General features: G+C 55.3%; 52 protein-coding genes, 1 tRNA gene and 1 pseudogene (1 of these 54 running past the window's edge). 25 read left to right on the top strand and 29 right to left on the bottom strand.

Going from position 1 to position 57,671, the window contains the following annotated elements:
* The 5 genes from ACTH3S_RS02895 to ACTH3S_RS02875 form a co-directional block, all read right to left on the bottom strand.
* Positions 1–340 carry the start of a TRAP transporter large permease gene (locus tag ACTH3S_RS02895; RefSeq protein WP_441807516.1) on the bottom strand. 1,031 nt of this gene lie to the left of the window's left edge, so only the first 340 of its 1,371 coding nucleotides appear in the window; its start codon is at positions 338–340; its stop codon lies off the left edge, out of view.
* A 17-nt stretch (positions 341–357) separates the two neighbouring features.
* A complete protein-coding gene (locus ACTH3S_RS02890; RefSeq protein ID WP_441807515.1) occupies positions 358–975 on the bottom strand; it encodes a TRAP transporter small permease subunit in 618 nt (205 codons plus the stop codon).
* A 79-nt stretch (positions 976–1,054) separates the two neighbouring features.
* Positions 1,055–2,140, bottom strand: coding sequence for a TRAP transporter substrate-binding protein (locus ACTH3S_RS02885; RefSeq protein WP_441807514.1), 1,086 nt, complete (start codon positions 2,138–2,140; stop codon positions 1,055–1,057).
* A 326-nt stretch (positions 2,141–2,466) separates the two neighbouring features.
* Positions 2,467–3,879, bottom strand: coding sequence for a sigma-54 interaction domain-containing protein (locus ACTH3S_RS02880; RefSeq protein ID WP_441807530.1), 1,413 nt, complete (start codon positions 3,877–3,879; stop codon positions 2,467–2,469).
* A gap of 136 nt (positions 3,880–4,015) precedes the next feature.
* On the bottom strand, positions 4,016–6,133 hold the full coding sequence (locus ACTH3S_RS02875; RefSeq protein WP_441807513.1) for a 3-hydroxybutyrate oligomer hydrolase family protein: 2,118 nt from the start codon (positions 6,131–6,133) through the stop codon (positions 4,016–4,018).
* Between the two features lie 342 nt (positions 6,134–6,475).
* On the opposite strand from ACTH3S_RS02875, the gene ACTH3S_RS02870 reads away from it, so the two are divergent.
* Complete coding sequence (locus ACTH3S_RS02870) at positions 6,476–7,387, top strand: alpha/beta hydrolase fold domain-containing protein (protein WP_441807512.1); 912 nt, start codon at positions 6,476–6,478, stop codon at positions 7,385–7,387.
* 2 nt (positions 7,388–7,389) lie between these two features.
* Here ACTH3S_RS02870 and ACTH3S_RS02865 read toward each other — a convergent pair whose 3' ends face one another.
* Positions 7,390–7,752: a DUF6164 family protein gene (locus ACTH3S_RS02865; RefSeq protein ID WP_441807511.1), complete on the bottom strand. Its 363-nt coding sequence runs from the start codon at positions 7,750–7,752 to the stop codon at positions 7,390–7,392.
* A gap of 87 nt (positions 7,753–7,839) precedes the next feature.
* Between ACTH3S_RS02865 and ACTH3S_RS02860 the strand changes: the two genes are divergently transcribed.
* From ACTH3S_RS02860 to ACTH3S_RS02845, 4 genes are all read left to right on the top strand, one after another.
* Positions 7,840–9,252 carry a DUF2868 domain-containing protein gene (locus tag ACTH3S_RS02860; protein WP_441807510.1) on the top strand — a complete coding sequence of 471 codons (1,413 nt, stop codon included), beginning with the start codon at positions 7,840–7,842 and terminating at the stop codon, positions 9,250–9,252.
* Positions 9,249–10,679: a GTPase/DUF3482 domain-containing protein gene (locus ACTH3S_RS02855; protein WP_441807509.1), complete on the top strand. Its 1,431-nt coding sequence runs from the start codon at positions 9,249–9,251 to the stop codon at positions 10,677–10,679. Before ACTH3S_RS02860 ends, ACTH3S_RS02855 begins: the two co-directional genes overlap by 4 nt.
* Before the next feature lie 50 nt (positions 10,680–10,729).
* Positions 10,730–11,125 carry an ectoine synthase gene (locus ACTH3S_RS02850; protein ID WP_441807508.1) on the top strand — a complete coding sequence of 132 codons (396 nt, stop codon included), beginning with the start codon at positions 10,730–10,732 and terminating at the stop codon, positions 11,123–11,125.
* A gap of 72 nt (positions 11,126–11,197) precedes the next feature.
* Complete coding sequence (locus tag ACTH3S_RS02845; RefSeq protein ID WP_441807529.1) at positions 11,198–12,322, top strand: MFS transporter; 1,125 nt, start codon at positions 11,198–11,200, stop codon at positions 12,320–12,322.
* A gap of 141 nt (positions 12,323–12,463) precedes the next feature.
* On the opposite strand, the gene ACTH3S_RS02840 is transcribed toward ACTH3S_RS02845, so the two are convergent.
* Positions 12,464–13,639 carry a type III PLP-dependent enzyme gene (locus ACTH3S_RS02840; protein WP_441807507.1) on the bottom strand — a complete coding sequence of 392 codons (1,176 nt, stop codon included), beginning with the start codon at positions 13,637–13,639 and terminating at the stop codon, positions 12,464–12,466.
* Between the two features lie 329 nt (positions 13,640–13,968).
* Between ACTH3S_RS02840 and ACTH3S_RS02835 the strand changes: the two genes are divergently transcribed.
* Positions 13,969–16,323, top strand: a complete 2,355-nt coding sequence (locus ACTH3S_RS02835; RefSeq protein ID WP_441807506.1) for a fatty acid cis/trans isomerase — start codon at positions 13,969–13,971, stop codon at positions 16,321–16,323.
* 31 nt (positions 16,324–16,354) lie between these two features.
* On the opposite strand, the gene ACTH3S_RS02830 is transcribed toward ACTH3S_RS02835, so the two are convergent.
* A complete protein-coding gene (locus tag ACTH3S_RS02830) occupies positions 16,355–17,170 on the bottom strand; it encodes an ATP-grasp domain-containing protein (RefSeq protein ID WP_441807505.1) in 816 nt (271 codons plus the stop codon).
* A gap of 159 nt (positions 17,171–17,329) precedes the next feature.
* On the opposite strand from ACTH3S_RS02830, the gene ACTH3S_RS02825 reads away from it, so the two are divergent.
* Entirely contained in the window at positions 17,330–17,698 is a 369-nt protein-coding gene (locus ACTH3S_RS02825) for a DUF6746 family protein (RefSeq protein WP_441807504.1), read from the top strand.
* A gap of 9 nt (positions 17,699–17,707) precedes the next feature.
* On the opposite strand, the gene hrpB is transcribed toward ACTH3S_RS02825, so the two are convergent.
* From hrpB to ACTH3S_RS02790, 7 genes are all read right to left on the bottom strand, one after another.
* Positions 17,708–20,197 (bottom strand): ATP-dependent helicase HrpB, encoded by a 2,490-nt coding sequence (hrpB, locus tag ACTH3S_RS02820; RefSeq protein WP_441807503.1) that lies wholly within the window; start codon positions 20,195–20,197, stop codon positions 17,708–17,710.
* Between the two features lie 101 nt (positions 20,198–20,298).
* Complete coding sequence (locus tag ACTH3S_RS02815) at positions 20,299–21,513, bottom strand: YbfB/YjiJ family MFS transporter (protein WP_441807502.1); 1,215 nt, start codon at positions 21,511–21,513, stop codon at positions 20,299–20,301.
* A 95-nt stretch (positions 21,514–21,608) separates the two neighbouring features.
* The gene (locus ACTH3S_RS02810; protein ID WP_441807501.1) at positions 21,609–22,274 is read right to left on the bottom strand and encodes an SCO family protein; all 666 of its coding nucleotides are present in this window, start codon (positions 22,272–22,274) and stop codon (positions 21,609–21,611) included.
* Between the two features lie 155 nt (positions 22,275–22,429).
* Positions 22,430–23,350 (bottom strand): heme o synthase, encoded by a 921-nt coding sequence (cyoE, locus tag ACTH3S_RS02805; protein ID WP_441807500.1) that lies wholly within the window; start codon positions 23,348–23,350, stop codon positions 22,430–22,432.
* The gene (locus ACTH3S_RS02800; protein ID WP_441807528.1) at positions 23,347–24,438 is read right to left on the bottom strand and encodes a COX15/CtaA family protein; all 1,092 of its coding nucleotides are present in this window, start codon (positions 24,436–24,438) and stop codon (positions 23,347–23,349) included. Before ACTH3S_RS02800 ends, cyoE begins: the two co-directional genes overlap by 4 nt.
* Positions 24,439–24,502: 64 nt before the next feature.
* Positions 24,503–25,153, bottom strand: a complete 651-nt coding sequence (locus ACTH3S_RS02795) for a hypothetical protein (RefSeq protein ID WP_441807499.1) — start codon at positions 25,151–25,153, stop codon at positions 24,503–24,505.
* Positions 25,134–25,871, bottom strand: coding sequence for an SURF1 family protein (locus tag ACTH3S_RS02790; RefSeq protein ID WP_441807498.1), 738 nt, complete (start codon positions 25,869–25,871; stop codon positions 25,134–25,136). Before ACTH3S_RS02790 ends, ACTH3S_RS02795 begins: the two co-directional genes overlap by 20 nt.
* Before the next feature lie 54 nt (positions 25,872–25,925).
* Between ACTH3S_RS02790 and ACTH3S_RS02785 the strand changes: the two genes are divergently transcribed.
* Positions 25,926–26,129 (top strand): twin transmembrane helix small protein, encoded by a 204-nt coding sequence (locus tag ACTH3S_RS02785; RefSeq protein WP_441807497.1) that lies wholly within the window; start codon positions 25,926–25,928, stop codon positions 26,127–26,129.
* A gap of 18 nt (positions 26,130–26,147) precedes the next feature.
* Here the strand turns inward: ACTH3S_RS02785 and ACTH3S_RS02780 are convergent, their stop codons facing one another.
* Genes ACTH3S_RS02780 through coxB form a run of 4 tightly spaced genes read right to left on the bottom strand, consistent with a single transcriptional unit; the run spans position 26,148 to position 30,421 of the window.
* The gene (locus ACTH3S_RS02780) at positions 26,148–27,035 is read right to left on the bottom strand and encodes a cytochrome c oxidase subunit 3 (protein WP_441807496.1); all 888 of its coding nucleotides are present in this window, start codon (positions 27,033–27,035) and stop codon (positions 26,148–26,150) included.
* 16 nt (positions 27,036–27,051) lie between these two features.
* Positions 27,052–27,642: a cytochrome c oxidase assembly protein gene (locus tag ACTH3S_RS02775; protein ID WP_441807495.1), complete on the bottom strand. Its 591-nt coding sequence runs from the start codon at positions 27,640–27,642 to the stop codon at positions 27,052–27,054.
* 13 nt (positions 27,643–27,655) lie between these two features.
* On the bottom strand, positions 27,656–29,239 hold the full coding sequence (ctaD, locus tag ACTH3S_RS02770) for a cytochrome c oxidase subunit I (RefSeq protein WP_441807494.1): 1,584 nt from the start codon (positions 29,237–29,239) through the stop codon (positions 27,656–27,658).
* Positions 29,240–29,296: 57 nt separating this feature from the next.
* Positions 29,297–30,421 carry a cytochrome c oxidase subunit II gene (gene coxB / locus ACTH3S_RS02765; protein ID WP_441807493.1) on the bottom strand — a complete coding sequence of 375 codons (1,125 nt, stop codon included), beginning with the start codon at positions 30,419–30,421 and terminating at the stop codon, positions 29,297–29,299.
* A gap of 205 nt (positions 30,422–30,626) precedes the next feature.
* Here coxB and ACTH3S_RS02760 point away from each other — a divergent pair, with 205 nt between their 5' ends.
* The 8 genes from ACTH3S_RS02760 (at position 30,627) to ACTH3S_RS02725 (ending at position 38,912) form a co-directional block, all read left to right on the top strand.
* Positions 30,627–31,955 (top strand): MATE family efflux transporter, encoded by a 1,329-nt coding sequence (locus ACTH3S_RS02760; protein WP_441807492.1) that lies wholly within the window; start codon positions 30,627–30,629, stop codon positions 31,953–31,955.
* A 199-nt stretch (positions 31,956–32,154) separates the two neighbouring features.
* Positions 32,155–32,805, top strand: coding sequence for a hypothetical protein (locus tag ACTH3S_RS02755; protein WP_441807527.1), 651 nt, complete (start codon positions 32,155–32,157; stop codon positions 32,803–32,805).
* 45 nt (positions 32,806–32,850) lie between these two features.
* Complete coding sequence (locus ACTH3S_RS02750) at positions 32,851–33,516, top strand: methylamine utilization protein (protein WP_441807491.1); 666 nt, start codon at positions 32,851–32,853, stop codon at positions 33,514–33,516.
* Complete coding sequence (locus ACTH3S_RS02745; RefSeq protein WP_441807490.1) at positions 33,516–35,873, top strand: putative bifunctional diguanylate cyclase/phosphodiesterase; 2,358 nt, start codon at positions 33,516–33,518, stop codon at positions 35,871–35,873. The genes ACTH3S_RS02750 and ACTH3S_RS02745 overlap by 1 nt, the downstream gene beginning before the upstream one ends.
* A complete protein-coding gene (locus ACTH3S_RS02740; RefSeq protein ID WP_441807489.1) occupies positions 35,870–36,769 on the top strand; it encodes a DUF3034 family protein in 900 nt (299 codons plus the stop codon). Before ACTH3S_RS02745 ends, ACTH3S_RS02740 begins: the two co-directional genes overlap by 4 nt.
* A 17-nt stretch (positions 36,770–36,786) precedes the next feature.
* On the top strand, positions 36,787–37,221 hold the full coding sequence (locus ACTH3S_RS02735) for a group I truncated hemoglobin (RefSeq protein ID WP_441807488.1): 435 nt from the start codon (positions 36,787–36,789) through the stop codon (positions 37,219–37,221).
* Positions 37,222–37,242: 21 nt separating this feature from the next.
* A complete protein-coding gene (locus ACTH3S_RS02730) occupies positions 37,243–37,473 on the top strand; it encodes a DUF1653 domain-containing protein (protein ID WP_441807487.1) in 231 nt (76 codons plus the stop codon).
* A 116-nt stretch (positions 37,474–37,589) separates the two neighbouring features.
* Positions 37,590–38,912, top strand: coding sequence for a Na+/H+ antiporter family protein (locus tag ACTH3S_RS02725; protein WP_441807486.1), 1,323 nt, complete (start codon positions 37,590–37,592; stop codon positions 38,910–38,912).
* 420 nt (positions 38,913–39,332) lie between these two features.
* Here the strand turns inward: ACTH3S_RS02725 and ACTH3S_RS02720 are convergent, their stop codons facing one another.
* On the bottom strand, positions 39,333–39,584 hold the full coding sequence (locus ACTH3S_RS02720; protein WP_441807485.1) for a YheV family putative zinc ribbon protein: 252 nt from the start codon (positions 39,582–39,584) through the stop codon (positions 39,333–39,335).
* A 57-nt stretch (positions 39,585–39,641) separates the two neighbouring features.
* Positions 39,642–41,687 (bottom strand): oligopeptidase A, encoded by a 2,046-nt coding sequence (gene prlC / locus ACTH3S_RS02715; protein ID WP_441807484.1) that lies wholly within the window; start codon positions 41,685–41,687, stop codon positions 39,642–39,644.
* A gap of 55 nt (positions 41,688–41,742) precedes the next feature.
* On the opposite strand from prlC, the gene ACTH3S_RS02710 reads away from it, so the two are divergent.
* Positions 41,743–42,282 carry a gamma carbonic anhydrase family protein gene (locus ACTH3S_RS02710; RefSeq protein WP_441807483.1) on the top strand — a complete coding sequence of 180 codons (540 nt, stop codon included), beginning with the start codon at positions 41,743–41,745 and terminating at the stop codon, positions 42,280–42,282.
* 40 nt (positions 42,283–42,322) lie between these two features.
* Here ACTH3S_RS02710 and ACTH3S_RS02705 read toward each other — a convergent pair whose 3' ends face one another.
* The 7 genes from ACTH3S_RS02705 to ACTH3S_RS02675 form a co-directional block, all read right to left on the bottom strand.
* Positions 42,323–43,156, bottom strand: coding sequence for a flagellar motor protein MotB (locus ACTH3S_RS02705; protein ID WP_441807482.1), 834 nt, complete (start codon positions 43,154–43,156; stop codon positions 42,323–42,325).
* A 4-nt stretch (positions 43,157–43,160) separates the two neighbouring features.
* Positions 43,161–43,934 carry a MotA/TolQ/ExbB proton channel family protein gene (locus tag ACTH3S_RS02700; RefSeq protein ID WP_441807481.1) on the bottom strand — a complete coding sequence of 258 codons (774 nt, stop codon included), beginning with the start codon at positions 43,932–43,934 and terminating at the stop codon, positions 43,161–43,163.
* 95 nt (positions 43,935–44,029) lie between these two features.
* Positions 44,030–44,857 carry a shikimate dehydrogenase gene (gene aroE / locus ACTH3S_RS02695; protein ID WP_441807480.1) on the bottom strand — a complete coding sequence of 276 codons (828 nt, stop codon included), beginning with the start codon at positions 44,855–44,857 and terminating at the stop codon, positions 44,030–44,032.
* 15 nt (positions 44,858–44,872) lie between these two features.
* Positions 44,873–45,796 (bottom strand): oxygen-dependent coproporphyrinogen oxidase, encoded by a 924-nt coding sequence (hemF, locus tag ACTH3S_RS02690; RefSeq protein WP_441807479.1) that lies wholly within the window; start codon positions 45,794–45,796, stop codon positions 44,873–44,875.
* Positions 45,797–45,804: 8 nt separating this feature from the next.
* Positions 45,805–46,377, bottom strand: a complete 573-nt coding sequence (locus ACTH3S_RS02685; protein ID WP_441807478.1) for an L-threonylcarbamoyladenylate synthase — start codon at positions 46,375–46,377, stop codon at positions 45,805–45,807.
* Complete coding sequence (gene dprA / locus ACTH3S_RS02680; protein ID WP_441807477.1) at positions 46,370–47,524, bottom strand: DNA-processing protein DprA; 1,155 nt, start codon at positions 47,522–47,524, stop codon at positions 46,370–46,372. Before dprA ends, ACTH3S_RS02685 begins: the two co-directional genes overlap by 8 nt.
* A 67-nt stretch (positions 47,525–47,591) precedes the next feature.
* Positions 47,592–48,611, bottom strand: a complete 1,020-nt coding sequence (locus ACTH3S_RS02675; RefSeq protein ID WP_441807476.1) for a LysM peptidoglycan-binding domain-containing protein — start codon at positions 48,609–48,611, stop codon at positions 47,592–47,594.
* Between the two features lie 343 nt (positions 48,612–48,954).
* Between ACTH3S_RS02675 and def the strand changes: the two genes are divergently transcribed.
* The 8 genes from def (at position 48,955) to ACTH3S_RS02635 (ending at position 57,098) form a co-directional block, all read left to right on the top strand.
* Positions 48,955–49,461 (top strand): peptide deformylase, encoded by a 507-nt coding sequence (def, locus tag ACTH3S_RS02670; protein ID WP_441807526.1) that lies wholly within the window; start codon positions 48,955–48,957, stop codon positions 49,459–49,461.
* A 95-nt stretch (positions 49,462–49,556) separates the two neighbouring features.
* Entirely contained in the window at positions 49,557–50,492 is a 936-nt protein-coding gene (fmt, locus tag ACTH3S_RS02665; RefSeq protein WP_441807475.1) for a methionyl-tRNA formyltransferase, read from the top strand.
* 1 nt (position 50,493) lies between these two features.
* Positions 50,494–51,795 (top strand): 16S rRNA (cytosine(967)-C(5))-methyltransferase RsmB, encoded by a 1,302-nt coding sequence (gene rsmB / locus ACTH3S_RS02660; protein ID WP_441807474.1) that lies wholly within the window; start codon positions 50,494–50,496, stop codon positions 51,793–51,795.
* Entirely contained in the window at positions 51,792–53,168 is a 1,377-nt protein-coding gene (gene trkA / locus ACTH3S_RS02655) for a Trk system potassium transporter TrkA (RefSeq protein WP_441807473.1), read from the top strand. The genes rsmB and trkA overlap by 4 nt, the downstream gene beginning before the upstream one ends.
* A 134-nt stretch (positions 53,169–53,302) precedes the next feature.
* On the top strand, positions 53,303–54,340 hold the full coding sequence (glyQ, locus tag ACTH3S_RS02650) for a glycine--tRNA ligase subunit alpha (protein WP_441807472.1): 1,038 nt from the start codon (positions 53,303–53,305) through the stop codon (positions 54,338–54,340).
* Between the two features lie 2 nt (positions 54,341–54,342).
* Complete coding sequence (gene glyS / locus ACTH3S_RS02645) at positions 54,343–56,424, top strand: glycine--tRNA ligase subunit beta (RefSeq protein ID WP_441807471.1); 2,082 nt, start codon at positions 54,343–54,345, stop codon at positions 56,422–56,424.
* Between the two features lie 3 nt (positions 56,425–56,427).
* Positions 56,428–56,997: a D-glycero-beta-D-manno-heptose 1,7-bisphosphate 7-phosphatase gene (gene gmhB, locus ACTH3S_RS02640; protein ID WP_441807470.1), complete on the top strand. Its 570-nt coding sequence runs from the start codon at positions 56,428–56,430 to the stop codon at positions 56,995–56,997.
* Positions 56,998–57,021: 24 nt separating this feature from the next.
* Positions 57,022–57,098, top strand: a tRNA-Pro gene (locus ACTH3S_RS02635).
* 148 nt (positions 57,099–57,246) lie between these two features.
* Here ACTH3S_RS02635 and ACTH3S_RS02630 read toward each other — a convergent pair.
* Positions 57,247–57,671: pseudogene (locus tag ACTH3S_RS02630) on the bottom strand (anti-phage dCTP deaminase); the annotation flags it as partial.

The following is a 57,671-nucleotide window of genomic DNA, read 5'->3' as shown; positions in this document are numbered from 1 at the left end:
TGGCATAACCGCCACGCAACCCGCCAAGCACTTTAACCAAGCTGTGCATCAACTTTTCAGCAATGCCGGAACGGTCAAGCATGATGCCCATGAAGATAAACATGGGCAACGCGACCATCAGCTCATTGGCAACAATGCCATAAATCCTGGCGTCCAGAACGCCGATTGTGCCCTGCCAGGTAAACCACAGAGGAGAATCCAAATACTCGACCATAACGTGGCCGACAATACCGAAGATAAGACCAATACCCGCCAGTGACCAGGCAACCGGGAAACCCAGTAGCAACAGCACCATAAAGCTGGCGAACATGGCGACAACAAGAATTGCTTCTACACCCATGACGTTAGCCTCGCGGTTCAGGGATTGGGATGGCCGACGGAATGTCGATCATCGTAGGGAGGCTCAATAGCCCTGGGAAAACGGAACAGGAGGGTGCCGCAGCGCGAGGCACGGGACACCAGGGCAATCATCACAAACACCAAGCCCAGGGGCAGCATGCTTTTGAAAATAAACCGGTATGGCAGTCCGCTGGGCGCCTGGGAGTGCTCGTTGTAGATCCAGGCTTTCCATGCATATGGCACCAGCGCATCAACCATCAGCGCGATAATCGGCAACGCCAGCAACACAATACCCAAAAGCTCAATAATGGCCTGAGCTTTTGGGGAAAACTTTTCTTTCAGCACATCCACGCGCACATGGTCATCCCGCACAACCGCGTACCCCAGCGTTAACATGGTGGCGGTGCCGAACAAATGCCAAGACAGCTCCTCCAACGCAATAGAGCCCTGGGACAAGGCGTAACGGGAGAATACATTGATCAGTACAACAACTAACACGCCAATCCATAACCAGGATGCAAGACGACCCACTGCGACCACCAAACGGTCGAGTTGCCAGGAGAATGCATTGATTGGAAGCGTGTCAGACTTAGGTGCCGGGGACTGGTCAGCCCCAGTGTCATTGGTATCAGCCACAAAAACCTCGGATTTTCCGGATGTGGGGCAGGACGCGGGTAACGATCAACCGTTACCCGCAGTGAACATCATCCGTTGATCAGTCGTACTTGTAGAAATCCCGTGGCAGGTAGCCATTGGAGTGCCAGATGGAGTGATGTTCCATAAAGTCACGCTGACTGGTCAGCACGCGCTTGAACATCTTGTCCTCGGCCGCGATCTCATCCAGCACTTCGTTGGTAACCTTCTGCAGTTCGCGCAGAACAGGCTCAGGCAGTGTCTGGGCGTTCACGCCTTCTTTTTCGTAGTCACGAAGAGCGGTCGGCTGTGTCCACTCGCTTTCTGCAAAGCCCTTAAGCGTGGCAGATTCGCAGCCCATTTCGATGAGCGCGCGGTTCTGTGGCTCCAGGCCCTCCCACACATCTTTGTTAACCAGCAGGTGCGAGGTGGTCAGAGTTTGGTGCCAGCCCGGCATGATGTAGTTTTTAATGATCTGGTCCAAGCCAAGCATTTTGTCGATAGCCGGCTGAGAGAACTCAGTTGCATCGATTGTTTTACGCTCTAGCGCTTGATAAATCTCGCCACCAGGTACCATGGTTACCGACGCACCCAGTTTTTCCAGTACCTTGCCACCAATGCCGGCAAAGCGGATTTTCAGGCCATCAAAATCATCTACGCCTTCGACAGGCTTGGCGAACCAGCCCGCGCCTTCGGGGCCGATGATGCTGCACAGCATGGGATGGATATTGCGCTCGGCGTAAATCTCTTCCAGCAGAGCTCGGCCGTCGCCCTCGTAATACCAGGCCAAGTAAGCCGGTGGCTCCATGTTAAACGGCGCGCCTGAGTATAGGGGCAACGCAGCTATGGTGCCCTGATCGTAACCCACCCAAGTGTAGCCGGCCGGATACTTGCCACTACTTACAGCGTCCATGATTTCAAACGGAGGAACCAGCTCATTAGGCTCGTAATAACGCAGCTGAAGGTCACCGCCTGAAATCAGTTTGAGGTTTTCTGTCAGGTGCTTAACCGGTGTTGTCAGGCCTACAAGATGCGACGGAAATGCCAGGGGCACCTGCCAGCGAACTTTTTCTGCAGCCAGAGCATTGCTGCTAACCATGGCGCCGGCCATAAAGGCTGCGGCACTAATGCCCAGAGTTAAACCTGAAAGCTTATGCTTGAAAGACATGAAGATGATCCTTCTTGTTGTTGTATATGGCCCGGAGCTCTCTGGCCCGGTAGGCCTAGGCTGAAATTCCGCCAGAAAACACAGAAAAAAAGATGGCATTGGTAAATCAGGGGGTCCTACTTTTGGCGCCAGCCTTTATTTTCTGCGCTGTTCTGACGTCCTACATCTCAGAAAATGCAGAGACTATGCCAACAACTTTTTTTATTCAATATCATCAACTTAAAAACATACTACGGAAAACCCGAACCTTAGGCGTCCGGAAATAAAGACACCTTCACGCTTAATTTATCAGTATTTGTACAGATATCAAGACACGTGTCCGAAAATCAGGACATTTTGGCCAGCTTCTCGTAAAGCACCGAGCGGGAAATGCCTAACAGCTTGGCAGCCTTGGTACGATTGCCTCGACCTGCGACCAGCGCCTCCTCAACCGCTTGCGCCTCTGCTTCAGCCAGTGTTTCAGCCAGCGGCCTAACCGGACGCGGAGCCATCTGGGAATCAGAGCGCACACTACCCCTGGGCAACACTTTGAACATGGCGTCGGCATCCAGAACACCGCTTTCGTCACCCATAGTCAGCGCCCGTTCCAACACATTACGCAACTCACGGATGTTGCCCGGCCAGCTATAACTGGCGAGAGCCGACACACCAGCATCGGTAATCTCGGCGCGCATGCCTTGGCCTTCGCTGATTTCCCACAACAGTGTTTCGCATAACAGCCCTAGATCGGCGAGGCGATCTCGCAATGGCGGTATAGGAATTTCCAGCACGTTTAGCCGGTAATATAAATCTGAGCGGAAACTGCCATCGGCAATCATAGCGTCTAGGTTACGGCTGGTGGCGGCAATAACCCGAACGTCTACAGAGGCAACCTTGTTGGAGCCCAAGGGTTCGACCTCGCCTTCCTGCAGAGCTCGCAAAAGCTTGGCTTGCAACGGCAAGGGCATGTCGCCCACTTCGTCCAAAAACAAGGTGCCGCCGTGGGCCAACTGAAACTTTCCTTCCCGTAGCTTACGATCCGCGCCGGTATAGGCCCCTGGGGCAACACCAAAGAACTCGGCTTCCAGAAGATTGTCGGGGATGGCCGCCACGTTCACACCCACAAACGGTTTCTCGGCGCGGCTGGAAACAGAGTGGATAGCCTGAGCGAGTACCTCTTTGCCCGTGCCAGTTTCACCCAGCAACAGCACCGCCATTTCACGCCCGGCGGCAAGCCGCGCGCGGCGCTTTACTTCAAGCGCACCGGGGCTGGCGCCTACGAAGTCTCCAAGACTGTAACGGGTACTCCGGGCTTTTTTTGCCAACGCTTTGCGGGCCGCTGCAAGATCCTGATGCAGGCGCCTATATTTACTGACCAGGGGCGTAAGCGGTTGCAGGTCGTCGTAGAGTACAAACGCCACAGCACCTTCAATCTCGCCAGCCTTGTCATAGTAGGGAAGTCGGGTAACCACCAACTGTTGCTGCTGGTACTCCATGATGTCCAACAACAGAGGCTTACCTGTTTCCACGACCTCGGGCATGCGAGTCTCAGGAATCACTTGGCGCACTTGGCGGCCGATAACAGCGGCCGGCTCTTTCAGGCCCAGCAGTTGGGAGTAACTGCTGTTGATCCAGGTAATACGGGACTGTCGATCAACGGCAATCGCGCCTGCGCTGGCCTCATCAAACATGGGAAAAAGCGCTTCAATAAGCTCTCGGGTCAGCCCGCTTTTATTTTTCTCACCAAACAACTGTGTCATATAGCGCGTACCGCCGGGTTCAATAGCATTCATAGTGAAAGCCCTGACACCCGGTCATGCCGGGTGTTCTGTCGGAAGTATATGGCCCTCTCTGCAGGCTGAGCAAATGAGAGGGCGCGCGATGACCAAAATGTACTTATTCCGGGATGCGTAACTCGCCACCAACCAGACTGATAAGGTCTTCGTTTGCTGGTTGTGCTGCAATCGCAGGCAGGTTGATCTGAGCCAGCGGTGTTGCAAAATCTGCACGTGGCGTAGTACGAACTACCTGGCTTGGCGGCAGCTCAGTACCATTAGTCAAACGCTCCCATACCAGATCCAGAGCCTGAAAATAGTAGTGATGCAACGGCACGTAACGATCACCAACGCCCGGGAACTGATTCAGGATATCGAGATGGTGGGCGTTGAGTACTTCGTAGTAGCGAAGTTCGCTACCGGCCCCCTCCACTCGCTGATTAAGCCCGTAATAGGGCCGGGATGCGTGGTTAATGGGAAGAATGGCATCAGCCCGTCCAGTTACAAACACAGCCGGCAGGCCGCGAAGGTCTCCAGTGGCTCTGATTTCTTCGATGCCTCCAGCGATCGCGTCGGCAAGCTCTGCATCGGTACCGGCCAACGGTTCTCCGCTAACGGCATCATGGCCTAGAGCCAAACTGTGTAGGCACAACAAGGCATCGAGACCATAGTCCACCCCACTGCCGGTGGGAGACGCACTGCTCGGAAGTGCTGTCGGCTGACCGTTTGCCTGGTCGTAAACGATATCTACACCTGCGGTGGGCGGAATGCCGTTGCTGGTTGCAAAGGCTGCGGCTTCAGCGGCCGGCGCAAGCGGAGTGACCGCGCCACTGTCAGTAGCAGCCAGGCTGAGATCACACACACGATCCTCAACACCGGCGCGGCCATAGGCGTTGGCGTAGGTCATGGAGATACTCTGGGCTACCTTGGAGGCAAAATGCACGGGCGCAAGCAAGTTCTGCTCGGGCTGGATACCGAAGTCCTCGTTCAGGATACGCTGTGCTTCGGTGGCGTAGTCGTCAATGGTTGCGCTGGCCGCGCCTGCGAGCAGTCCTTTGCTAGCCAGTGAGTTACAGATGTTATCGCGCACGTCCGATGGGTTAAGGGCGTTCAACGGTGCAGTGTCGCGAATGGCCGGCGCCTGGTTGGCACACCCCTGATACACCGCCAGTGCAGTGGTGTATTCAAGCAAGCTACGACTGTGCTCAGCAATTGGCGCGTTGTTGCCCTGCACAATGGTAAACCCGGTATCCACCGTTGGGTTTACATTGGGCTCAGATACGGCCAGACCGTCGATCAGACCCTTTGTGTCCTGCTCCGCCGCGCGAACCGATGAACCACCACCGTTAGAAACACTCGAGGCGATAACCAGGGTGTTTTCAGGGGTAATAGCCTCAACGTTATTGTCGCCACCGAATTGCTCGTTGAGCGCCCAGAATCCAAACTCCAAAGATTGCAGCACATGGCGGCCCCAGTCGGCTTCCGGATTGGTTTTCGAGTGGGCGTGCTTCCACGCAAAACGGTCGGCAGAGACTGCATTGAAATCACCACGCTCACTCGCGGTAAGGTCCGCGCGAAACTGAACGGGCTCATCAGTGGCTGAAAGCGTGCCATCAATGCGCTGGGCCGTATTGGTTTCCAGATTATGGGCGCCGGTGCCACTGCCTTTGTCGGTATAGACCACGGCACAGCCCTTTTTCAACCCCCACTCGCCGGCCGTACCAATCGCACCATACACTCCCCGGGAGCCGGACGAAGGCGCGGTGATCATGCATGGTGCTTGTGGATTAAAACTCTCAGGTACTTGCGCCATAACCGTCACTGGCACGTTGCTACCCGGAACGGTCATGAAGGCAATATACTCGTGCCCTGGAATCAGGCCTTCGGTGTCATTGCCCACGCCAGGGCCAAAAAATTCGCCATAACCGCCACCCGGGGACGTATCGACCAGCGCACGGTAGTTGTTATAAATTGCCAGCTGGCGCAGCTCGGCCGGGGAGGGATTTAGTGGGTCTGAAAAAGTCGGTGCGGTGCCACTAAGACCGCTGGCCCCAAGACCCGCAGTCAGAAGGTCATCGGTAATACCGTCGTAATGAGCCTGCTCGATATCGCCCTGGATGAACCCTGGCACCTGGTTTACCGCTGGCGGATTATCTCCATTGTTGTCATCGCTACTGTTACAGGCACTCAGGGCAAAGCCTGTAGCGCCTATCAGCGTACAGATCATGATACGTTTCATGGGTCGTTCCTTGTTTGTTGTTGTTAAGAACAAGCCGGGCTAAAGGCCCGAAACAATCAATATGCGCATCCTGTGCCATTATTTTACCCAACTGTTTTTACTGATAATTTTTGTGATTTACTTTTTCAGCCAAGCCATTTGTCCCAATTACCGGACAATCCTGGCTTGGCCAGAGCTCAAAGACGCTTAACGAAACCGCACCACTGCGGCGGCTGCAGCCCGCATGTCCTGATATTCGGACATCGTCTTGATTGGCGGACAGCGTATTAAAGCGACACAAATCCAACCCCGGCCGTCACGCGTAAATTCGTCCTGTGACCTAACATAAGGGATGATAAACCATTGAAAACTCAGAGAGTGCTGAAACGCCTTGTTGGCGTAGGTGCGATGGTAAGCGCACTGGCACTGGGTGGCTGCGCGAGTTATCACAATGCGCCCACGGAATCCGTCGCTTTAGAAAACACAGCGTTCACTGTGAATCACGGCCTACATTTCTCGCCTGAAGACTGGCCAGAAGCGCTCTATGGCGATCTCTACCTGCCCGAGAGTGAACAGCTTCGCCCTGTTGTGCTGATGGTGCACGGCGGTGGCTGGGAGGGTCGCTCACGGGGCGATATGAATTGGATTGCCGAGGAACTGGCCAGTCACGGCTTTGCGGTTTTCAATATTGATTACCGCTTCGCGCCAGAGCACATTTTTCCAACCCAGCTACACGACCTGCAGATAGCTCGCACCTGGCTGAATCGTCACGCCGAGCAATATCGATTAGATGTGTCTCAGGTAAGCGGATTTGGCTTTTCTTCCGGTGCGCACCTCATCGCTCTGATGGCACTCGCAGCCAGTTCCAACCATGCCGAGGCACTGAACCAGCCTTACGGTGGCCCAGAAACGGCCCTTAGCGCCGTGGTGGTCGGAGGCACGCCGGCCGACCTGACAACCTTTGGTTCAGGCAAGCTCATACGGCAGTTTCTGGGAGGCACAAAACAAGACATCCCCGACACCTATCGCGCGGCGTCTCCCATCACGTACGTCACCGATAATGCGCCGCCGTTCTTCCTGTTCCACGGCAACATGGACAGCCTGGTCCCTTTTCAGCAGTCCAGAAAACTACACGAAACCCTGCTGGCCAATGGGGTTAAAAGCGAGCTGTTTGAAATGCGCCTGCGTGGTCACATTACCAGCTTTCTCACTGCCGGCAATGCCGTTGGCAAAGCAACGGATTTTCTGGTGCGACACCACAAGAACGGGCGCTGACACTAGCCTATTCGAATAAACGGAAGCAGGCTAAACCCTGCAATGACAATAATGGCAAGGCAGGCTGCCAGCGTGCGCAAGGGTTTGCGCCGGAGCATGTACCAGATCCCGCCGCCCTCACCCTGCAGGCGCCACGCCTCATAGGTTTCACGCTGGCTTTGCATTCGCTGGCGCTGGTAATCCTGCAGCAAAACTTTGGCTCTTTCAGCTTCTTCAGTATCGTGCACCCAAAAGCCGCCCATGCTGATACCCCAGCGGCTTGGCGGAGTCTCGTAAAAACGAACCTCGTGCTCATCGAACAAAGCCCGTATTTCTTCGGCTTCATCATCGGGCACGTGGCGCAAGTTCATCAGGTGGTGGGGCATGAAGGCTCGTTGTCTGGTATCGGACGGGGTAATACCGATATCCTAACACCAAAGACCCACAGACCGAATTCACAACCGGGACCGTTCATGACAGATCATTCCCTCCGCCTGCTGCTGGATTTTGATGCTTGCGCCCAGAGAGACAACGGGCAGGCCCCAGCATTTTTGCACCGGCGGGATCGCAAATTTGCACTGACCTGCGAACAGCAAGGCGTTACACCCAGCCCAAAACGCTGGATGGCCCACATGAACCATCTCAGCGGCCCAGGCGCAGGTGCAGACCCTTCTGCACACACCTTAGGCTTCTGGCGCCGAATCAACAGCGGTTTTATGGCTGCCGGTACTGTGCTCGGTGTACTGGCCATGCTCGGCTTGCTGTTCTACGACGGCGGCCAGCGTATCAACGTAACCGTTATTCTCGCTTTTGTGGCCTTCCAGCTTCTGCTGGCGCTGCTGACCACCGCTCAATCACTGGCCGGCTGGCAACCCTGGCGTCCACTGCTTCGGCGCTTTCGGAACAATCCCGAATCGCCTATTTCGATGAAGCTTCAACCGGTGCTCATGGCACGGGCAGCCCAACTCGGTGGGCTGTGTTTTGCTTTGGCCGGCCTAGCAACCTTGTTGGTTATGGTGGTGTTACAGGATCTCGCCTTTGGCTGGAGCACCACGCTCAATACCGATGCCAACAGCTATCACCGCCTGATCTCAACGGTTGCCGCACCTTGGGCCTGGTTATGGCCGGCCGCCGCGCCGGAATTTACTCTTGTGGAGGCAACCCGGTTCTTTCGTGCCAGCACAGGAGAAGGCACCGTGAACCCGGCCAGATGGGGCCAATGGTGGCCGTTCATCGCTATGCTGTGGACAACTTGGGCGCTGCTGCCCAGGCTCGTTCTTTGTGTGCTGGCGGGCGTACTCATTCGACGTAAAGCTCGGCATTTACTGGACAGCCACCCGGCGAAGCGCGCGCTGATGTACCGCATGGAAACACCGGCCCTTGATACTGGCAACGACCATAACGATGCCTCAGATCAGCCAAACACCGAAACACAGTTGAATGTACACCCCCTGCCAGACGCCCGGATTGTTTTGTGCTGGGCCGGAGCTGGCGATCCAGAAGTGCCAGATGCGCTCAGTGCAGGCAAAAGCCTGGTCGCTAAAGCGGGCGGCAGGATGACACTGGCAGAGGATCAGCAGACACTGGAGCAGGTAGCCACTCATTTGACACAGGCGCCGCAGCTTTCCGTTCTTCTGGTAACCCGCAGTTGGGAGCCTCCCACAGGTGAGCTGGAGGATTTCCTGATCAATGCGAAAAAGCTCTGGCCCAAAGGTACTCAGATCGCTCTGGTACCGCTAGCCACTCACATTGAGCAAGAACCAGATACGCATCAGATTCAGCAATGGCTGAGATTTGCCAAACGGACCGGGCCAGAGTTTATAGCGGTCAGCCTTATACCTGCTCACGGGGCCGCGCCCGACATGGACGGGGGAGTTTTGGAATGAGTATCGCACCTACCTTTGCCGTCGTGGGCCACCCGAACAAGGGGAAATCCAGCGTTGTAGCGACACTGTCGCAAAACGACGCCATTGCCATTGCTCTGGAGCCGGGCACCACTCGCACACGGCAGTCATACCCACTGAGCGTAGATGGTAAAACCCTCTACACATTGGTGGACACACCTGGGTTTCAGCGCCCCAGGCGGGTTCTGGAATGGCTGGAAGCCCACAGTGTGTCGGCATCGGATCACAGCGAAACGGTTCGGGCGTTTGTGCTGCAACATCAGGGCGATGACCGTTTTACCGACGAGTGTGAGCTACTGGCACCGCTAATTGAGGGAGCTGGAATAATTTATGTAGTCGACGGCTCTGCGCCATACAGCGCCGAGCACGAGGCCGAAATGACCATCCTGCGCTGGACAGGCCAGCCAAGCCTGGCCCTGATTAACAGCATCGGGCCAGAGGATTACAGCGCAACCTGGCAAGCCGCACTGGGGCAGTTCTTTCAGGTAGTGCGCAAATTCGACGCCGTTCGCGCCCCATTTGAACAACATTTGAGCTTATTACGAGCTTTTGGTCAGCTTGAACCGGACTGGGAGCAAACTCTGGGCGAAGCAACTCACCACCTCTCCGCCCAGCGCGAGCAGCGTCGTCTTCAGGCCGCAGGCATCATTGCGAAGGCCTTGAAAGACATGATGTCATTTCAGGAAAAGCGCACGTTAACTCTGGACCAGGTCGCCGGGACCAGCGACAGCACCCTTGCAGATCAGCTCCGGCAGCGCTGGTACCAGCATCAGCGCCAGCGCGAGCAAACACTGCGGGTAGAGGTCGAGCACCTGTATCAACACCAAAGTATCCGCCGCCAGGAAGCTGAACTGGAATGGCACAGCGATCATGATCTGTTCTCTGAGGACAGCCGCAAACATTGGGCTGTTAGCAAACGTTATTTGACCACAGCAGGTTTTGGCGCAGGGGCGGTTAGCGGTGTTGGCCTGGACGCACTCACCTTAGGCACATCGCTAGGCGCGGGCGCTCTGGTGGGCGGCCTGATCGGGGCTGCGGGGAGCTACTTTTACGGCGACAAACTTACTTTGCCGGCTTTGAATATAGGCCTGCTTCGCGATGGCCTGAAAACAGCCACCTTCGGACCTGTGCAAGACAGCCAGTTTGGTTACGTGGTATTGGGCCGGGCGGTGGATCACTGGTGGCACATAAGCCACCGCAATCACGCAGGCAGAGAGCTGCTGGATCTTGAACCTGCTGACCACCACTGGTTGGAGCGCCTCGATAAAACCAGCCGCCAAACCATCCAGAGAACCCTCGACAAATGCCGTAAACAACAGCCTCTGGACGAAAGTCAGCGACATAAATTCCATGTTGCCATAGAGCAATGTATGGCAGTTTATGACGACTGGCGGTTGAATAGAATGTGAAATGAGTGTTTATACTGTATAGCTATTCCATCACCAAGCGAGGAATGCTCATGAAAATTGTACGAGTTCAGGACATCATCGGTACCGAACGTGAAGTCAGTGCCCAGCAATGGACCAGTCGCCGCCTGTTGTTGAAAAAAGACGGCATGGGTTTCTCTTTCCACGAGACCATTATTCCCGCGGGCACCGAACACACTTTCTGGTATAAAAACCACCTTGAAGCGGTTTACTGCGTTGCGGGTAATGGCTCCATTACCGACCTGGCCACAGGCGAAACGCACGAAATCACCGACGGCACACTGTATGCGCTCGATAAGCATGACAAACACATTCTTCGCGGCGGTACCGAAGACATGCGTCTGATCTGCTCATTCAACCCGCCCGTTACCGGGCAGGAAGTGCATGATAAAGACGGCGCCTATCTGGCGGACACCAGCGACGACTGATCTTTCTTGTCTGCAACTGAACACCCCGTGCCATCTACTCCGCCATCGACAGCAAGCCTGCTGCCGGTGGCGATGTTGCTTTGGCTCGCTGGGGTTTACCTGCGCATACCAATACTGGTGGCGCCGCCGTTGGCTCCGTTTATCGGTGACGAACTGGCGCTTTCTCAGTCCCTGACCGGCGCCCTGACCACCCTGCCCATCTTGATGCTCGCCATAGGCGCCATGCCCGGCTCGCTATCGATCTCTCGTATAGGCCCGCGCAATACACTGGCGCTAGCCATGCTCATTATGGTCGTTGGCTCCGCAGGCCGTGGTCTGGCACCAGACACCATCACCTTGATGCTCACTGGCGCGGTTATGGGCCTAGGCATTGCCATGATGCAACCTGCGCTACCGGCCCTACTATCACGGTGGCTGGAACCCAAACATCTAGCCTTTGGCTCCGCCATCTACATGAATGGCATGCTGATGGGCGAATTCATCGGCGCCGGTATCACCCTCCCGGTCATCATGCCGCTGCTGGACAATAGCTGGCGCGCAACCATGCTGGTGTGGTCACTGCCCGCATTGCTGGTCGCCGCAGCCCTGTTCCTGCCCAAGCGAGACCTGGCAAGGCCCACCCGAAAAGTCGCCTGGCTACCAGACTGGAAAAACCCGCTCACTTTGAAACTCGGCCTGTTATTAGGCGTATCCGGCTCCCTGTTTTTCGGCGTAAATGCCTATCTGGCGGCCTTGCTGGAGCAAAGAGGCGAATTCGACAACCTCACCGATGCACTGTTCTGGTACAACTTCGCTCAAGTAATAGCGTCGCTGCTGATGCTAAAGATGGCACGCTACTGGGTAGGTAAAAAAGTCCCGCTAATCACCATGCTCATACTCAGCCTGCTGGGAACCACAGGGATGTTGGTGTTTACGGGGTGGTGGGCAATTGCCAGCGCGACCTTCATGAGCTTCACCGCCGGCATATTGTTGATCATGATGGTGGCGTTACCACCCCTGCTAGTACCCGCCAGCGAAACCGGCAGACTATCCGCCGGCAACTTCCTGGTCGGCTACACTATGGCCTTTACAGTACCTATGTTGGGAGGTTTACTCTCTGACTGGACGGGCGACATTCGACATGCCATAGCAGTAATGATTGCCTACGGAATACTGGTTTCTCCGCTGGCAATAAAACTGAATCTGCAAAGGCAGTAAAGCGCTTCCACCGTTGGCCAAATGCCGGGGAGCGGGGTGTGTTTTATTACGGGTAAAAATTTATGTTAAAAACCTGTTTTTTTTAACCGCAACAAATACAACCCCCATACCGGCCCACACCAACGAAGCAAGCCTCAGGCTTTAGATGTAGTAATCCTTCAGTGGAGGGAATCCGTTAAATTCCACCGCACTGTATGTCGTTGTGTAGGCCCCTGTGGACAGCCAGTACATACGGTCGCCAATGGCCAGGTTCAGTGGCAGCGGATATTTGTGGTGCTCGTACATAATGTCGGCGCTGTCGCACGTTGGGCCAGCAATTACGCAGTCTTCGCCTTCACCCTTTTTGTCCGTCCAGATGGGGAATTTGATTGCTTCATCCAGCGTTTCGATCAGGCCATTAAACTTACCCACATCGGTGAACACCCAGCGGTGCAAAGCTGTGCGGGATTTACGCGCAATCAGTACCACTTCGCTCACCAGAACACCGGCGTTGGAAATCAGCGACCGACCAGGCTCGATAATGATTTCCGGCAGATCATCGCCAAAATCTTCCTTCAGAAACCGCGTAATTTCTGATGCATAAACTTCCAACTCGTTGGTGCGGTTGATGTAGTTAGCCGGAAAACCACCGCCCATGTTGATCATCTTCAGCTCAATGCCATCTTCTTCTTTCAACCGCTCGAAAATAACCTTCACCTTGTTCAACGCCGAATCCCATGCGCCGATTTCACGCTGCTGGGAACCCACGTGAAAAGACACACCGTAAGGCACCAGGCCCAAGTCCCGAGCCAAAACCAGCAGATCCATAGCCATGTCGCTCTCACAGCCAAACTTGCGCGATAGCGGCCAGTCAGCTGTTTGCGTGCCGTCAGTCAGAATGCGCACATACACCTTCGCGCCGGGCGCTGCCTTGGCGATAACCCGCAAATCCGCCTCAGAATCCGTGGCAAACATGCGTACACCCTTCTCATAAAAAGTGCGAATATCCCGCGCCTTTTTGATGGTATTGCCATAGCTGATTCTATCGCCCGTCACGCCAAGCGCCATCACCTTTTCCAGCTCATACACCGACGCGATATCAAAGCTCGCACCCTTGTCCCGCAGCATCGTCAAAATCTGCGGAGCCGGGTTGGCCTTCACCGCGTAAAAAACATTGGCATAAGGAAAACCTTCCACCAGCTCATCGTACTGACGATCAACGGTGGCGGTATCAATCACCACAAACGGCGTTTCTTTAGTATCCGCAAACGCCTTGATCCGGTTAAAGGTCTCGGCGGTGTAGTAATCGGCAATGTTAGCGTTGGCTGACTCGGTCATTGATAGTGTTTCCCTCCAAGGGTAATAATGCGATATGCCAGAACCAAAACGGCCCCAACAAGAATCGCGATAATCGGGCTTTCTACACCCCACAGATATCAGCATATCTACCCATAATCCAAACCTTGGTAAAACACCTCCAATGGCCGAAAGGCCGGGTAGCCGGGTGCTTTTTCTGTCGGGAAAAAATGTCTGAGCGCAGCGAGTTGTTTTTCCCAGAAGAAAAAGCACCCGGCTACCCGGCCAACCACCCCAATAAGCCCCCTTAGCGAACCCCAAAAAAACCTCTATAATCCACCAACAACAAGCAATCACCACGGGAACCACACATGGCGCGATTCATCACAGCAGCCCTCATCACCCTGCTGTTTCTGGCAGGCTGTGCCGAAAACACCACGCCGCCTACTTTCAAACAAGCACTGCCAACCGCTACCCAGCAACCGGTCAGCTTCAATGAAGACGTACGCCCCATTGTGGAAGCAAAATGCCTAGCCTGCCACGGCTGCTTTGATGCCCCATGCCAACTAAAAATGGAATCCTCCGACGGCCTCATTCGCGGTGCCCACAAAGACTCCGTTTACAACGGCGCACGCTTTGAAACCCAGAACACCACTCGCCTGGGCATCGACGCCCAAACTGAACCTCAGTGGCGAGACTTGGGGTTCTATTCCGTGTTGGCCCGAGGCGACCAAACCCGCAGCCTGTTCGAAAACATGATCCGCCTGGGCAAACAGTACGAGTTTGCGCCCAACAGCAAGCTGCCGAAAGACATAGAACTGGGGATATCCCGCGCCAACCAGTGTGTCAGCAACGCCGATTTCTCTGACTACGCCAGCGACCACCCCTACGAAGGCATGCCCCTCGCCACGACCGGTTTAACCGATGATGAATACGCCACACTCATTGGCTGGCTCAACCAAGGCGGAGCCATCAGCCCCCTGATTACCCAAGTAAGCGACGCCGAGCAAACTCACATCCAGCGCTGGGAAGCCTGGCTTAACGAAGGTAGCCAGCGCCAACAACTGCTCAGTCGTTGGATCTACGAACACCTCTATCTTGCCCACCTGTACTTTGAAGAAGACGACACCGACACCCGCTTCTTCGAAATTGTGCGCTCTCACACCAGGCCCGGCACACCCATTGATATCATCGCGACTCGCCGCCCCAACGATGATCCCAAAGGCCAGGTGTACTATCGCCTGCGCCCCGTAGCCGGCAGTATTGTGCACAAGCGTCACATAACCTTCGGTTTTGGCGAGAAACAATTCGAGCGCACACGTGAGCTGTTTGAGGCGACCGACTGGCAGGTAAACACCGTGCCGGATTACAGCTTAGAGAGCCGCGCCAATCTATTCGTCACCTTTGCCGCCATTCCGGCAAAAGCCCGTTATCAGTTCATGCTGGATAATGCCGAGTATTTCACCCGCACCTTCATTCGCGGGCCTGTGTGCCGTGGTCAGATAGCCACAGACGTTATCCGGGATCACTTTTGGGTGACTTACCACGACCCGGACAGCGATCTGTACGTAACCAATGCCGAGTATCGCGAAGCCGTTACGCCCTTGTTAGCGCTACCGGGGCAAGACAGTGCTTTGCTGGATTTAGGAAGCAACTGGCGCGACTACAAGGGCAAGCGCAATCGTTACACTGAGCTGCGCAACAAGGCATACAGAGCGGCTTACCCGAAAGGTGCCTCCCTTGACCATATCTGGGACGGCGATGGAGACAATACCAATGCCCTGCTGACGGTTTTCCGCCATCACGACAATGCGTCTGTGCAGCGCGGCCTGATTGGCCAGGTTCCGCTGACCAGCTGGTGGATGGATTATCCCTTGTTCGAGCGCACCTATTATGAGCTAGTGGTCAATTTTGATGTGTTCGGCACCGTAGCCCATCAAGCCCAAACACGCCTTTACTTTGATCTGATCCGCAACGGCGGCGAACAGGATTACCTGCGCCTGGTGCCACCAGGGGAGCGCAATCGGGTACTGCAAAGCTGGTACCAAGGCGCAGGCAAGCTAAAACTGGATTACAGCTACGCCAGCATGGATGACACAGCCCCTTCACAGGTGCCCTATGCAACCTCCGCCTTCAATGCAGAGTTGGGCGCACGCTTGCTGCTGAAGTTCCGTGAGCTAAATGCCGAACGGGACGACCCTATCAACCGCTGCGGCGGCAGCGACTGCGGCCGTATAGATGAGCCTGAATGGATCCGGCAGGCGGATCAAGAACTGTCAGAACTGGCCGCGACTCGAGCGGCGTTTCTTCCAGCAATCAACTACCTGCCTGAAGTGACCTTTCTGAGAGTGTACAATGAGGAAGGCAAGCGCACGGTGTACACGATGCTCCGAGGCCGTGCGCACAGCAACGTTGCCTTTCTGCTAGGAGAGAGTGGCCGCTACCAGCCAGAGAACGACACACTTACGATTTACCCGGGAATCATCGGCAGCTACCCGAACTTTATGTTCGATATTCCCGCCTCGCAACTGGGGCTGTTCACAGAGCGAATGAAAGCGTTAAAGGCAGAGGAACCCAAAGCGTTTGAAGCCGTCGTGGGCGTATGGGGCGTGCGCCGCACTCACCGTTTTTTCTGGCAGGTACTTCAAGATATCACTGCCTGGCAGCAGGAGCACAACCCACTGCAGTCAGGCGTCTTCGATATCAACCGCTACGAGAACCTGTAGCTGGGCAGCCCCGGAGTTCAAAGCTGAGAGTTCAGACCGCTATTGGGTGCAATGGCTCCGGGGTTGTGGTTCCCGGATCCCGGGGCTCACTCTTCTGCTGCAGGTATTCAAGAATCGCGTCCTTCAGATCACTGCCCTGACACAACCCCTGATTGCCGAATAAGCGGTTAAACTCCAGCACATACGGGTAGCCTTCAACCAGCGCAATATCAAAGCCGGCGTGATCCACGTCCAACGCCCGCGCAAGCCGCAGGGCAAGATCGGTCATGACGGCCGGCACTGGGCTGTTGTCAATCTTGCCGCCCTTGGACACGTTATTATAAAAGCCCTGATCAGCCTGGGTACGCCAGTAAGCGGTGACGACTTTATCGCCCACCACCACAATGCGCGCGTCGCGATCCAGCGGCAGGTATTCCTGAACATACAGCACATCCGTTCGCTCGCAGTAGCTGAGCCAGTCATCACGGGTCTCAATCAGCCACACGCCTTCACCCATACTGGCCTTGGGCAATTTCGCCACAAAGGGCAGTACCATAGCGCCCCAAATATGTTCACGCTCTTGCGGCCCGTTGGCCTCAATGATTGTCCAGGGAATATGCTCCGGGGCTACCGCCTCAAACGCCCGGGTCATTTCCACTTTGTCGTGTCCAATACGGTAGCTGGCAACACTGGGGAACACCCGACATTTCAGGCCATGCACCAGGGCATTCAGCTGCCAATATTCGGGAAACAACACCCAGTCTGCCTCGCTTAGCAACGACTTATGGCGCAGGTAGTGCTCCGGCTTAAGTACCGTGGTGTCGGGAAAGCCAAGAGTGCGAAAAATATCAAAGGAGACAAAATGCATGGGCGGTGTGTCGCGCAGATTAAGGTGGGCAATTTTTAAGCAGTTTTGCTCTGCACACAAGCTTTTTATAAGTTAATTTGATGTTAATCATGGCCGACACTAACAATATTGATAATAATTCGCATTAACTTGCGCGTTAATCAACTACGGAGCCATACCATGAAAATTTCTCACCAACTTACTGCCATCGCCGCTTCACTACTGATCGCCACGCCGGTGTTCGCAAGCGATCCAGACCACTTCAAGGGCCAGCCCGCTAACACTCTTGAACAAGCGGTTGCCCATTTTTCTGAGTACAACAACAAACTGGAAAAAGTGCTATCGGGCGACCTGACTCCCGAAGCCATGAACAACGTGCACCAGCTCACCTACACTTTGGAAAATGCGTTGCAGAAGCTGGATGACGAAATAGACAAACTGGAAGAAACCCTGGAGAAGGTCCATAAAGCGTCTGAGCATGCTGATCCAGACACTGTGCGCTCTTCCGGCGAGCAATACCTCACCAACAGCCGCAAGATCGTAAAGTAACAGCCGGCGTTATTTTCGCTTAACGCCCTGCTGGGCAACAGCGGTGAGTGGATCCTCTGGCCAGGGATGTTTCGGATAACGGCCACGAGTGTCTTTGCGCACCTGTGGATACACGTTAGACCAGAAGCTGGCCAGATCGGCCGTGACGGCCAATGGTCGCCGGGCTGGCGAGAGCAGGTGAATCAACACCGGCACTTTGCCGTCCGCAACGGCCGGTGTTGTCATCCAGCCGAACAACGCTTGCAGCTTGGCGGCCAGAACCGGGCCGTTCTCAGCCGTGTAATCCAGAGCTACGGAGCTGCCAGTGGGGATGGTTAAGGCGGTAGGTGCAAGTTCTGCCAGTTGCTGTTGTTGCGGGTATTCCAGCAGGCCGTTCAGAGCGGTTTGTAGGTTCAGCCTGGCCAGTTCCGACCAGCGGTTGATACCCACTAAAAAGGGCCCCAACCAGTGCTCCACAGAGCCTATTAGGGCCTGATCGCTGGCATCTGGCCATTGATCGGGAAAATGTTTGGCCAACAGCATAACCCTTGCTTGCCATTGCCGGGCACCGGGTGTCCAGGGCAGGCTATCCAGTCCTTTACGTGTTATCGCGGCTAACAAGCCCTGCTGTATCAGCTCGGGCGAGAGTTGTTTAAGGGGTTTTTCCGCAAGCAGCAAAGCGCCCAAACGGCGGGTTTTGCGGGCAATCACCGTGCCGCGTTTATCATCCCATTCTGCCTCATCTTGCTCACGAATGTGGGCCGCCAGATCGGCTTCCAGGGTTGGCAAATCCACTGGCGCTGCCAGATATATCCTTGCCTCTTTGGCCTTACCGTCCAGATCCGCAGCCACCAACCATTCATGTCGGGCCAGCCCATCGTCTTCCCGTAATAGCACGCCTTTACCGTTGCTGAGCTGATAACGTGGCGTGTCTCCGGGCCGACGTTTGCCAATACGATCCGGATAAGCGAGTGCTAACAAACGCCCCACTTCGGTGGCCGTTGGGTCAGGCGTCTGTTGGCTGGATTTGGAAGCCCCAGATTCAGACAGACGCCTTGCCTGCTGGCGCAGGGCTTGTAGCCGGTTCGGGTCTGCACGCTGAGAGCCAAGTTCGCCTCTTAGTACCCTTATACGTTCATGCAAATCCGCGCCTGCACCTGGGCCGAGAAGGTCTCGGTCTTCCAGTAACGCCGTCAGTTCCGCCGCCAGCCTGCCCAGCCCAAGCACTCGCCCCAGCAGCACCATGTGCGCCAGCCGAGGGTGAATGCCCAAGGCCCGGGCAGATTTGCCATGCTCGGTAATCGCGCCATCTGCATCCAGCATGTCCAGCCACTGCAGCAGCTGTACCGCCTGTTGCCAATGTGCAGGCGGTGGCGGGTCGATCCATACCAGTTGATCTGCCGTGCGCGCGCCCCACTGGGCCAATTCAAGCACCAGTGGCGCGAGATCTGCCTCGCGAATCTCCGGTGGCGTAAACTCCGCCAGCCCGAATTGTTCTGATTCACGCCACAGCCGGTAACACACGCCTGGCTCAACCCGCCCGGCGCGGCCTTTGCGCTGTTCTGCCGAGGCCTTCGAAACCCGTCCGGTTACTAACCGCGTCATCCCGCTGTTGGCATCAAACACCGCCCGGCGCTGCTGGCCGCTATCTACCACCACGCGCACGCCATCGATGGTCAGGCTGGTTTCGGCAATGGCGGTTGCCAGCACCACCTTTCGAGTGCCTTCTTCGGCTGGCGCAATGGCTTGGTCCTGCTCTGCCGCTTTAAGGTTGCCAAACAAGGGCGCGATCACCACGTTCTGGGCGACCTGCCCGGCTAACGCCTGAGCCACTCGGTGAATCTCGCCGGCTCCCGGCAGGAATACCAGCACTGAGCCTGGTTGCTGAGCCAAGGCCTCGATAACCACGGCCACCACCTGATCGACCAGCCGAGGATTGCGCTGAGTGGACGGTGTGGGGCGGTAGAGTAGATCCACCGGAAACGCCCGCCCCTCGCTGCTTAATACCGGAACATCCCCGAGCAAGCGGGCTATGGGCGCGGTATCCAGCGTGGCTGACATCACCAACACCCGAAGATCCTCCCGCAGCGCTTCTTGAGATTCGCGCACCAGGGCCAGCCCCAGATCAGCCTGTAGCGAGCGTTCGTGGAACTCATCAAACAGCACGGCGGCGTAGTCTTCCAGCATGGGGTCATTCTGGATCAGCCGGGTAAGAATGCCTTCCGTCACCACTTCTATGCAGGTCTCGCCAGATACTTTGGTATCCAGCCGCGTGCGATAGCCCACGGTTTGCCCGGGCTTCTCGCTCAGTTGCGCCGCCATGTACCTTGCCGCCGACCGGGCTGCCAGCCGCCTGGGTTCTAGCATTAGGATTTTGCGCCCCTGCCGCCAGCAGGCATCCAGCAAAGCCAAAGGTACGCGGGTGGTTTTACCGGCTCCCGGGGGTGCCTGCAGCAGGGCGGTGGTGTTCTGCTCCAGAGTGTGTTTCAACTTCGGGAGAATGTGATCTATTGGGAGCACGTTTTGATCTAACTTAGGGTTAAGACTGAGAGTTTTAGAGGTGGCGCGGTGGCGAATTCTGCGTTAGCTCAGGATTTTAGCATGGTTAGGTTTGGGGGTTATCAGTCAGCCTGGATCGTTCTAGCATGCCAGGCATCCGGGCGAGGAACGAAGAAAACGAAGATTAATCCGAAGGCCAGTGCGCCGACACCAATACCAAAAGCGGAAACCAGGGTGCCGCCGGCATCCAGCCATTGCTTGGTTAGCCAGGGGCCAACCATCTGAGTAAAGCCGTAGAGTGCGACCATGGCAGCAGAGAGACGAGGCCCCTGATGTGGATGCAAAGCGCGGCCTATGCGCTGGGTTAGCAATACCGTGCCAAGAAAGGTGCCGCCGACCAGAGCGGCACACAGAACCAAGCCGATAGTGCCGGGCCAAAGCACTGCGGCCAACACACCTGCCAACTGAATCAAAAAATTCAGTTTCAGCGCAGGTATGTCGCCCATTTTTGTGCCGAGTTTGTTCCATAGCCAAGCTGCCGGGATGGTGCATAGAGCAACGATGAGCCAGGTTCCGTCGAGCAACCAGTGGCCGGCTTCGAGTTCCAGCTTTGCCAACAGAGGCAGGAAAGTCATGGGGAGGATGTAACCCAGCCCGGCGCCAGCGTAAGCCAGAAACAATGGGACACTGGCCCGGTCGATGAGCGGTGTGGTTATTACCGTGTTACCGTCACTGCCGGACTGGTGATCCTGCAACTCAAGCCGAGACAGCCGATAGGCGCCCCACACAGCCAAGGGGATGGATATCAAAGCCGCTGGCCACCAGCGCCCGGCCCCTTCCAGCCAATCGGCACTGCCAGTTACCAGCCCACTGGAAACCAGCAAACCCAGGCCCACGCCTATGTATACAAGCCCACTCATGCTTGCCCGATTGCGCAGCACAAGCCATTCAAGAATCAACGCCGGCGCCTGTACAAAAATCACACCGTTGGCGACGCCGTTCAGCCAGCGGCTAGCCGAGATAGCGGTCAGGTTATCTGTCTGGGTAACGAAAAGGGTGGTTATCACATGCACCGCCAGAAAGGCGGGTAACAGAACGCGGATATGACTGACCCGGTGCCAACGAATCGCCAGCATGGCGCCCACCAGGTAGCCAAAGTAATTCCAGGTGGCGACCGCCGCGCCTTCAGGTGCTGTGAACTGACCATCGTCTACCAGATAGGGAAACAACGGCGTGTAGATAAAACGACCAAGCCCATGCACAACCATAAGCATAACGGCGCCAGCGGCCAAGACACCAAAGAGCTCTTGTGGTGTTGTGCTTTTCTGGTGATGCATATTGTCTGTTCCGGCGAGTGTATTTTCAGCCGGGCAGTCTATGCGAGTCCCGTCGCCATGTCAGTTAAACCTTAGCAAAAAAAACCTTGCCCCTCTCAAGAACCGGCATTTTCACGATTAACTTTAGACCATTCATAAATGCGCTCAAAGGCTTCCGCCATTTCTTTCGGGTGATGGGGCGGCTGAATAAGTGCCACCAACTCGCCATTCGGGTTCAGCAACGCAAAATGCCCGCTGTGATCCACCAGTAATTCCCCGTCCACCTGACGATGCACAAAAACCGCACTCAGGTTCTTAGCCAACTCCCGCAGAGTGACCAGGTCTCCGGTCAGGCCATGAAAGTTCTCACCAAAGAATGCTGTGTAGTCCTTAAGTTTTCCTGGGGTGTCGTGCTCCGGATCGGCGGTGACAAGCAAATAATCCGGTTGCGGCAGCTCATCCGACAGCAGTTTGTCGGTTCGCCGCAGGTTAGCCATGGCCGCTGGACAAACATCCGGGCAATTGGTGTAGCCGACAAACGCAAACGTCCACCGGCCCCTCAGGCTCTCTCGGGTAACCGTTTCGCCGTTTTCGTTGGTGAGCGTAAATTCGCTAAGGGTCCGCGGTTGGTCATAAACATAGGTGTTCATTTCGGCAAGATCTGGGGCTGGGATGGGTTCTCCGCTACCCACCTGAAACACCTGGCGCCCAACCACCAAACCAAAAATCAAAACCACGGCCAATACTAGAACAACCAACGTTATTTGAACTGAGCGATTCATTGTGACTCCAATTTGGCTTTCTCCGCTTTTTTTACACAGTGTACAGAGGAGGGGGTGGTGCCTTTTCCTCTGGGAAAAACAACTCGCTGCGCTCAGACATTTTTTCCCGGCAGAAAAGGCACCACCCCCTCCACTTGCGTACTTCTGAGTTTGCGTCAGAAAAACACATAGTGATCTACGAGAAGAACTACAAATAGCGCCATTAAGTAAGTTATGGAGTATTTGAAGGTGTTTAGGGCTACTCGGCGGTCGTCGCCTTTCAAAAGCCTTATAGCATAGTGGAGAAAGCGTAGGCCTAACACTAGGGCACCAGCCAAATAAATCCAGCCGGACATGCCCGTGACGAAAGGCAGCAAACTGACTGCCAGTAACATCAGGGTGTAGAGCAGAATGTGTAGTTCGGTGAATTTATTACCGTGGGTGACCGGCAGCATGGGTATGCCGGCTTTGGCGTATTCTTCCTTACGGTGAATAGCGAGGGCCCAGAAATGCGGTGGGGTCCAGGCGAAGATTATTAGAACCAATAACAATGCATGGCCTTCTACCTGGCCGGTTACCGCCGTCCAGCCCAGTAGGGGCGGCATGGCGCCGGCTAGGCCGCCAATGGTGATGTTTTGCGGCGTTGCCCGCTTCAGGAACAGGGTGTAAACACCGGCATAACCTACCAGAGAAGCCAGAGTAAGCCATGCGGTTAGGTGGTTTACCTGCCACATCAGTACGAACATGCCGACACTGGCCAACAAAGCCGCAAACACGATCGCTTCTACCGGAGAGATCTTACCTGTGGCTACTGGGCGCTTGCGGGTGCGAGCCATCACGGTATCAATCTTCTGGTCCACCACGTGGTTGACCACGGCGGCAGCCCCCGCAAGGAAGGCGATGCCCATGTTGCCCCAGATCAGCACCTCCATGCTGGGCAACCCGGAGGTGGCCAGCAGCATGCCGATAACCGATGTTAGGATCATCAAGGCGACGACGTTGGGTTTGGTTAACTCCAAATAATCCCGCCAGGAAATACCGCGTGTGGATTGGCTGGAATCTCGCTGGGCCGACAGTACGTCCACTTGCTCACTCATGCCGTAACCTCCTGATGCATTGTTGTTGTGGGTGTTGCTGTTGAAGCTTGGGGCTGTGGCAGCAGATGGTGCCGCCAAATCAGATAAATAACCGACAGTAGCAGCCCAGCGCCCATGGCGTTATGGGCCACTGCAACTGGCAATGGAATATGGAATAGAACGTTGGCCAGCCCTAGGGTGATCTGGGCTGCCAGTAACACAGCAACCAGCCTTACAGGGCCGTACAGTTCCCGGTTAGAACTCCGTCGCCAAAGTAGAGTGAGTAACACCCCGAAATAGCCCAGTGATACCAAGGCGCCTATTCTGTGGGTTACGTGTATTGCTACCCGGCCATCGGCTGTGAGCTGCCCGCCAAGGTAGTTGGGGCCTACGTGTTGGGTGATATCAAAGCCGTGCTGGAAATCCATACCTTCTGGCCACCACTGCCCCTGGCAGGTTGGAAGGTCAGTGCAGGCGACGGCGGCATAGTTCGCTGCGGTCCAGGCGCCTAAGGCAATCTGCAGAATAATGATTAACAAACCGCCGTAGAGCCAAGGGCGAAGACTGGCTAGGCTGGAAGTCGATCCGATGGGCCTCTGCTGTGCTTGTGGTACGGTGCTCTTGGTGCTGGCCTGCGCTGCCGAGAACTTCCGTAGCCGAAGTGCCAGCAAGGTAAGTAGGCTGATCGTGGTAAAACCGCCGAGAAGGTGCAGTGCAACAACCTGGGGCCAGAGTTTCAGGGTGACCGTCCACATGCCAAAGGCACCCTGAAGCAGAATAAAACCGGCGATGAAAAGCGGTAGTTTGAAGGGCATGCCACGGCGACGCTGTCTTACTGCTGCAGCTGCCAGGCCAAACACCACCAGCCCCAGCGTGCTGGCAGCGTAGCGGTGGATCATTTCTGGCCAGCCTTTAGCCACATCCACCGGGGTATCGGGGAACCGGGCATTGGCTATGGCAATGTGTGTCTCGCTCTGGGGCACGGATATAAACCCGTAACACCCAGGCCAGTCGGGACACCCCAACCCAGCATCAACCAGCCGTGTCCAGGCGCCCAACATGATAACAACAACGGCCAGAAGCACTGAGAATGTTGCCCAGTTCACCATGGCGCGGGCTTTTGGCTGGCTGTCGGCGGACCGATGGTTCAAGACTACTCCTCCGGGCTGACTCTCAGCCCACCAGTGACAGTTTGAGCAGGTGTTTCAGATCCTTGAGCATGTCCTTGCCAGAATTTTCCGGGCCGTAATGCATCATCACGTTACCGAACGGATCAATCAACATGATGCGAGGCTCTTTCTCTGGATTGATGCCTACCGGCCAAGCTGGCGCCGTGCCGGGCGCTGGAGCAAGACGTTCCATCAATGGGTATTCTGTAGACCAGCGCGCTGCCAAATCGCCAGTAATGTCACCCAGCACGGCAGCTCTGGACACACGATTGGCGTTTTTTCCCAGTGCAATGTTGGCTTGTCTCGCCAGATAAAGAAGCTCCTCACAACGGCTGTCGCACGCGCCGGCTGCAACTACCATCAACCATTGGGGCTCCGCTTGCCCGGCTGTGAAACGCTTAGCCAACGGCTGACCTGAAGGGGTCTCAAGATTCAGAGCCGCCACGGACATCGCAGGTGTAATCAGGGTGCCATGATTGGTGTGGCCGACAGGGTTCAGCCAGCCGGTATAGAACATTATGCTGGCCAGAATCATCGGCCCGAACCCAAGCGCAAACAGCAGAAAAGCGGTACGTCGGCCTTTGCGTACCTGGTCGGGCGTGGGGCCGCCTACTTCTTCGCGCTGTGGTATCTGGCTAGCCATTATCATTGTCATTATTGGATCCTGTTTTTCGATAACTCGCGACTACACTCAATATAGTCAGCACCACGGCAAGCGCAAACCATTGTGTCGCATATCCGTAATGAGTTTGCGGGCCCATAAGATCCGGCTCCCAGTCAGCACGGTAGGCTCCGGGCTGCTCACTGTCCTGAAGTCGAATGATGGCCGCAGGCAAGTCCGCAATCTCAGATCTTGCAACCGCCCCGGGAAGCATTTGCACCCGCCTTGGCCAGCCTTCTTTCGGGCCGGTTTCACCAGACAAAACCGGCGGTTCCGGGTACGGACCTACTCGGCCCGTCAGGCTGAATACACCGTCGGGAGGCGTTACGTCTGGCAATTCGTTTCGGGTTCTCGGGGCCGCTATCCAGCCTCGGTTAACCAGAACCGGCGGGCCCTGCAGCGGGTAAAAAGCCGTTAGCACCTCGTAGCCTGCCATGCCATCTCGGGTTCTGTTATCTAACAACCAGCTGCGCTCGCCGTAGAGCCCGGTCACCGTCACCGGCCTGCCGTTATCCAGCCCGCTGACCACTTGTTCCGGCCAGTTGAGGTTTTGCGCCTCCTGTTGCCACTGGTCAAGTAGAACCTGCTTTTCTTCCGCTCGGTTCAGCTGCCAGATACCCAAGGCTATTAATAGAGGCAAAAAGGCGCCGGTAAACACCATTAATCGCCAGTCTACGTGCCATTGTCGAGGGTTTTTCTTTGCTTCAGTCATGGTCTGCTATAGTAAATCTGGCAGCAGCCAGAACAAAAACCAAAGAGATTTTTTATGCTCAAAGCCCTTATCATTATTCTCATGCTCGCCGTCATCGTAAGTCTTTTCAGCGGCCTTTTTTTTCTGATCAGAGACGGCGGCAAAACCAATCGGGTGGTGAATTCCCTCGCTATTCGCGTAGCGTTGAGCGTGTTACTGCTGGCAGTTATTCTTCTATCACTGTGGCAAGGGAGCTTGACGCTGCATCCGACTCCCTGAGAGCAAACCCTTGCAGCATCAAATGACATACACAAACACGAATAAACCTAGCCAGACCACATCTACAAAATGCCAATACCAAGAGGTTGCCTCAAAGCCGAAGTGGCTGTCTGCAGTAAAATGTCCCTTGTGAATACGTATCAGCATGATGATCAACATCAATGTGCCTAGCATCACGTGAACACCGTGAAAACCCGTGAGCATGAAGAAGGTGCTGCCGTATATGCCTGACTGAAGGGTCAGATTGAGCTCTTGATAGGCATGCACGTACTCTTCTGCCTGCAGAAACAGGAAAACAAGTGCCAACACTATGGTGGCCCCCAGCCATAGCTTCGTTTTCTTCCGGTTATCTGCTTTGAGCGCGTGGTGCGCAACGGTTACGGTAAATGATGACGTAACTAGCAGGATGGTGTTCACCAGCGGCAAACCCCAAGCCCCAATCACCGATTCCGGCGCAGGAAAGATTTCGGGATCTGGGTTGTTGATCAATGGCCAGGTTGCCTGAAACCCCTCCCAGAGCATGTGGGAACTGCCTCGGTCACCTTCGCCCCCAAGCCAAGGCACTGCAAACACGCGAGCGTAGAAAAGCGCACCGAAAAAAGCCGCAAAAAACATGATTTCCGAGAAAATAAACCAGCTCATACCCCAGCGGAACGAACGATCCATCTGTGGGCTATAAAGGCCGCTTCGACTTTCTTTGATGACGTTGCCAAACCAGCCGAACAGCATGTAGATCATGATCAACACGCCGGCTGTAAATATCATCCAGCCGCCGCTCGTACCCTCGCCTTGATTGCTGGCAACCATAATCGAGGCCGCCCCAAACAGGGTAACCCCCAGGCCCACCGTCGCAACAATAGGCCACTTGCTCTGTTCGGGAACGTAATAGGTCTGAAAGTCCGCCATAGCACTCTCCGATGGCTTATCCATTATTGATTGTTGTTGTGTTTTTCACGGCAGCCTGTGGCTCACCCTGATCATAAAGCGTATAGGACAGTGTCAATTTGGTGATGTGGCTGGGCAGATCCTGATCCACAATAAACACTAAAGGCATTTCCGTACTTTCGCCAGCAGACAGCGGTTGCTGGTTAAAGCAAAAACACTCGGTTTTATGAAAATACAAGGTGCCCTCGGATGGCGACAAGCTTGGCACCGCCTGCCCCACCATATCCCGGCTGGTTGGGTTTTCGGCGTAGAAATTTACGGTGGTGGGTTCACCCGGGTGAACCTCAACACTGCGATCTACAGGCCGGAACACCCAGGGCATATCCGGCCCATTTTGCGCCAAAAACTGAACTTTAATGGTGCGATTCATGTCCGCAGCCGAGGGCTCCGTGGATTCATAGCGGCCACTGGTCTTGCCATTGATGCCGGTGATGTCACAGAACACGTCATACAGAGGCACCAGTGCAAAGCCGAAGGCAAACATTCCGGCCACGCTGGCAAGGCACCAGCCTATAACCCGCGCATTGGTGCGCTGGGGTACAGGCTTACCTTCCGATTGCTCAGCCATAGTTGCCTGCCTCCTATTTCACATCCGGTGGAGTGGTAAATGTGTGATAAGGCGCGGGTGATGGTATTTCCCACTCAAGCCCCTCTGCGCCTTCCCAAGGCCGAGCGGGTGCTTTTTCACCGCCTCTGGCACACTTCACCACTATGAAAAGGAACAACAGCTGAGTCGAGCCAAACATGAACGCCCCGATGCTCGATACCATGTTGAAATCGGCAAACTGCAGAGCGTAATCCGGAATTCGGCGGGGCATCCCGGCAAGGCCCAGGAAGTGCATGGGGAAGAAAGCCAAGTTCATCCCGATGAACGACAGCCAGAAATGAGTTTTAGCAAGGGTCTCGTCATACATATAGCCGGTCCATTTCGGTAGCCAGAAGTATGCCGAAGCGAAGATGCCGAATATGGCTCCTGGCACCAGTACGTAATGGAAATGGGCGACCACGAAGTAGGTGTCATGGTACTGGAAGTCCGCCGGGGCAATCGCCAGCATCAGGCCGGAGAACCCGCCGATGGAAAACAGAATCACAAACGCGACTGCAAACAGCATGGGTGCTTCGAACGTGAGTGAACCACGGAACATAGTGGCCACCCAGTTGAAGACTTTTACTCCCGTTGGCACGGCAATCAACAAGGTGGCGTACATAAAGAACAACTGCCCGGCGACAGGTACGCCAACCGTGAACATGTGGTGCGCCCATACCAGAAAAGAAAGCAGAGCTATCGCCCCCACCGCGTAAACCATTGAAGCATAGCCAAATAGAGGCTTGCGTGAGAACGCAGGAATGATATGAGACACCGCCCCAAAGGCCGGGAGGATCATAATATAAACCTCCGGATGCCCGAAGAACCAGAATACGTGCTGGAACAGAACTGGGTCGCCACCACCGGCCGCATTAAAGAAGCTGGTGCCGAAGTTGATATCCATCAGCATCATGGTTAATACGCCCGCCAGCACTGGCATTACTGCGATCAACAGAAAGGCCGTGATCAGCCAAGTCCAGACAAACATGGGCATTTTCATCAGGGTCATTCCCGGCGCCCGCATGTTAAGCACCGTGGCGATCACGTTAATCGCGCCCATGATCGAGGACACGCCCATGATGTGGATAGCGAAAATAAAGAAGGTGGTACTCGGAGGCCCGTACGTAGTAGACAAAGGCGCATAGAACGTCCAACCAAAGTTGGGCCCGCCACCTGACATGAACAGTGTTGAGATTAGAATCAGGAAGGCACAAGGCAGCAACCAAAAGCTCCAGTTGTTCATCCGAGGCAACGCCATGTCTGGCGCGCCAATCATTAGCGGTATCATCCAGTTTGCCAGCCCAACAAACGCCGGCATAACCGCACCAAAGACCATAAGCAACCCGTGCATAGTGGTCATCTGGTTGAAAAATTCTGGCTGAACGATTTGTAGCCCAGGCTGAAATAATTCCGCCCGGATAACCATCGCCATGGATCCGCCCAGGAGGAACATGGAGAAGCTGAATATCAGGTACATGGTCCCGATATCTTTGTGGTTTGTGGTCAACAGCCAGCGGCTGATGCCGCTAGCTGGGCCGTGATGATGATCTTGGGCGTGGGTATCTGCAACCGCACTCATTAAAACCCCCGTTACCGCCAATTATTGTGGCTGGTGATAGCTGTTATCTGGCGTTGATTACTGTTCGTTCTTGTAATCGAAGATTTCTTTTGGCGTGACCATGTCTCCCACCTTATTACCCCAGGCGTTCCGCTCGTAGGTAATGATGGCCGCAAGGTCGGCTTCATTCAGCTGGCCGCCAAAAGCCTGCATCGCCGTACCAGATTTACCGTTCACCACAATATCGAGGTGGGCGGCCATGTCTCCGGTCGCAATGGCACTGCCTTTAAGTGCCGGGAATGCCGGCGGCGCACCACTACCATCTGCCTGGTGACAAGCTGCGCAGTTGCTGGCGTAGGCCTTTTCACCGCGCTCCATAAGCTCATCCATGGTCCAGTCTTTCTGGGTCAGCTCACGCTCTTTCTCGGCCGCCGCTTTCTGTTCGGCAACCCAAGTGTTGTATTCCTCTTCAGGCACCGCCTTAACAACTACCGGCATAAACCCGTGATTCTTGCCACACAACTCTGCGCACTGACCACGATAGATGCCGGGCTCGTCCACGCGGGTCCATGCTTCGTTGATAAAGCCAGGAATAGCATCCTTCTTAACGCCGAAAGCTGGTACCCACCAAGAATGAATAACATCGTTGGCTGTAAGCAGGAAGCGGATCTTTTTACCCACAGGCACAACCATCATGTTATCCACTTCCAGCAAATAATTTTCGCCTTTAGCCTGACGATTGTTGATCTGATCCGGCGGTGTTGTGGTGTTGGAGAAGTAACCGAAATCTTCGTTGATATACTCGTACTGCCACTTCCACTGATAGCCGGTCACCTTAATATCTATGTCCGACTCAGTGGTGTCGTACATATCTATCAAAGTTGCGGTGGCGGGAATCGCCATGATGACAAGAATAACCAGTGGTATGAGCGTCCATAGAACCTCAACCAGCGTATTCTCGTGAAAATTTGCAGGTTTCGCGCCGCGAGACTTGCGGTGGGCGAAAATAGACCAGAACATGATCCCGAATACGACGACGCCTATGGCAACGCAAATCCAGAAAATGGTCATGTGAAGGTCAAATATATCGTTACTGGTACCGGTAACCCCGGGGGTCATGTTTACCGTCCAGTCCGCTAGGGACAGGGCGGGGAACGACAGACCGCCTAACAGGGCACCTGCCCGCTGAGCGTGCACGCGCATACTGTGTCTCCACAGAGTGTTATTCTTGTCGGATTTTGCGTAATCCCTCTGTTCTCAACCGGCGCTCGCATTCGCCAGAAAATTCCAGAGTGAAAGCCTGCTTACAGATACATCAATATTGAGTATAGACACAGATCAAAAAAATACTAAAAACCATTTAAACCCAAAAAGATTAAACACGCACTTATTTAGAAGAAGATAGAATATGACACTCAAACTGTCGGTCACAGACCGGCGCTTATGGGCTCTGGCATGGCCTCTGATGCTCACCAATCTCACGGTTCCATTATTGGGGTTGGTAGATACAGCTGTGCTGGGGCACTTAAAAAGCCCGGAATATCTTGGCGCAGTGGCAGTGGGCGCTAACCTGTTCACCATTTTGTACTGGAGCTTCGGCTTTATGCGCATGGGCACAACAGGGCTTGCCGCCCAGGCCTGGGGCAAGCGCGATAGCTTTAGCCAAGTTGCCTTACTGCTCCGCTCGGTGACGCTGGCGGTGGGTATAGGCCTGCTACTGATTTTGTGCCATCAGCCTTTGATAAAAATTGGGCTGGCGCTAATGAACCCAAGCCCAGGCGTAACCGAGCTTGCCGCCGAGTACGCGGCCATAAGAATCTGGAGTGCCCCTGCGGTGCTGTGTCAGTACACGCTTGTGGGCTGGCTGATCGGCACTCAGTATGCACGCGGGCCAATGATTATGCTCATCGTGGCCAACGGCCTGAATATCGTGTTGGATATACTGTTCGTAACCATATTCGGCTGGAATAGCCGAGGCGTAGCCATCGCGACAGTCATCGCCGAATACGGTGCTGCAATCATCGGCTTTATCATTGTGCTGCGCCGCATGCCCGATGGACAACGGCTTACTCGGGCATTGTTCGGAACCCTTGCGGACTATTTAGCCATACTGCAGGTAAACCGCTACATTATGGTTCGCACCATAGCCCTGCTGCTGGTGCTGGCCTTCTTTACAGCCCAAGGGGCTCGCCAGGGCGACACCATACTGGCGGCCAATGCGGTATTGATCACCTTTTTGCTTCTGATCTCCAATGCGTTAGACGGCTTTGCCAATGCCGCCGAGGCGCTAATTGGCGAATCTGTGGGTAGAGACAGCAGGCGGCGCTTCCTTGTGGTGTTCCGCTGCGCACTACGGTGGTCCCTTTGGGGTTCACTGTTGCTGACCATCTTGTTCGTAGTCAGTGGCCGCGGCCTAATAGCTTTGCTAACTGGCATTGAAGAAGTGCGCACCACAGCCTGGCAATTCCTGCCTTGGCTATGGCTACTGCCGTTTGCCTCAGTTTGGGGGTTTCTGTTTGATGGAGTATTCATTGGTGCTACACGCACCAAGGATATGCAAAACACCATGCTGTTTTCGGCACTCGGTGTTTTCGCACCCGTGTGGTGGTTAACCACAAGCTGGGGCAACCACGGGCTCTGGTTTTCTCTCATATGCCTTATGCTTGCCCGCGCAGCAAGTATGGGCTGGCTGTGCTGGTCACACACTCGTAACGACCGGTGGTTCAGCGCCCGGTAACCTGGATGCAATTGTTAACAATATCTGACAGTCCGAGAATCGCAGCTCACCAAATCTCGTCTACACTTGTGAGAAAAGACGGGCGCCTTGCAGTGGTATGTAAAAGTAACCTGCTGCGACTTAGCTGCCCAGGTACTTATTACCCCTTACAGGAGGCGCCTTGCGACCTCAATCTGTTCAAACACCGGCATGGCCTCAAATGACGCCACAGGCAGTCCTAGAGATCATTGACCACGCGCGGCGCAAGGAAGCCCGCTCGGGCACCTTTCTGAGGCAGCTGCATGAAAAGGCAGCGGCGTTGCCCTCTGCCATCACAATTGAGGGCTACAAGCCCGCCTCCTGTCTGTTCCAGTTTGCCATCGAGTACATCGAAATGGCGCCCAGGCTTATAGAGTGCGTGGATGCCTGTGCCAGAGAAGCCGGCACCGCACAGCTGTTTGATCCGTTTGTGACAGCTGCCATAGGTTACTTCACCGAGCCGTCTGCCTTTCTGGTGCACTACGATGGCTTGGATGGGCTTTTAATCCGCGCCTACCTTTGCCACCGCCTGATGGAAGAGATGCATGAAAATAATCACTCCATCAGAACCGGCGGGCTTGTCGATATGGAAGCAACTCGTGCTAATCTTCTGGTTCACGAGCTTATTGGCGAACCTTTCGCAAACGAACTGGACGCTTCAATCACCGTAACCGTGCTAAAGATTGCTGGTACGCCGGATTATTACGAACTGAACCTCGACCCCTTCGTTAAACAGGTGAACAACGATGCTTGGAACTGGATGCGACACTACTGGGAAAACCTCCTAATCCGCAATCACATCCGCTTTTCCCTGGGCTCTGGCTTGGCCTGACCTAGCCGTGTAAGGCACTGCGCAATCGAAAGGTTCACTATCATAATGAGAAAACAAACAATTTTTCTGCTAGCCGGTTGCCTGCTGTCGGCCTCCGTGCTGTCAGAAGAGCTAACGATTCGGGTGCAACTCGCTAACGGCACCGGCCCATTGACCGGCGCGGTGGTGTATCTAAATGATGGCAGTCACGCCCCTCCCGCACAGGCAGAAGTGGTTCAAAAAAATCGCATGTTCCATCCCCACGTGCTGATTTTGCCCGCTGGCTCCAGTGTGAGTTTCCCCAACCGGGACAACACGCACCATCACGTCTATTCATTCTCGCCGGCAAAAACCTTTGATCTTGCACTCTATGCGGGTGAGCCCGAAGCGCCAGTGGTGTTTGATAAACCAGGTATTGTCGAGCTTGGCTGCAATATTCACGACCACATGCAGGCGTTTATTGTGGTGGCGGATACACGGGCCGTTGGGCAAACCAATGAGCAAGGAGAAGTAACCCTCGCGTTGGACTTTGGCGTTACTCAAGCGCCCAGCTCGCTAAACCTGAATATATGGCACCCCCGCCTGCCAGACAACACTCGACCAGTGGTTCGAGAGATCAGTTCCACCAGCCTGAAAAATACTGCCATAGAAACCGTCAACATTGAGCTGGTGCCCGAGACTCGCCATGAAAGCCCGATGGATCACCTCCAGAACCGCTTTCGGGATCTGTGATGGGTCGTCTGGCTCACCGCATCGGGTTCCGCGGCCGCCTGGTTACCGCCATGGTTGCTCTGGTTGCCTTGGTGAGCTTGCTGATCGGCGCGCTGTTGATGGTGTATTTGTTCGAGGATGAAAAACACCGGGCCCTGGAACAGCTCAGCATAGCTGAGCGTATTACCCATGAGGTGATCGAGCGCCGCACCGATCTCGAACTCTCCCGGCTGAGTGTCGTGGTTCGCGACTTCGGTTTCCGTTCTGCCGTCGCTAGCCGAGACCCTGGAACCCTCAACAGCGCATTGGAAAACCACACCGGGCGCGTGGAGGCAGATTTTGCGCTGTTGCTAAATCGCCAAGGCGAGCTTCTGGCCTCCACGTTATCTCGGGCACTACCCGACATTACCTCCGGGCAGTTTGCCAACGCCCGAAAAAACGGAGCTGATCGTTCGTTTCTAACCGTTGACCATCGTGGCTACGAAGTACTTGTTATTCCGGTGGAAGCACCCGGATTGCGGGCATGGCTGGTAGCAGGCTTTGAGCTGGACCAAGAGCTTGCCACTGTCATTGCTCAGCTTAGTGGCAGCTCGGTTATTTTTCGCTCCAGTGCCAACGATCCAAGCAAGTTCACCAGCTTCGCAGCATCTGCCGATATCAAAGGCGCCGGGGAGCAGGAGCTACTCGGACCTGCAGGAAGCCAAAACTTCATCGAAAGCTCCCGCTACTTCACACGCACCATGAATCTTGGGGCATCCAAGGAGGGTAGTTTCGAAGCGGTTCTGATGATCAGCCGAGCGGCCAGTCTGGAAAATTACTACAGCCGCGCCTTGGAAATAGGCTTATTGGTCACAGCGATTATGGTGCTGGCAATACTGCTCGCGCTTTTCATGGCAAGGTATTTGGGCCGGCCGGTGTTGCAGCTTGCCCGCTACGCCCAGGCCGTGGGAGAGGGTCAAAATCCGAAGGCGCCCGACATTCGCTCCGGCGGAGAGCTTCGGCAGCTGCGCAACGCGCTGCGAGATACACTGGCCCGCCTTGTGCGACGCGAAGCAGAGATTCACCATGCAGCAACCCATGATGACGTAACAGAGCTGGGCAACCGTAACGCATTGATGCAGGCCGCCCAGGAAGGCTTTGGCGCCGGAACACCCTGTAGCCTGATTGGTCTGCGGGTGAGTGACCTGTCCGATATCAACGATACGCTAGGCATAGAGTTCGGCGACAAGGTCCTGCTGGGCCTCTCTCAACGACTGCGCGATGAGCTCCCGGATGCCAGCCTGATTGCGCGCACCGGTGGCAGCGAGTTTCTAGCCATGGTTGCGGTGCAAAGCCCTGAAACGCTGGAACGGCGGGCGCAGGCCCTGCATAAAACCGTCGTATCGCCCCTGAGTATCGACAACACACCATTCTCCCTGCGTATTACTCTGATAACTCTGCAGCTGCCCACCGATGCCTGCACGACGAACGAGCTGAGAAGGCGGGTAAACTTGTCCTTTGATCGGGCTCAGCAACAAGGTGTTTCGGTTACTCGATACGAGCCAGGGCAAGATGAGAGCCACCTGCGTGAACTGAAGCTGATCTCCGATTTGCACCGTGCCATCCAGTACGGCGGCTTGCACATGAATTATCAGCCCAAGCTCGATAGCCGTACCGGGCGGCTGCTTCAGGTGGAAGCTCTGGTGCGCTGGATACACCCGGAGCTGGGCTTTATATCGCCCGAGGAGTTCATCTTTTTGGCTGAGCAGTCCGGGCAAATCAACGACCTGACGGATCACATCCTGCAGCGGGTTGCCAGTGATGCCCGCGCCTGGTTTTGCAAAGGCCTGGATGCAGGCGTCGCCATCAACCTGTCTGCAATGGACCTAACCTGGCCGAAACTAACCGAGCGCATAGCCACTATTTTTGCCGATTGGCACCACAGCATGGAGCGCGTCACCCTGGAGGTGACAGAGAGCGCCCTGATGGACGACCCGGAAGAGGCCATGGCCACATTGAACCGCCTGCGAGAGCTGGGGGTAACCCTATCTGTTGACGACTTTGGCACAGGCTATTCCTCATTGTCGCAACTGCGCAAACTGCCGGTTCAGGAATTGAAAATAGATAAATCCTTTGTTCTCCAGTTAAATACTGAGCCTCAGGATCAGCTGATTGTAAAATCCACGATCGATATGGCCCACGGACTTGGCCTTAAGGTTGTTGCAGAAGGTATCGAGAACCTGGACACCTGGACACTGCTGCAATCCTGGGGTTGCAATATTGGCCAAGGTTTCTACCTCAGCCGTCCGGTTTCTGCAGATGACCTTACACAAACCGCCGCAGCCATTGCCGAACGCCAGCAAGAGCTGGCCGACATTACGCCGGAGCATTCTTCATGACGCTTTTTATCAACATGCTGCGGGCCAGAACGTTCGCGCCCCTGCTGTCCGTAGGACTTCTTGCCACGCCTGTGGCCTTGGCAGATGTTGGCAGCCGCATTTGGGCGACCGGTGGCGTCACCACCATAGAAGGCAGCGCTGGCGGCGGGCTGGTGCCCTGGGCTTTGCTTGGCAGCTACGCTGATGATGAAGAATGGGGGGGCACGGTTGCTCTGAGTAGGGCCGATGTGGACGACTATTCGCTTTCGGTTACCGGTGCCGGCTTGAACTGGAATAACCGAGTTGAAGTGACCGTTGCTCGCCAGACCTTGGATCTCGATAGCCTGGTGTTTACCCTCAAAGACGGCTTCGGGCTGGAGCAGGATGAACTCAACCAAGACATCTTCGGTGTAAAAGTGCGGTTGGCTGGCGATGTTCTCTACAGCCCTTGGGGCCAATGGTCTGCCGGCGTACAGCACAAACGGCAGCGGGACTTCACAGTGCCTGACGCGATTGGAGCCAGGGACGACAGCAGCACAGATGTTTATATCTCCGGCTCCAAGGTATTTTTTGCCGCGGTATTTGGTCGCAACCTGTTGGTAAACGCCACCGCACGCGGCACCCGCGCCAACCAGGGCGGGCTGTTGGGCTTTGGCGGAGATTTAAACAACAGCTATGAAATTATGGCCGAAGCCGGTGTCGGCGTGTTTATTAACCGACAATGGCTGGTCGGCGCCGAGTACCGTCAAAAGCCAGACAACCTAAGTTTTGCCCGTGAAGACGACTGGTGGGATGTATTCGTTGCTTGGGTACCAGATCGTCGGCTTGCGGTGACAGCAGCATTCGTCAATTTAGGCAACATAGCCACGTTAACGGATCAACAAGGCGTTTACCTGTCTCTGCAGGGGAGTTTCTGATCATGGGCTGGAGCAAAATGAAAACATACACCGCCGCGCTGATCATCGCGATGAGCCTTGTTATAGGCGGCTGCCAAAGCTTTCAAAGCCAGCCGGACAATAGCCTGTACCTGCAACTGGGGCAGCGCGACGGTATCGCCAACGTAGTGGAAGACATGCTCTACCTCATCGTGGACGACGAGCGTATTAATCACCAGTTCAAAGGTATAAATGTTGCCCAGTTCCATCGCAACCTGACCGATCAATTGTGTGAACTCAGTGGCGGCCCTTGCCAGTATTCGGGACGCGACATTCGGGAAGCCCACGCAGCAATGGGCATTACCAACACCCAGTTTAACGCCCTGGCCGAAAACCTTATTCTGGCCATGGAGGCAAACCAGATACCCACAACCGCACAGAATCGACTGATCAAACAACTGCTGCCGATGTACTCGGACATTCGCCACCTCTAAATACATGGGACAACACACAGAATGACTGACAGCAAGAACACTATCCGCCCGGGCCGTTACCAACACTACAAAGGCCAGGACTACGAGGTTATCGACATCGCCCGGCACAGCGAAACCGAAGAAGAACTGGTGGTTTACCGCTGCCTTTACGGCGATCACAGCCTCTGGGTGCGCCCGCTGACCATGTTTAAGGAAACCGTAACCGTGGCGGGAGAACAGGTTCCCCGCTTCGCGCGTATCGACAAAGATTAAGAGTTACACAAGCACTTTGACTCAGCTGGCTAATTCCTGCACATTACCGCATTTTCATGATCCCGGCCTTCTCAAGAAGGCCGGATAACCCACAACGCCACACTCGGAGTTTCCCCATGAATGCCGTTGTTGCCGCGGTACTGATCATGCTCGTAATGAGCTTGGCCCGCATCCACGTTGTTGTTGCCCTTATTGTAGGCGCCGTGTCTGGTGGCCTGATCGCAGGACTGTCCCTGGAAGCCACCATTGAAGCGTTCAATAACGGCCTTGGCGGCGGTGCGACCGTTGCCTTGTCCTACGCCACCTTGGGTGCGTTCGCCGTTGCCATCGGCAAATCCGGCCTGGCCCATGCGCTAGCAGACAAAACCCTCGCCATGGTTGGCCAACAGGAAAACAGCTCGGCCGCCAAGGGCGTGCGTTACATGATCATCGGCGTGCTGGTGCTGATTGCCCTATCGTCACAGAACATCCTGCCCATCCACATCGCATTCATTCCGCTGGTCGTACCGCCCATGCTGTACGTGATGGCCAAATTGAAAATGGATCGCCGGTTGGTTGCCTGCGCGCTCACCTTCGGCTTGATCACGCCTTACATGTTCCTACCCATCGGTTTCGGCGGCATTTACCTGAATGAAATTTTGATGGCCAAGATCAGCGCCAACGGCGGCGACACAGAAGGCCTAAGCGTGATGCAGGCCATGGCCCTGCCAGCTTTGGGCATGCTCTGCGGTCTGCTGGTAGCGGTATTCTTCACTTACCGTGGCGAGCGCGAATACGATCTGGAGGCCATTACCCGCACCGAGCGCGTAAACGTGTCTTATAGCCCCCGCACATTGGGCATGGCCCTGGCCGCTATCGTCGTCGCCTTCGTGGTTCAGCTTTGGCTGGGCTCGATGATCCTCGGGGCTCTGGCAGGCTTCCTGCTGTTCAACCTGTCTGGCGTAGTAAAGTGGAAAGAGGCTGACGACCTGTTCACCGAAGGCATGAAAATGCTGGCCATGATTGGTTTCATCATGATCGCAGCATCTGGCTTCGCGGAAGTGATGCGCGAAACCGGCGAAATCGCTACGTTGGTACAAAGCTCTGTTGAAGTGATCGGCAGCAACAAGCCGATGGCGGCGCTGCTGATGCTGCTGGTGGGCCTTATGATTACCTTGGGTATCGGCTCATCCTTCTCAACGATCCCCATCATAGCGGCCCTGTACGTGCCTCTGGCGCTGGAAATGGGCTTCAGCTCCATGGCCATCGTCGCCCTGGTCGGCACCGCCGGCGCCCTGGGTGATGCCGGCTCCCCAGCCTCCGATTCCACCCTCGGACCCACCGCCGGCCTTAACGTAGACGGCCAACACAACCACATCTGGGATTCTGTGGTGCCTACGTTCTTGCACTACAACTTGCCGTTGCTCGGGTTTGGGTGGTTGGCGGCTATGGTTCTCTGAGTTTGGAGTTTGCCTTCGTTACGTAGCCTGCTGATTCTGAGGCTACGAGGTCACGGGGGTACTTTTCTTCTGGAAAAAAGCAACTCGCTGCGCTCAGACATCTTTTTTCCGCCAGAAAAGTACCCCCGCACCCTCTGGTTACAAAGCACAGATATCTCAAGGAAAAGGCGGGGAGGAAAAGTGTTCCCTGAAACACCTTTTTTGGCTGCCTGCAGTGAAATACCTCAAGCATTAAACTGCACTAAATCCGTTTATCTTTTAAACCGATCTATCTTCGTAGTTTGAACAAGAGGGCGTGGGGGGATGTTTTTCTGCCGGGAAAAAATGTCTGAGCGCAGCGAGTTGTTTTTCCCAGAAGAAAAATATACCCCCGGGACCTCGAAACCCTCCCAGGCCAGCAGGCTAAAATCCTTAAAATCTCTAGCCCTCAGACCCAGCCTTAAAAAACACTACCTGCTTAACCGTATGATCATCATCGTTGTCGCGCGTATTCACCCGCGTATCCAATTCAGGCGTAGCAGGCGCCTCAGCATCTGAGATGGCATCGGTAAAGCCACAAGCCACACACTCGCGAATCTGCTCATCTGCGTCGTCGGTGAACATCATGATCTTGTCCATCTCCGAACAGCGAGGACACACAGCACCGGCTATAAAACGCTTCGGGGTCGACATAACGTACCTCCAGGTTAAAGCTTCCGGTGACCACAACAGCCACCGGAGAGGATTGAATTAGGCCGCGTCGTCCGTGATGCCGGTCTGTTTCAACAGGGCGCCTACTTCAGGTTCGCGGCCACGGAAGGCTTTGAACAGCTCCATGGGCTCCTGTGATCCGCCTTTTTCGAGGATGTTCTGCAAGAACGCCCGCCCGGTTTCAGGGTCGAAGATGCCGTTTTCTTCGAACAGCGAGAAGGCATCGGCCGCCAGCACTTCCGCCCATTTGTAGCTGTAATAACCCGCGGCGTATCCACCGGCGAATATGTGAGAGAACGCGTTAGGGAAGCGGTTGAACTCCGGAGACTCCACCACCGCGATGGTTTCGCGCACTTTTCGGTGCACGTCCAGCGGGTTGGTGGGTGCCTCTTCGGTGAATTCCGCGTGCATACGGAAGTCGAACAAAGAAAACTCCAGCTGTCGCACCATGGCCATACCGGACTGGAAGTTTTTGGCAGCCAGCAGTTTCTGCAGCAGGTCTTCCGGTAATGGCTCGCCGGTTTCATGGTGGCTGGCAATCATCGCCAAGGACTCGGGGTTCCAGCACCAGTTTTCCAGGAACTGGCTGGGTAGTTCCACGGCATCCCAAGCCACGCCATTGATACCAGACACATCCGTGACTTCCACTTGGGTCAGCATGTGATGCAGCCCGTGGCCAAATTCGTGGAACAGGGTGGTTACTTCGTCGTGGGTGAGCAGCGACGGTTTGCCGTTTACCGGCGGCGTGAAGTTGCAGGTCAAAAAGGCCACCGGCAATTGCAGCGTGCCACGCTGGTTGCGCCAACGTACCCGACAGTCGGCCATCCAGGCACCACCGCGCTTGCCTTGGCGGGCAAACAGGTCGAAGTAGAACCAGGCAATCGGCTCACCATCGCGGCTGATGCAATAAGCGGTAGCGTCTTCGTGCCAGGTTTCTACGTCTGGCTTGGCTTCTATCTGCACATCGAACAGCTTTTCGGCCACTCGAAACAGCCCTGGCACCACTTTATCCACAGGGAACCAGGGGCGCAGGGTTTCGGGTGAGATGTCATAGCGCTGCTGGCGCAGTTTTTCGCTGTAGTAGCCCACGTCCCAGGCCTTCAGATCGTCTAAACCGTGTTCGTCTTTGGCGAAAGACTTGAGTTCAGCAAACTCTTTTTCAGCGATTGGTTTGGATTTGGCCGCTAATTCGTTGAGAAAACCCAGTACCTGATCGGTATCCCGCGCCATTTTGGTGGCCAGCGAGCGTTCGGCGTAGTTATTGAAGCCGAGTAGCTTGGCTGCGGCGTGGCGGCGTTTGAGAATTTCGGCCATAACCTGGGTGTTGTCCCAGGTCCCGGCATCTGGGCCCACATCGGAAGCCCGGGTCACAAACGCTTCATAGACTTCGCGACGCAGCTCGCGGTTGTCACCATAGGTCATGACCGGGAAGAAGCTGGGGAAATCCAGCGTGATCACGTAACCGTCCAGCTCCTTCTGGCTAGCTGCCTGTTTTGCGCCTTCGATGGCGCTTTCCGGCAGGCCGGCAAGGTCTTCTACCTCGGTGATGTGTTTGAACCAGTGCTGGGTTGCGTCTAGCACGTTTTCGCTGAAGCGGTTGGACAGTTCCGCTCGCTCACGGGAGAGTGCTGCATACTGCATTTTCTGGTCGTCGGGCAGGTCGACGCCGCCAAGGTGGAAGTCTCGCAGGGTGTTATCCACAGACTTGCGCTGGGCTTCGCTCAGGTCTTTGAAGTCGCTCCGGGCAGCTAGCTTTTTATAGGCTTCGCACAGGGCGGTGTTCTGGCTGAGTTCGGTGCTGTACTCGGTCAGCTTTTCCAAGCAGTTCTTGTAAACCTTGCGCAGGTCGTCGTTGTTCATCACGCCGTTGAGGTGTGAAATAACGGACCAGGCGTTGTTGAGCTTGTCTTCCAGCGCTTGCATGGGCTGGGCGAGGGTGTCCCAAGTGGGGTCTTCGTTCTGGGCAAGACTTCCAATTTTCACGCGGTTTTCGCTGAGAATCTGGTCAATTGCCGTTTCCATATGCTCGGTGCGCACATGCTCAAATTTCGGCAGCAAATCATCAGTCAGTAACGGGTTATTCATGGATCCCCTTCTCAGCTGTTAAAGTGTCGGTTACACGCAACGTAAGGTATATGTAATGACGAATATACGTTCTCACAAGGGTACCACGCCAAGTTTCGGAGAACGCGCTCTGGTGGATGCCAGTGCCGTAGTGATCGGTGATGTTAAAACCGGTGACGACTGCTCCATCTGGCCGATGACGGTGGTGCGTGGTGACATGCATAACATTCGTATTGGCGATCGCTGTAGCATTCAAGATGGCTCAGTGTTGCATATCACCCATGCCAGCGATTATAACCCGGGGGGCTATCCCCTGATTATTGGCGACGATGTCACCGTGGGGCATAAGGCTTTGTTGCACGGCTGTACGGTGGGTAGCCGGGTGCTGGTGGGCATGGGTTGCATCATTATGGACGGCGCTGTGGTGGAGGATGAGGTAATCGTTGCGGCGGGTTGTCTGGTGCCGCCGGGGAAAATCTTGGAGTCCGGGCATCTTTATGTGGGGGCACCGTGTAAGAAGGCACGGGCTTTGTCGGATAAAGAGCGTACTTTTTTCAAGTATACAGCGGCCAACTACGTGAAGCTCAAAGACGAATATCTGGCGGAGCAGGGCTGATCATAAGGACAACTAGCGTGAACCGAGGAACGCGGGAAGTTTAAGGCAGGATTTCTATCGGTAGATCTCCCGTTGAAACAGCGTCATCGCACTCGGGGTCGCGTATGGCGATTTCTACTCGGCGGTTCAGTGCGCGGTTTTCAGGCGTGTCGTTTGGGGCAAGGGCATTGGTTTCCGCACGGCCGGCGGCGACTACGCGCTCGGCTGGAACCTTTCGGTTCAGGACGAGTTCATGCACCACAGATACCGCCCGGGCTGCAGAGAGATCCCAGTTGGAGCGGTATCGACTGCTGGAGATAGGGCGGTCGTCTGTGTAGCCAGAGACCAGTACATCGCCGGTGCAGCCAGCTAAAACGCCCACCACCCGTTCAATAATGGGGATCATCTCCGGCTTTATTGACGCCTGGCCAGAGCGGAAGGTGGCTTCTTCGGAGAACCGAATAACCACTTTGTTTTTGTCGTAATTAACACTCAAAGCTCCCGAAGCCACTTCGTTTTCCAGTTCACCGATCATTCGGCTGGCCAGATCTAATACACCCCCAGAAATAACGGTGGTCGCTGTCTCTGGCGCTCGCTCATCAATGAATTCCGGTTCTCGGGTTTGTGTCTCGGTCGGCTCGGGCAGGGAGACTGTGTCTGATTCAACCAGGGTAATCGGCGAGCCGCCAACGCTGTCATCCAGAACGTTGGCGGAGCCAAACGCCACAGACATGGAGTTGGCCATTGCCTTGTATTTTTCAATATCCATTTCCGCGAAAGACAGCAGCAGAATAAAAAACGTCAGCAGCAACGTAGCGAGATCGGCAAAGGTCACAATCCACGCGGGCGTCTGGTTTTTCTGCCGGGGTTTTCTGTTTGTGCGGATTTGCTGCAAAGCCTCAGGCCTCCCGCTCCGGCGTCAGCCCTGTGCGCTGATCTGGCGTTACAAATGACGAGAGCATTTCGGTCATCACTCGGGGGTTTTCACCACGCATGATGTTGCGAATGGAGGTAACGATCAGTACCTGATTGCGGTTTTCATCCTCGGCTTTTAGCTGAAGCTTGTCGGCCAGAGGCAGCGCGATCAATTGCGCAATAAACGCGCCATAGAGTGTTGTTAGCAGGGCAACAGCCATTGCCGGGCCGATGGAAGAGGGATCATCCAGCGAATTGAGCATCTGAACCAAACCCACCAACGTGCCCAGCATGCCGATCGCTGGCGCAGACTCGCCAATGCCCCGAAATACTCGCTCAGCCACTTCATAGCGCTCGGCCATCTGCTGGGACTCTTGAGCCAAGGCTTCTTCAACCAGTTCCGGTGGGTGGCCATCTACGCACAGGCTGATCGCTTTCTGCAGGAATTCGTTGCTGGTTTGGTGATTCTCCAGCCCCAGAATACCCTCTTTACGCACCACCAGGGCAAGCGCTCCCGCCTCACGAATCAGTTCTGCAGGGCGATCGACCTTGTCGGTAAATGCCGAGCTCATCGCCAGGCGAAAAGCACTGGTAACAGAGGACAGGCGGAATTTTATGAGTGTGACGGCGAAGGTGCCGCCCACAACTATGGCCAAGCCGGGGAGATTCAGGAAGGTCAGAAGCGAGGCGTTTGCCAGCATCGCCAGAATAACAATCAGAATACCGGCAACAAGCCCTACGAGGGTAAGAATGTCCATGCATAGCCCTTATGGATAGTCCCTAATGGACAGTTCCTTACGGATTGGTGTCTCTGAGGCTGGCCCTGCCGCGGCGCACCCTCTGTATCATTGCCTCAGTCGTTACGCATCGCATCAATAACGGGCGCTGTTTCCGGGCGCACGCCCCGCCACACCCGGAAAGACTCGGCAGCCTGTTCAATCAGCATGCCCAAGCCATCAAACACCCGCAAAGCTCCATTATCTAGAGCCCATTGGTTAAATGTCGTTGTTTGTAAAGAGTACATCATGTCGTACACCACTGTGCCGGCCGTGATCACATTTGCACAAAGTGGCGGCAGATCGCCCTGCAAGCTGGCGCTGGTGCCATTGATAATCACATCAAACGGCTGGTCTGGCTCGTCAAACCCGCAGGCGCTCAGAGTGGCAGCGCCGGCCTCATCTGCAAACAGCGTAGTCAGGGCTTCGGCTTTGGCCACCGTGCGGTTTGCGATGGTTAGGCTCGCGGGCTGTTGCTCAAGCACCGGGCCCAGAACGCCACGTACGGCACCGCCCGCGCCCAAAACCAGTATGTGGGCGCCTTTTAACTGAACGCCATGGTTGGCAAGCAGATCCCGAACCAGCCCATGGCCGTCGGTGTTATCCGCTACCAACTGACCTTCTTGGTTCTGATACAAGGTGTTCGCCGCACCGGCTTTTTCAGCTCTCACTGCCCGGCAATCGGCTAGTTCCCATGCCTGTTCCTTAAAGGGTACGGTTACGTTCAGGCCCTTGCCGCCGCCCTTAAAAAACTGGTGAACCGTTGCCGCGAAGCCCTCCAGGGGCGCCTGAACCGCCGTATACTCAATCGGCTCGCCGGTCTGCTGAGCAAACTGACTGTGAATTTTTGGTGATTTGCTGTGGTTTATCGGGTGGCCCACCACCGCATAAAGCTCATTACTCATGACATACCTCGTTTACTACCCGGCGCCGGCTAACCAATCACGCCCGGTGAGAAAATGCTCCGTTAGGCGCGCTTCTTCGCTACCGGCCTCCGGTACTCGGCTGTAATCCCACCGCACCAAGGGCGGTAACGACATCAATATGGACTCTGTGCGCCCGCCAGACTGAAGTCCGAACAACGTGCCACGGTCATACACCAGGTTAAACTCCACATACCGGCCACGACGATAAAGTTGAAAATCACGCTCGCGTTCACCGTAAGCATGCTCCATGCGGCGGCGAACAATGGGCTCATAAGCCTCAATATAGCTGTCACCCACGGATTTCATCAGCCCGAAATCGTGTTCGAAATCACCGGTGTTGTGGTCGTCGAAGAAAAGCCCGCCCACGCCCCGGGGTTCACCCCTGTGCTTCAGGTAAAAGTAATCGTCACACCAGTCTTTGTAGCGCCGGTATGTGTCTTCGCCAAACGGTGCACAAGCATCCTTTGCGGTCTTATGCCAGTGCACGCAGTCTTCATCAAAGCCGTAATACGGGGTCAGATCATAGCCACCGCCAAACCAGTAAACCGCTTCGCCATTTTTCGGAGTGGCGATGAAAAACCTTACGTTGGCGTGGGAGGTGGGCACATAAGGGTTGTTCGGGTGGATCACCAGGGAGACACCCATAGCCTGCCAGGGTGCGCCCGCCAAATGGGGGCGATGGGCCGTGGCAGATGCCGGCATGGTATCCCCCATCACGTGGGAGAAGTTGACCCCACCTTTTTCAAAAATCCGGCCATCGCTGATCACACGGCTTACACCGCCGCCGCCTTCAGGGCGATCCCAAGCGTCACGAACAAGCTTTGCGCCGCCTTCCAGTGCTTCCAGGCGCTGGCATATGGTGTCTTGCAAGCCAAGCAGATACTGCTTAACTGCATGGCTATCCGGTTGCTGTGGCATGATTTCTCCTAACGAAGCTGTTCACCGCTGACAATATCAATAATGCGGCTGGGTTTCTGGTTACCGCCCAGGTCGCCCGGCACAATCTGATCGAGCTGACCGTCAAAATACCCGAGAACTTGCTGTGCAGTATGCGCAGGCTCTTGTCCGGCCGGATTGCACGAGGTGGAGACCAGAGGCATGCCAGCGCTTTCACACAGGGCTTTAACCACCGGGTGCTCACTGACTCTGACCGCAATCGAGCTGTGGCTGCCACGCACCCACTCGGGAATTTGTTTGTTCACATCTGGCAACAGGCAGGTAACCGGGCCGGGCCAGTGTCCAAGGGCTTCTTTTTGAAGGGCCTCAGGTAAAGGGTCCAGCAGAAAACGAACCTGCTCGACACTCGCCGCCACCAAAATCATGCCCTTTTCCACGGGCCGATTCTTGAGCGCAAGAATTCGCGTAACCGACTGAAGATTCCAAGGATCGCATCCCAAGCCCCACACGGCCTCCGTAGGATAGGCGATAACCCCGCCATGCAAAATTGCGCTGCGAGCAAGCTGTAATTGCTGGTCGGTTAAGGGGTTGGGCTTAGGCAATTTTCTGGAAACCTCCGGGGGCAGAACTCACCAATCCTTCTAGCTCGAGAAGCAGAAGAGACTGGACAAGCTGGTTGGCTGGGAGACCGGTTGCCAAACACAGTGCATCGGTTGACTGGGGATCATACCCTAATGCCTCAAACACCGCGATTTCCCGGGCCTCTAGAGCACCCATTTGACTGGCATCAGGTCGCTCCGTCGTTGGCAATGTGGCGCCTGCCCCTGATACGGCACAGCCAGCCGGGAGCGACCAAGCAGCACCCAGCTCTTCCATGATGTCATCCACCTGATCCACTAGCCGGGCGCCCTGCTTGATCAAATCGTGACAACCTCGCGCCACCGGGCTATGAATGGATCCGGGAATCGCAAAAACTTCACGTCCCTGCTCCAACGCCATGCGAGCTGTAATCAAAGAGCCGCTTTTAAGGCCGGCTTCTACCACCAAAATGCCCCGGCTCAGGCCGCTGATAATTCGGTTACGCTGGGGAAAGTGTGCCGCTCTGGCAGGCGTACCTGGTGGGTATTCTGAAACCATCAGGCCATTCCCGATAACCCGTGCGCCAAGCCGGCGATGCTGGTTAGGGTAAATGCGATCAAGCCCACAGCCAACCACTGCAATGGTGGCGTGCCCGGCATCCAGCGCGCCGGCATGGGCCGCGCCATCTACACCCAGCGCCAGGCCACTGGTTATCAACAAACCCTGATTACTCAGCTCTGCTGCGAAGCGGCGAGCGTGATCCAGCCCCGCAGGCGTGGCATTACGGCTGCCGATGATGCCAATTTGCTCACGACCCAACAGACCGGGATTACCCCGGGTGTACAACACCAGTGGCGCATCGTGGATGTGCCGAAGAGCTTCGGGGTAACGGGGATGCTGCCAGCTTACAACATCGATTGCGTGCCGTTCACAGTCCAACAGAATCTGCCGTACAGTCTTTACCACCGCATGATTTTCATCCTGCTGCTGCCAGGCCAATATGGCGGCCACCGCATCGCCACTCAGGCCATAGGCTTTGAGCGTTGCAGAGTTTCTGATTAGCAGATCCGTAAGATCAGGAATGGTTGCGAGCATGGCTCGCCGTCGAGTGCGCCCGAATTTAGGCAAACAGGTAAGAAACAGCCACTGTGCAGAACAAGAGGAAAACAAAGTATCATCCTTGAAAACAACAAAGCCGGGCCTTCCTGGCCCGGCTTTTGATTAACCGGCTATGGAATCAGGGGTTAGTAACCTTGTCGCCCACTGACAGCGGGCGAGTGGCCTGCAAGATCAGGCCATAACTCATTTTTTCATACACTTGGAACACCATCAGCAAACCAGCTCGCTCGGAAGGCAGCTCAACGGTTTCTTTGGTTATGGGATCGCGTACGAAGTTGCCACTTTTGAGAACCGCCATCACGTTTCCAGCCTTCAGACCTTCGCGACTGCCACGGTTGATGGCCACTACGTTGTACTGGCCAATCTGGGTAACACCACCATCCACAGAGATCATTTTGCCTTCCACCTGATCGTCAGGAGAGCTAGGCATAAAACTAGTGGTTAGGCGTCGATCTTCGTTCACCAGCAGGCGGTCACCGATACGCACTTCTTCGCTTGAGCGTGTCAGGTCTACGGTCAGAACATCGCCGTGTTCGGCCGAAACATCACCACGGGCAATGCTGCGCGCTTCCAAGCCAAGGAACTCTTCGGTATCTGGATCCACAAATTCTTTACTGCGGCGAAAAACACCCACCTTATCTGCGGGCTTCTTGCCTCGGGCATAAACCCTGTCGCCAGCACCGATAACGATACGACCGTCTTCACCTTCCAAAATATACGGCGCTTCATTGATCAACTCTGGGCTGACAATGCGGGTATCGGTCAAAAAGCTGCTGATGGCATCCAGGGGAATAGCCGGAATAGGCGTATCAATCCGCTCAGAACGCACTTTCGGTGACAGCTTTACAATACCGTTGTTAGACGTCACCTTGGTGACGCGGGGCTTGCCATCGATATAAACCAGAGCAAGGCGATCACCCGGGTAAATCAAATGGGGGTTGGAAACCTGTGGGTTAACATGCCAAATTTCAGGCCAGTACCACGGGTCACTCAGAAAACGTCCCGAAATATCCCAGAGGGTATCACCCTTCACAACAGTGTAACGCTCAGGATGATCAGACCGCAGTTCTGGTGCAGCGTGAGCCCACGAGGTTAATAGCAGCGTAGTGGCCGCCAGAGCGTACAGCAGTTTCCTCATTGTCTAAGTCCTTGATCGCGTGCTTGATTCTGTGCATTCAGGTAAGGATGCAGTTGGTTGGCTGCAGCTTATTACGTTGTTATGCAAGTTACTATAGAAGAAGTCTCGCAAATTGTGATGTTATCTTTTGTTCTTCCAGTAAATTCTATGGCATTTACGAAAGATTTTAACTATTGCCTGGTCAGTTTGTACTCAATCGGCGAATTGGTGGATAATGTACCGAAAGAGGCCCAGCGCTGCTTATATTAGTGCGAGCGGAACAATTTGCGCAGTACGCTGTCGCATTTCAGAGATCGCTTTCACACAGTTACAAAAGACAACGTAAAAAGTCAGGCATACGAGCATTATGATACTAGACATTCTCGAATACCCAGACCCTCGTCTGCGCACCATCGCCAAGCCGGTTGATGAGGTGACAGACGCAGACCGTACCCTAATCGACGATATGTTCGAGACAATGTACGATGCGCCCGGCATTGGTCTGGCTGCCACCCAAGTAAACGTTCACAAACAAATCATTGTCATGGATTTGTCAGATGATAAGAGCGAGCCAAGGGTGTTCATCAACCCAACGGTTGAAGTACTAGACGGCGAGCTTGAAGCCATGCAAGAAGGCTGTCTCTCAGTACCTGGCTTTTATGAGGACGTTGAACGGATAGAGCATTGCATCATCCGCGCGATGGATCGGGATGGAAAGCCTTTCGAAATCGAATCCCGTGGCCTTTTGGCGGTTTGTATCCAGCACGAGATGGATCACCTGAACGGCAAACTGTTTGTCGATTACCTGAGCAACCTCAAGCGCAACCGCATCCGCAAGAAGCTGGAAAAGCAGCAAAAGCAGAGCGCCTGAGCATTGCCTGAACGGCACGCAAGAATCCTGTAACAAGCATCGGACCGGGCCCTGGCCCGGTCTTTTCGTATTCAACGGAACAGAGACCCAACACCGTGCGACTCGTTTTTGCTGGCACCCCGGATTTTGCAGCGACTGCCCTCAAAGCCCTGCTGAGCACCGACCACACCATAGTGGGCGTATACTCCCAGCCAGATCGGCCAGCAGGTCGTGGCCGCAAACTCCAACCCAGCCCGGTAAAGCAGGTGGCTCTGGATAACGCCATTGCCGTATTCCAGCCAGAAAGCCTGAAAACACCAGAAGCGCAGCAGGAACTGGCAGATCTCCAACCCGATGTGATGATTGTCGCCGCCTACGGGCTGATTCTGCCTGAAGCCGTCCTGGCCCTTCCGGCCCATGGCTGCCTGAACATTCACGCCTCACTACTACCCCGCTGGCGTGGCGCCGCGCCTATCCATCGCGCCATAGCTGCCGGTGATGAGAATACCGGTATCACCATTATGCAGATGGACAAAGGCCTGGATACCGGCGCCATGCTGCTAAAAACCTCAACCGCAATTGAATCAACCGACACCGGTGGCAGCCTTCACGACCGCCTTGCCGAGTTGGGTGGCCTGGCCATTGCTGAAGCACTGAACCAGTTGGAGAAGGGCGAGCTAAGTGGTGAGGTTCAGAATGATGAACAAGCTTGCTACGCCCACAAGCTATCCAAGGAAGAGGGCCATATCGATTGGACCCAGAGCGCAGTCACTATCGAGCGCTTGGTTCGGGCCTTCAATCCTTGGCCTGGCACCTTCACCGATCTGGAGCAGCAGCGCTTGCGGATACACGAGGCCACCGCCACCGATGAGCACAGCCAAAAGCCGGCAGGCACGGTGATAAGGCGGGAAAGGGAAGGCATTGATGTGGCTTGCGGTACCGGCACTTTGCGCATCACCCGGCTGCAATTGCCTGGCTCCCGCGCCCAAAGCGTGAACGACTTGATTAACGGCGGCAAGCACCTGCTGCTGCCCGGCCAGGAGTTGAACTGATATGGGCGACCACGGCCTGCCCATGCGCGCTGTTGCCGCCAGTGTTTTGTTGGCGGTAGAAAACGGCGAGTCTCTATCACAATGCCTACCGCTAGCCCTGCAGAGCTTGGCTCCTAACGAGCGCCCGGTACTTCAGGCGCTTTGTTACGGCACCTGTCGCTGGTTTCACCGCCTCGACAGTGAACTGAACAATCGGCTGAAAAGCCCGATAAAGAAACCCGATCGCATTGTTCACCATCTGATGCTGGTGGCTCTATTTCAGCTACGCTTCAGCCAGCAGGCTAACTACGCCGTGTTGAACGAATCTGTGGAAGCCTGCCGCGCCCTCGACAAGCCTCACCTCACAGGGTTGGTCAATGGTGTATTGCGTTCGGCCGAGCGCGAAGGCGCACCGGAGCCTGCAAGTGACACAAGTCGCTTCAGCCATCCTGTCTGGATGGTAGAAAAGCTGCGCCACAACTGGCCAGAAAACTGGCAGCAGATTCTGGAAGCTAATAATGCCCAAGCACCCATGACATTGCGGGTGAATGTTCTACGCTTTAGCCGCGACGAGTACCTGGCACAGTTAAACGAAGCGGGCATTGAGGCCACCGCCACCGGTTTTTCACCCAACGGCATCCAGCTCAACCGCCCGGTTCAGGTGGATCAATTACCCTGGTTTGCCGACGGCGCCGTTAGCGTTCAGGACGAAGCCGCTCAGCTTTGTACAACCCTGCTCGGTTTGGCTCCAGGGCAGCGGGTTTTGGACGCCTGCGCAGCACCCGGCGGGAAAACCTGCGCCATCTTAGAAAGCCAAGCCGAATTAGCAGAAGTCGTGGCCATCGACGAATCTGCCGCGCGCTTGCCGCGAGTTCAGGAAAACCTCGATCGCTTGGATCTTCAGGCCAGCCTGCTACAGGCAGATGCCGCTGATATAGAGCAGTGGTGGGACGGCCAGCCTTTCGACCGAATTCTGCTGGATGTGCCCTGCAGCGCCAGCGGTGTGATACGCCGCCACCCCGATATAAAATTGTTACGCAGAGAAACCGACATTGTGCCGCTGGCAGCCATACAGCTAGGGCTTTTAAACGCCATGTGGTCTGTGCTCAAACCCGGCGGGCGCTTGGTCTATGCAACCTGCTCCGTGTTCCCCCAAGAAAACCACCGTATAATTCAACGGTTTCTTAAACAGCAAACTGGCGCCATTCTTAAAGAGCCAGAGGTTCAATGGGGATGCGACATGGGCGCGGGGCGACAGCTTCTCCCCGATCCGATCAGCCATGACGGCTTTTTCTATGCCGTACTGGAGAAACCCGAACTATGAAAATCCTGATCCTCGGTGCCGGCCAGGTAGGCGGCACGCTGGCTGAAAACCTAGCCAGTGAAGCCAACGACATAACGGTTATCGACACAGACGCGGTACGGCTTCGCGAACTGCAGGATCGGCTCGACATTCGCACAGTACAAGGCAATGCCTCTTACCCGTCGGTATTGAATAAAGCCGATGCAGATGACGCCCACATGCTGATCGCTGTCACCAACAGCGACGAAACCAACATGGTGGCTTGCCAAATTGCCAAGATCTTGTTCAATACCCCCACCAAAATCAGCCGGGTGCGGGCTAGCGACTACCTGAGCAGCAGCAAAAAATTGTTCGGTGACGACGGCTTTCCGATTGATGTGATGATTAGCCCTGAGCAGCTGGTTACCCGACACATCACTCGCTTGGTTGAGTACCCTGGCGCCTTGCAGATATTGGAATTCTCCAAAGGCCTTGCCAGACTGGTCGCCATTCGGGCCACCGAAGGCGGGCCGTTGGTTGGTCGCGAGCTGTCTTATTTTCGTATGCATATGCCCAAAATTGATACCCGGGTGGCAGCCATTTTTCGCAAAGACCACGCCATCATGCCTAAGGGCAATACGGTGATTGAGGATGGCGACGAGGTATTTTTCATCGCTGGGGCCGACCACATCCGCTCAGTTATGAGCGAGCTGCAGCCGCTGGTAAAAAACTACAAGCGCATTTTTATCTGCGGTGGTGGCAACATCGGCCAGCGCCTGGCCCACACTCTGGAAAGCCGGTATCAGGTGAAGCTGCTGGAACGCAACCATGAACGCTGTGTGCTGCTTTCCGAAAATCTACGCAAAACTGTGGTGTTAGAAGGCAATGCTGCAGATAAAGACATACTGCTAGAAGAGAATATCGAAAACACCGATGTGTTCATTGCCGTGACCAACGACGACGAAGCCAACATTATGGCGTCGTTGCTAGCCAAGCGCTTGGGCGCTCGCAAGGTATTCACCCTGATCAACAACCCCGATTATGTGGACCTGATTCAGGGCGGCGAGATTGATGTCGCGATTTCACCCCAGCAAACCACCATTGGCAGCTTGCTCACTCACGTGCGCCGGGGCGACGTTGTAAACGTTCACTCACTGCGCAGAGGCGCCGCCGAGGCCATCGAGGCCATTGCCCACGGGGATCACAAATCCTCAAAGGTGGTTGGCAGACGGCTTGATGAAATCAACTTACCCCAGGGTGCAACCATTGGTGCCATCGTGCGCCATAACCAAGTATTGATCGCCCACGACCATTTGCGGGTACAGCCGGATGACCACGTTATTATGTTCTTGGTCGACAAATCCCGGGTGCGAGAAGTCGAAAAACTCTTTGCTGTAGGGCTTACGTTCTTCTAGTTCAAGATCAACGGCATAAAGTCCACTTAGAAATACAGCTTTGGCGAGCGTATAATGCGCCTTTTTCAGAATGACCCTCTTCCAAGCGAAGTTGGAGAGCGGCCAAACACAGACCGAATCAGCAGGCAACCGTAGTGACAGATAAGGCGACAAACAAGGCAACAAACAGCACCACTCCGGACATCAAGACCTTTCAGGGTTTGATTCTGGCTCTGCAGAATTTCTGGGCGCAGCACGGCTGCGTGGTACTTCAGCCACTGGACATGGAAGTGGGCGCCGGTACCTTTCACCCCGCCACCTTCTTGCGGGCCATTGGGCCGGAAACCTGGAATGCGGCTTATGTGCAGCCGAGCCGCCGCCCCACAGACGGTCGCTACGGTGAAAACCCCAACCGTCTGCAGCACTATTATCAGTTCCAAGTGGTGCTCAAGCCCTCGCCAGATAACTTTCAAGAGCTCTATCTCAGCTCCCTCAAAGCGTTGGGGCTTGATCCACTGGTTCACGATATTCGCTTTGTGGAAGACAATTGGGAATCCCCCACACTGGGTGCCTGGGGCCTAGGTTGGGAAATCTGGCTGAACGGTATGGAAGTTACCCAGTTCACCTACTTCCAGCAGGTGGGCGGCCTTGAGTGCTACCCGGTTACCGGCGAGCTCACTTACGGTCTTGAGCGCATTGCCATGTACCTGCAGGACGTCGACAGTGTGTACGACCTGGTCTGGACCAACGGCCCAGATGGTGTCGTTACCTACGGGGATGTGTTCCACCAGCAAGAAGTGGAGATGTCTACCTACAACTTTGAGCACGCAGACACCGAGTTCCTGTTCCAGAGCTTTGATGTTCATGAACGTGAAAGCGCCCGGTTGATCGAGGCCGGCCTGGCCCTGCCAGCCTACGAGCAGGTTTTAAAAGCCTCTCATACGTTTAACCTGCTGGATGCCCGTCACGCCATCTCGGTGACCGAGCGCCAGCGTTTCATCCTGCGCGTGCGCACCCTGGCCCGGGCTGTTGCCCAGGCGTATTTCGATAGCCGCTGCAAGCTCGGCTTCCCACTTGCCAAGGAAGACATTCGTCAGGAAGTGCTGGCCACAGCCAAAGCCGAAACTAACAAGGCTAGCGGCAAGAAAGGCAAAAAAGCGAAGCAGGCACAGCAGGTAGAGGGGAAGGCATAATCATGGCAACACAAGATTTTCTGGTTGAACTGGGCGTAGAAGAGCTGCCCTCGAAAGCACTCAAGCCGCTGTCTGATGCATTCACTCAGGGCATTGCCAAGGGCCTGGAAAATGCAGGCATCAAGTTCGGAAAAGTAGAAGCTTTTGCCGCACCACGTCGCTTAGCAGTGCGCATACGTGATCTGGCCGATGCTCAGCCAGACAAGCCCGTTGAAAAGCGCGGTCCGGCGGTCAAAGCCGCCTTTGATGATTCCGGTAACCCAACACGGGCGCTAACCGGCTTCGCCACGTCACTGGGTGTGACGCCAGATCAGCTCGACACCCTGGAAACCGACAAGGGTGCTTGGCTAGTCTACCGTACTGTAGAGCAGGGCAAGCCAACGGTCGATCTGATGTCTGGGCTGGTTGAACAGTCGCTGGCGTCACTGCCTATTCCCAAGCGCATGCGTTGGGGCGCGCGCCGCACAGAGTTTGTGCGGCCAGTGCATTGGCTGATCATGCTGTACGGCAACAAGGTCATTGATGCGCCCATCATGGGGCTGACTCCAAGCAACAAAACCCGGGGTCACCGCTTCCACTGCCCCAAAACACTGATTATCCCAACGCCGGCAGATTACGAAGTTGTGCTTGAGCAAGAAGGCTATGTAATCGCCGACTTCGCCAAACGTCGCGAGCAGATCCGCGCCGGTGTCAGCGCCCTTGCCGAAGCCGAAGCTGGCGGTAAGGCGGTGATTAATGAAGACCTTCTGGATGAGGTGACCGGCCTGAACGAATGGCCGGTGCCGCTGATGGGCCGTTTCGACAAGCGGTTCCTGGAAGTTCCTGCAGAAGCACTGGTTTCCTCCATGGAGGAGCACCAGAAGTACTTCCACGTGGTGGATACCAATGGCGACATGCTTCCTCTGTTTATTACCGTGGCCAACATCGAGAGCAAAGATCCCTCCCAGGTTGTCTCTGGTAACGAAAAGGTGATTCGCCCGCGCCTCGCAGACGCCGCCTTTTTCTACGAAAACGATCGTAAATCCCGGTTGGAAGACCGCATCGAACGACTCAAGCCAATTGTGTTCCAGGAAAAGCTCGGCAGCGTTTACGACAAAGCCGTTCGGGTGGCGGCACTGGCCAAGAAAATCGCCACTGCGATTGGTAGTGACCCGGCTTTAGCCGAGCGCGCCGCCATGTTGGCGAAAACCGACTTGGTCACAGAAATGGTGCTGGAATTCAGCGATCTTCAAGGCATTATGGGCCGGTACTACGCAGCCGATGACGGCGAACCCGCCGATGTAGCAAAGGCGATGAACGAGCAGTACATGCCACGCTTTGCGAAAGACAGCCTGCCCACAACCCTAACCAGTTGTGCGCTCGCCATCGCGGATCGCCTGGATTCACTGGTTGGGCTGTTCGGCATTGGCCAGCCACCTTCCGGCACCCGCGACCCATTCGCTCTGCGCCGTGCGTCTCTGGGTGTGCTGCGCATCATTGTCGAACGTGAACTGCCACTGGACCTGCAAACCTGCTGTGAATGGGCAGCAGAAAACTACACCGGGCTGAGTGCAGAGAATACCGCCTCTAGCGTCGTGGATTACATGCTGGAGCGGTTCCGCGCCCACTATGACGACCAAGGCATTGGTGCCGAGGTGTATCTAGCCGTCCACGCTCGCCGGCCAACCCGCCCGCTAGACTTCGACCGCCGCATAAAGGCTGTGGAAGCCTTTCGCCAACTGCCAGAAGCCCTGGCTCTGGCCGGCGCCAACAAGCGGGTCTCCAACATTCTGGCCAAACAAGGTGGCGACAGCGTGGGTGAAACCATCAACAGCAGCCTGCTGCAGGATACCGCCGAGAAAGCGTTGGCAACAAAGGTTGAGCAGCAAGCAGATAAAGTGCTGCCGCTGTTCGAGCAGGGCGACTATGCCAACGCGCTGCAATCGTTGGCGAGCCTGCAGGAACCCGTGGACAGCTTCTTTAGTGAAGTGATGGTGATGGCAGACGATGAGGCCGTGCGAGACAATCGTCTTGCACTGCTAAACCGCCTGCACAACCTGTTTCTACGAGTCGCTGACATCTCGCTGCTGCCTGCCGCTGGCTGACCCATGCTGATCATCCTCGACCGGGACGGTGTCATTAACGAGTACGACGGCCGTTATATCTGCTCTGTAGATGAATGGCACCCCATTCCCGGCAGTATTGAGGCGGTGGTACGGCTTTACAAAGCCGGCCACCGACTCGCCATCGCCACCAACCAGTCTGGCATCGCTCGCGGTTTCTACAGCACCGATGTGCTGGATGACATGCACGAAAAGATGGCACGACTGCTGGAAGCTGAGGGCGGGCGCATCGATTTCATCGCCTACTGCCCACACCATCCGGATGAGCACTGCGGTTGTCGCAAACCGCTCACGGGCTTATTTGAACAGATCCGTAATCACTGCCATCTAGACACTCTAAAAGGTGCCATCATGGTAGGTGACAGCCGTAAGGATCTGGAAGCTGGATTTGCTGAAGGTTGCCGAATAGCGCTTGTGCGCACCGGCAACGGAGAGGACACGGAACAAGACCTTCAAACCAACCCAATACCCGGCGCAAAGGTGGCGATTTACGACACTCTCAGTGCATTTTCGGATGAGGTCTTAGCGGCCGAGGGGCTGGAAAGAAACGAGTGAACCCGTATAATACCCGCCATTGATCGGCGTGTGGCGCAGCTTGGTAGCGCACTTCGTTCGGGACGAAGGGGTCGCAGGTTCGAATCCTGCCACGCCGACCATGATTTCAACGACTTAGGGCGTATCTTTTGATGGGCCCTAAGTCGTTTTGGTTGGAAACAGATTAGGTGCATAACCCACCACGAAGGAAGGAAGTTTGGGCGATCAATGCGATCAAATGCCAACCTTCCTAAAGATCAAGAAGCTTGCCTATTGGCCTGGAACATAAGTATCTTCATCGTCCAACTTTGCCGTGACTGAAGCCAGAATTTTTGCCTCATATGTCTTGTATGCATCAAGAAATTGAGTGTCAACGTGGTCTGCATCTGACAATATTATTTTTGTAGCAACCCCATCCGAGTTTTTCCTCCGCTTCTGTCCTCCAAAAAAAGTATCAAATCTTCTTGGAGCAACGCCTTCAAAGCTCACAAAACACACCTTATCTTTCTCGGAACCAACCGTTATAGCATCATTGTGAAGCTGCTTTGCGAGACTCTTTTCATATGGCTCGATAAAAACAACTTTTTCAATACCAGCGGAAACGATGTGGCGAGCGCAGCTATGGCAGGGATAAGTGGTAGGGTAATCCCCCCATTTTAAGAGGGTGTCAAAAGTAGAGTTCAGGCCACCATGGC

Origin of the sequence: Marinobacter sp. (assembly GCF_052094685.1) — a bacterium.
Lineage (GTDB): Bacteria > Pseudomonadota > Gammaproteobacteria > Pseudomonadales > Oleiphilaceae > Marinobacter.
This window is presented reverse-complemented; position numbering and strand designations above follow the sequence as displayed.

Coding starts and splice junctions, on each gene's coding strand:
- ACTH3S_RS02875 (WP_441807513.1), bottom strand. CDS start 6,133: ATGAAACGTATCATGATCTGTACGCTGATAGGCGCTACAGGCTTTGCC.
- ACTH3S_RS02720 (WP_441807485.1), bottom strand. CDS start 39,584: ATGTCGACCCCGAAGCGTTTTATAGCCGGTGCTGTGTGTCCTCGCTGT.
- rsmB (WP_441807474.1), top strand. CDS start 50,494: ATGGGCGACCACGGCCTGCCCATGCGCGCTGTTGCCGCCAGTGTTTTG.
- glyS (WP_441807471.1), top strand. CDS start 54,343: ATGGCAACACAAGATTTTCTGGTTGAACTGGGCGTAGAAGAGCTGCCC.
- cyoE (WP_441807500.1), bottom strand. CDS start 23,350: ATGAGTGAGCAAGTGGACGTACTGTCGGCCCAGCGAGATTCCAGCCAA.
- ACTH3S_RS02835 (WP_441807506.1), top strand. CDS start 13,969: ATGGCGCGATTCATCACAGCAGCCCTCATCACCCTGCTGTTTCTGGCA.
- ACTH3S_RS02735 (WP_441807488.1), top strand. CDS start 36,787: ATGAAAACATACACCGCCGCGCTGATCATCGCGATGAGCCTTGTTATA.
- ACTH3S_RS02795 (WP_441807499.1), bottom strand. CDS start 25,153: ATGACAATGATAATGGCTAGCCAGATACCACAGCGCGAAGAAGTAGGC.
- trkA (WP_441807473.1), top strand. CDS start 51,792: ATGAAAATCCTGATCCTCGGTGCCGGCCAGGTAGGCGGCACGCTGGCT.
- ACTH3S_RS02880 (WP_441807530.1), bottom strand. CDS start 3,879: ATGACACAGTTGTTTGGTGAGAAAAATAAAAGCGGGCTGACCCGAGAG.
- ACTH3S_RS02825 (WP_441807504.1), top strand. CDS start 17,330: ATGAAAATTTCTCACCAACTTACTGCCATCGCCGCTTCACTACTGATC.
- ACTH3S_RS02700 (WP_441807481.1), bottom strand. CDS start 43,934: ATGGACATTCTTACCCTCGTAGGGCTTGTTGCCGGTATTCTGATTGTT.
- ACTH3S_RS02710 (WP_441807483.1), top strand. CDS start 41,743: ATGACGAATATACGTTCTCACAAGGGTACCACGCCAAGTTTCGGAGAA.
- ACTH3S_RS02785 (WP_441807497.1), top strand. CDS start 25,926: ATGCTCAAAGCCCTTATCATTATTCTCATGCTCGCCGTCATCGTAAGT.
- ACTH3S_RS02675 (WP_441807476.1), bottom strand. CDS start 48,611: ATGAGGAAACTGCTGTACGCTCTGGCGGCCACTACGCTGCTATTAACC.
- ACTH3S_RS02780 (WP_441807496.1), bottom strand. CDS start 27,035: ATGGCGGACTTTCAGACCTATTACGTTCCCGAACAGAGCAAGTGGCCT.
- gmhB (WP_441807470.1), top strand. CDS start 56,428: ATGCTGATCATCCTCGACCGGGACGGTGTCATTAACGAGTACGACGGC.
- ACTH3S_RS02775 (WP_441807495.1), bottom strand. CDS start 27,642: ATGGCTGAGCAATCGGAAGGTAAGCCTGTACCCCAGCGCACCAATGCG.
- ACTH3S_RS02865 (WP_441807511.1), bottom strand. CDS start 7,752: ATGCCCCACCACCTGATGAACTTGCGCCACGTGCCCGATGATGAAGCC.
- aroE (WP_441807480.1), bottom strand. CDS start 44,857: ATGAGTAATGAGCTTTATGCGGTGGTGGGCCACCCGATAAACCACAGC.
- ACTH3S_RS02815 (WP_441807502.1), bottom strand. CDS start 21,513: ATGCATCACCAGAAAAGCACAACACCACAAGAGCTCTTTGGTGTCTTG.
- ACTH3S_RS02800 (WP_441807528.1), bottom strand. CDS start 24,438: ATGGTGAACTGGGCAACATTCTCAGTGCTTCTGGCCGTTGTTGTTATC.
- prlC (WP_441807484.1), bottom strand. CDS start 41,687: ATGAATAACCCGTTACTGACTGATGATTTGCTGCCGAAATTTGAGCAT.
- ACTH3S_RS02845 (WP_441807529.1), top strand. CDS start 11,198: ATGTTGCTTTGGCTCGCTGGGGTTTACCTGCGCATACCAATACTGGTG.
- ACTH3S_RS02740 (WP_441807489.1), top strand. CDS start 35,870: ATGACGCTTTTTATCAACATGCTGCGGGCCAGAACGTTCGCGCCCCTG.
- ACTH3S_RS02755 (WP_441807527.1), top strand. CDS start 32,155: ATGACGCCACAGGCAGTCCTAGAGATCATTGACCACGCGCGGCGCAAG.
- ACTH3S_RS02850 (WP_441807508.1), top strand. CDS start 10,730: ATGAAAATTGTACGAGTTCAGGACATCATCGGTACCGAACGTGAAGTC.
- ACTH3S_RS02750 (WP_441807491.1), top strand. CDS start 32,851: ATGAGAAAACAAACAATTTTTCTGCTAGCCGGTTGCCTGCTGTCGGCC.
- hemF (WP_441807479.1), bottom strand. CDS start 45,796: ATGCCACAGCAACCGGATAGCCATGCAGTTAAGCAGTATCTGCTTGGC.
- ACTH3S_RS02810 (WP_441807501.1), bottom strand. CDS start 22,274: ATGAATCGCTCAGTTCAAATAACGTTGGTTGTTCTAGTATTGGCCGTG.
- ACTH3S_RS02885 (WP_441807514.1), bottom strand. CDS start 2,140: ATGTCTTTCAAGCATAAGCTTTCAGGTTTAACTCTGGGCATTAGTGCC.
- ACTH3S_RS02830 (WP_441807505.1), bottom strand. CDS start 17,170: ATGCATTTTGTCTCCTTTGATATTTTTCGCACTCTTGGCTTTCCCGAC.
- ACTH3S_RS02760 (WP_441807492.1), top strand. CDS start 30,627: ATGACACTCAAACTGTCGGTCACAGACCGGCGCTTATGGGCTCTGGCA.
- ACTH3S_RS02745 (WP_441807490.1), top strand. CDS start 33,516: ATGGGTCGTCTGGCTCACCGCATCGGGTTCCGCGGCCGCCTGGTTACC.
- ctaD (WP_441807494.1), bottom strand. CDS start 29,239: ATGAGTGCGGTTGCAGATACCCACGCCCAAGATCATCATCACGGCCCA.
- ACTH3S_RS02730 (WP_441807487.1), top strand. CDS start 37,243: ATGACTGACAGCAAGAACACTATCCGCCCGGGCCGTTACCAACACTAC.
- ACTH3S_RS02855 (WP_441807509.1), top strand. CDS start 9,249: ATGAGTATCGCACCTACCTTTGCCGTCGTGGGCCACCCGAACAAGGGG.
- coxB (WP_441807493.1), bottom strand. CDS start 30,421: ATGCGCGTGCACGCTCAGCGGGCAGGTGCCCTGTTAGGCGGTCTGTCG.
- ACTH3S_RS02860 (WP_441807510.1), top strand. CDS start 7,840: ATGACAGATCATTCCCTCCGCCTGCTGCTGGATTTTGATGCTTGCGCC.
- ACTH3S_RS02840 (WP_441807507.1), bottom strand. CDS start 13,639: ATGACCGAGTCAGCCAACGCTAACATTGCCGATTACTACACCGCCGAG.
- ACTH3S_RS02790 (WP_441807498.1), bottom strand. CDS start 25,871: ATGACTGAAGCAAAGAAAAACCCTCGACAATGGCACGTAGACTGGCGA.
- ACTH3S_RS02725 (WP_441807486.1), top strand. CDS start 37,590: ATGAATGCCGTTGTTGCCGCGGTACTGATCATGCTCGTAATGAGCTTG.